The organism is Legionella qingyii (assembly GCF_003184185.1).
Genome location: NZ_QHJG01000008.1, coordinates 115,343 through 173,013, shown reverse-complemented (window position 1 = coordinate 173,013; position 57,671 = coordinate 115,343). Strand labels below are relative to the sequence as shown.

Genomic DNA, 57,671 nt, shown 5'->3' with positions numbered 1-57,671 from the left:
TAATTCAGTTTCCTCACCACTAATGTGTCCATAACAAATTCCTCGGGCTATCAACCGCAAGGGAGTATCTAATTTAGGTGTTAATTTAAAGTTATTTAGTTTTGATTGATATAGAGGAGAAATTTTCATAAATTAAGTAAGGATTTGCGCGGGGTATTTATTGTGCAGCTAGTTGCATTATTTGTCAATGTTTAGAGTTTTCCAAACAAAATGAGCCTGAAGGGCTGATAAATTTTATTCTAAGACAATAAGGGCAAAGTATAGTTAATGATTAAATAATTAGTGAGTTTTCAGCAGATTTGTGTAATGTGCACAAGTTCACCGAAAGTTACAGTGATCCTAATTTTTTCCTATGATGGGAGAGAGGATTCTAGGTCTAGGCATAGCAAAAAACAAATTCTGGCATATGTCTCTTCTCGACTTGGGGAGAAGGTGCCCATAAGGGCGAATGAGGGCAAAGGATTGGAAGATAATCACTCTGATTTTCTTCCAATAACTATTTATGAATGCGTATTAAATGTTTATTGTGGTATTATAAAAATTCAAAATGATGTCAATGAATCGAGATTTTATATTGTCCAGATTGGGACCTCAATCATTTAATAAATATTGATGGAATGCGGTGATTTATGTTGAACCAAAAAGTAACCAAACCTTTTCTGATTATTTATATCAGTTTTTTATTTCTCGCAACTTTTTTCATCGTTCCTACCATGACAAGTTTTTATTATTACGCCTGGGGAAAACATTTAGCTTGGTCTTATTTTGACGGGCCCCCCATGATTGCCTATTTTTTCCATATTTCTAGGGCAATTTTTGGTGATACCTTCTTTTCAATTAATATCATCGGTTTTTTATGCTTGATTGTAGGTGCCTATTATATATACAGAACAGGATGTCTCTTGCACAATCAGCAAACAGGACTAATTAGTGCGCTGATATGGGTCGTTTTGCCTACAACCACAGAAAGTATTTTGGTACGTGTTTTATATGATGCCCCTTTGAATTTATTTACGATTCTGTCCTTTTATTTTTTTGCACGTTACATTTCTTACAAGCGCATTCTTGATGTGTATCTTTGTGCTTTGTTTATCGGAGCTATGATTTTATCTAAATATACTGCTGTGGTGAGTGTATTGGGACTATTGCTGTATGTTATTTTTTCCAAACAGCGGCAACTTTTTAAAAGTGTACATTTCTACTTAGCCTGTCTAACAATTATTCTAATGGTTTCTCCTGTTATCTATTGGAATATCAAACACGATTGGATATCAATTACTTATTTATTACATTTTCACAGTCAAACTCAAAATCATACTACTATATTCAATAGTCTCTTAAAGCTAATAAGTACATTATTAATCAATTATTCAGTTTTTCTATTGTTGACTGTGTTGGGATGGTTCAAGTATCGAAAAAATCAAAACACGTGCAATAACCCAGTTTTGGAGTTGACTTATGCAGTATTATTTGTCGGATTATTATTTTGGTTCATATCAACTCTATTGGGTGGAAGTGCCCGTGCAATTTACTTGACGCCACTAGGAATGAATATCGCCTTAGCAACAGGGTATTTTGTTACAAAATATAATTACCACCGTTTTTTTAAAATCAGTTATCCAGTTTTTTTAGTCTTTAGCCTTGTGATGATCGTTATTAATTCATGGCCAATCGCAACCTATATGAAAAAAGGTAAGCTTTACACCGTGCTACAACAAGCGATTAAAGAGCCTGAAATCATTAAAAAAGGACAGCCTGTAGTTGCTGGATATTATACTAATGCTGCAGCGTTGAATTTTTTTATGCCCAATGAGTCTGTTCACGCAATTCCTTGCGACGAGATTAATCAATATCAATACTGGGATGATGCTTTTTTAAAGGCACTATCCAAGGGAGAAATTGATAAAATAACCTATTTTGATTTTAAAGATACAAAGCAATGCCCAGAGCAATTTTTTAATCAATGCCAATCGGTGGCAACATTATCTCATCTTAAGATTATTCCAGTAATTCACAAATTGACTAAACCTAGGTATTTGTATGTGTATGAATGTTCATCTCCACGCATGCAATTTGCTAATGCAAAGGCATGAATCGAGGAATGTAAACACAGAAGCAATGTTGCATGAACTCGAACGTCTCGAGTTACTCCTTGGATTTATTTATTCGTTCTAATTTTTTCGATTGCGCTCGTAATCTTATAACGTAATAATACATTCTGAATTCAACTAGCCGCAAACATGTTGTGTTTGTATGGCTTTATTTCTTTAAGGATGATAAATGAAACAAAAACTGCTTATTGGATTTACAGCTGTCTCCCTGACTTTTGCAAGTATATCGCATGCTGATTTTACTTTTTATTCTGGTTCAAGTAATTGTGAAGATATTCCTGGAAATTGGAGCGGATCAGGTAAGGCTTCTAATTGGTTGATAGGGGAATGTGTCTATAATGGAGCAGGAACCGTAGGGGCTTTGGATAGTGCTGGCAATTTTCCCATTGAAGTGAATGCAGACAAACGTTCAGGAAGTATTATGTGTCCAAGACATAATACCACGAAACTGCGTGGGATTTGTGTTAATGGAACAGTGACCATTAAAACAGAATACGGTAACTTGAATGGTATTTTTTCAAAAAATTCAGGAAGCGCGAACGGAAAACTTACTGTTTCTCCAGGCATGGATGTCGATGTCGCTATTCAATTTAAGCGTGTTGGTTAAATGGTTTAATCGATCAGTAGGTGAGAGGCGTAAGCATTTACGACCTAATTACTGAGCTGCTGTATTTGGCACATCTTGCGCGAAAATAACGCTTCGGAGGCCTCATATACTAAATGTATGCTGCATTTCCTCAGCATCACTTTCGCGTAACCTGCGCTCCAAGATTCAAGTATAACCCCTGAACGATTACGCTGGGGCGAAATTTAGTAGTCTTGATCTAAATTTCACTTCACTGCGCCTAGACTTACTTTATAGCAATAAGCGCCTTTTTAGTTTAATGATTTTTTTAAAGTCACTATGTGCTGATAGGCTTCATTTATTCGTTCCTGGCTGATTTCTCCAGATTTTACTTTGGCTTCAATTATATTAATGACTTGAACTGGATCTTGTGTTGGAACAGATAAATTATTACCAAACATCAGCATATCTGCCCCAGCATTGATAGCCAATACTAAAGCTTGTTCAAGTCCATAATTATCGCTAATCGCCTTCATTTGCATATCATCAGTGATAATAACCCCTCGGAAATGGAGCTGATTTCGGAGAACATCAGTTAATATTTTATGGGATAGAGTTGCTGGCATGCCCGATGGATCTAATTTACGGTTCACAATATGCGCTGTCATAACTACACCACATGCCTCAGGCGAGTTCAATAAGAATTCATATGGTTCTAATTCATCAGTTTGCCAAGTATCTGTAACGTCCACAAAACCCAGATGTGAGTCTCTGGTAGAGCTACCATGTCCAGGAAAGTGTTTATAAGCACATTGAATTTTTTGATTTAAGAAATGATGAGAGTAAATGCTCGCATAGCGTATGACTTGCTTGGGAGCCCTCGAAAAACTTCGATCTTTTTTTCCAATAACTGGATTATTAGGGTTAACATTTACATCCAGTTCTGGGGCAAAGTCTAAGTTAAATTCTGCCATTTTTAGAGTATGAGCCATAGATTCAGCAGTAGTTCCTGCTTCTTTAGGGCTTCTTTTGCCGACCTCAGCGGCTGACAACGTTTTAGGAAATCCATATTGCGCTCCTAAACGATTGACTTGCCCACCTTCATAATCTATAGAAATTAGAAGAGGTAATTGTATGCGATGATGTTTTAAATTACCTTGTTTAGCAAAATATTGGAGTTCCTGATTCAGCTTTTTTACTTGTTCTGGGTTTTCAATATTTTTGTCAAACGTTTTTGTATGGTAGTTGTAGTCAAATAATATGACGCCGCCAATATTATTATCCTCAATTATTTTTACTATTGAGGATTGAGCATTAATTCTTTTACCCTCAAAACCAACAAGAAGCATTTGGCCAATTTTATCGCGTAAATTCTCTTCGGTTGCAATACCACCGAAACAGCTCGCGGAGTAAAACAAAGTGAGTAATAATGGAAAAAAATAATTCATATGTGGCCTGTAAGTTTACCAAAAGGCTAAAATTTTACCACTTAGGGCTGTTTTTTTCAATCTGTAGCTTATTTTGTCTCAAATAACCTAGGGTATACCTAAATGATGAGAGTTGCTATTATCTCTCTAATACATAATTAAATAGTGTAGGTATATGCTATGACTACCGTGAGTGAATACTTTAATGAGAATTGGCAACGTTATCAAAGCGCGATTAAAAATAACATGTTATTTCATCGGGAAATGTTGCAGGCGTTACAAAAATTTCTCTTGACTCATATAGGAAATCGCCCTTTTTCTTTTGTGGATGTTGGATGTGGCGACAGCAGTACAGTTGTTTCTGTACTTGCAACCACTTCCATCGAAAAATATATAGGCATTGATGCAGCACAAGATGTTTTAAAAATGGCAGAAAATACACTGGATCCACTTAATTGTGAAAAAGAGTTCATTGCAGATAACATGACGGTCGCTCTTCCTCGTTTGCCAGGTCCAGTCGATGTGATTTTCACCAGTTATGCCGTTCATCATTTATCCTTACACGATAAAAAAAATTTCATTGCTACATGCAAACAAAAATTAAACCCTAATGGCTTTTTGTTAATGGTTGATGGTGTTCTCAAACAGGATCAGACACGGGATGAATGGTTGGATGCTTTGCAATCACGTATGGTTGAAACCAACCCTGAAATCACTGGTGATGAGATTGTTGCACGGATGGAGCATCCGCGCGCTGATGATTACCCCGAACACATTGATACCTTTGCGCAAATTGCCCGCCAGCAATCTTGGAGTAATTTTCAAGTCCTTGTAGACAAGGGAATATTTGCTTTTATGACCTTTACTAAATAACCTTTTTGCCTGGATGTGGCGCAGCAAACTCGGGGATTATTGGAGCATTCCATAATCCCGGTACAGAAACTATGTAAACAATTGAGCTTTTATTGCATTTATATAGATTTTATCAATTATTCCTATAATCAGTGATGCAGGGCCTGAAGCACCACTTGAAGTTGGTCCAACGCATTCGGCATAAAAATGCACTGCATTTTTAGCAGCTAAAAATGGATCTTTGATTACAGAATTAAAAACACTAATAATTGCCGAAAGTAAATTACTTATCCCAGCTACTTTTTGCACCAGCTCAGAATCAAAATTAAATTGATCGATTCGATCTGCGCTGACTACTAGATGTCTTTTTCCACTGACAACCACTGATAGATTATATTTTTTTGATAATGATTTCGCATTTTCTATTATTACTTTATCTTCAAGAAGATGGTTGCTATCTTGGATTACTAGGTCGCCAGTCACCAAACTGGCAACTTCATTAGGATAGCCACGAATAATTGAAATTTGATGCTTTTTTATCATGTCTATTGCAACATCTGTTCGGTATCGACTTGCACCCGCTCCGACCGGATCTAAAATAATAGGAATATTTTGCTGGTTTGCTATCTTACAGATGTAATTACTTAGTTTAACAAACGCATTATCCAATTTACCTAGATTGATCACCACGGCTTTGGAAATTCCCAATAATTCTTCAACTTCCTCTTCTGCGCTACACATTAATGGGAATCCACCGATACTACGTATTCCACTTGCTACATATCCCATAGGAAAATAATTGGTGATGTTTAATATAAAAGGTTTTTGTTGTCTTATTTTCCTTAAGGCTTCATTTATTTCAGGTGTCATGAAAAAGTCCATTTTTCAATAAGGTTAATTGAAATTACTTTAGCGCACTTTTTGAATTACAACTACTGAATTGATGAGTCAAGTAAATTCTTAATACTACATACAGTGAGTATGAAAAGTACAGTTCATTTAACAGGTGATGGTTTGCTTTTTCAAGTAAGTCGAACTAAGTTTAAATTCTATGGACGGAATTTTAATCTCAAGGAGAGTATAAATGTCAAAACATAATAAATTTAAAAATGAGTCACAAGATGCACGTCGCCATGATCAACAACATTCTGCTCATTCTGATAAAATGAAACCTACTCATGAAAAATCTAAAGTAGAATCTCATCCTAATAAGAAGAAATAAATCAAAATAATTGTTATGATACAGGCCTTACCTTGCGCAAAGGTAAGGCCAATTGAAAGATTATTAATAGCAACGTAATTGACCCCAAACATTTCGCCAGCAGCCTGGATGATATGGAGCTGGTCTTGCATTAGGTCCTGGGCTATTGAGTACGCACATACCATACATATTCCTATGATATCCATGTCCGCATCCTTGAGCTGCGCTGGCGATGGACGTATAACCTACAGCAAAGAATAATGAACCGACTATAACAGTTGTACGTATTATTTTTGAAATACATGAACTTGTACTCATTACTTCCTCCTTGGTTTTACTTTTTTTTTTACTCAGCTTAAGTATAGAGTTTATTTTTTGAAATGTATAAATCTAAGCCAAATATATATATTCCGTTTCTATGTGGTTTGAAAAAAACCAAATGCCCTCGTTAAAATAGTGCTTTTTGACCCGCGCATATTCTAAGTACATGTTTCAAATTCCTACCATTCATCATCCCATAAGCTTAATTGTTTGCATGCTCCTTCTTCCTTTTTACAAAACTTCCTTATTTCTAAATCATGAGCGGGTTCAATATTTAACTGATATTTTTTTTACAAGCAAGATGAAATCGAGTTTTTAAAAGATTGGCGTATTCTCCTTCGCCACGCATACGGATTCGGAGAGAGTCATTATGACTAATTACCGATTTGGAATGTTCGGGGAATAAAAATGTTTCTAAAGGAGGAAGGATATCTTCTTCTATATCCCAGCCATCAGCAAAATGCTCACGTGTTTGTGGTTCAAATCGGCCATCTGGATTACTAAGAGCACCTCGATTTTTAATGGTCTGAGTGGGTTTCATAACGACAGGGAATAAATCAAATGCAGGCTTATTGTAACATATGCTCAAAGAAACAGAGGGAATGAATCGCAGACAGTTTTATTCTATAGGTCGGTTTATTACCGAGGCGGTCATTCTCGAAATGCAGGTTAGTTTTTCTTGTTCATTAAAGATTTTAACTTGCCAAACTTGAGTGGAACGTCCCAGATGAAGAGGGGTGGTAATTGCTGTAACTATCCCTTCTTTAACGGAGCGAATATGATTGGCATTTATTTCCAAACCGACACAAAAAAATTGATTCACATCAATAACTGAGTTTGCTGCTGTACTGGCTACTGTTTCGGACAATGCGACATTAGCACCTCCATGAAGAATACCTATAGGTTGCCTGGTGCGTTCATTTACGGGCATGGTTGCTTTTAGGAAATCATTGCCTATTTCAATAAATTGGATGCCAAGAAATTCAGACATAGTATTTTGTCCAAATCGATTGAGATCTTCCAGGGTAATTTCTTTAAACCATATAGCCATTTTTAACTCCTTTTTATTAGGGGCTTTTTCATTTCTACTATTATGTTTGCAAAATGTAAAATAACCTAAAATAAGATAAACTTTATTTATCCAAAAACCAATAAGAAATTTTTATGACAAATCAAGCATGTATGAAATGTTATATTTCGGGAAAAGTCCAAGGAGTATGGTATCGCGCCTCAGCACAAAGAGAAGCAAGGAAGTTGGATATTACAGGATGGGCGCGAAATCTGGATGATGGGCGCGTAGAAGTTTTTGCTTGTGGTAAGGTTGACAAGTTAAAACAATTTTATGCATGGTTAAAGGAAGGCCCCCAATTTGCTGTTGTAGATGAATGTACTTATGAAGAATTCATTTGGGAGGAATATCAAGGGTTTGATACCTTTTAAGTAAAACTTAATCTACCTGGGTGCAGCGAAGCGCTTTCACCCAAGTTTAGAGTATAACTTAATAAAATGTTCTATGGATTCAATTAATCGAAAGACCTGATCGGGTACAAATATTTCAAGTTGTGCAAAGACATGGATCATTCCTTTAAACTCTTCTAATTCAACAGAAACTCCTAGGCTTTCTATTTTTTTTGCAAAAGCGATTGCTTCATCAAATAGAGGATCGTATTCAGCAGCTGCAATATAGCAGGGTGGTAATAATTCCAAATGTTTAAAATACATTGGTGATGCTTGAATTCGATCTGCACCATTTTTGAAATAATTGTCAAAATACCATTTAATTTTTTCTCGTGTGAGTAAGAAACCTTCTCCATTGCGTTGATATGATTCATAGTTCATAGAGAAATCTACAGAAGGATAAATTAATGCTAATCCTTTAATCGCATGATCACCTTGTTCTTTCATTTGATGGCAGACCGAAAGCGCTAAATTTCCTCCAGCACTGTCACCTGCTAAAAAAACTTGTTGGGTATCTACTTGAAACTCTTTGAGTAACTCAACTCGTTGTTCAAAAACTGAGATACAATCTATTAGTCCTGCTGGATATGGAAATTCTGGAGCTAAACGATATCCAACAGAAATAACCACAGCATGACTGGTAACAGCAATTCGCCGGCAAAGTGCATCATGTGTATCGATACTTCCAGATAAATGTCCACCACCATGAAAATAAATAATTAAGGGTAATTTTTTTTGTGGCGCTGGATGATATATTCGTGTCGTTATCTCATGTTCAGCACATTGCAACACTGGATTGCTGATCAGAGGAACAAATAATTTGGGAAGGGCAAAAGCCTCAGCTGTCTTTTCAGCAAGATCACGCACTTCCTCAGGTATAAAGACAGCAGGTTTTGTATTGGTCAAATCCAAAAAATTTTGCAGCGATTGTGGTATATGACCATTTACCATTGCTGTCTCCCTCCACTGAGCTAAAGAGCCAAATATTTAATCTGAATCACCTGATAACACTAACTTATTATTTACTTTTAGAGTTTTTATCAATAATAGCCCAACAACAAGCAGCCAAACGATACTTAAAATAATAATAAAACTTAATAAAGGATTGACCATCAGATAGCCCATAACTATGACACCGAGTGTTGCAAAACACATATTAACAAAACTCATCATCGCTGCAGCACTGGCTTTGTCGCTCAGCGCATTAGAAGCAACAAATGAACCGCCTGAAAATAGGAAACTACTAAATAAATACAGGCTGGCAGTAATTAGGAAAAACCATAATGAAGATTGACTTCCAGTGTGCCACATCATCAATAAATTAAGTATCCCAAGGGCAACGCCAAAAAAGCCAATGGCAATGAGTCGATTTGCTGAGAAACGAGCAAGTAATTGTTTGGCAAATAATCCTCCCAAGAGCATGCCAACAATGTTGAGAATATTCCAATAACCATACTCCGCTGCCGAGAGTTTCAATAGTTCTTCTGCAATTTGAGGTCCCGCAGCAGAAAAACAATAAGATATTGCTGAACAACAGCCTACTACTAATGAAAAAATTACCAGTTTAGCAGAAGCAAGAGCAGCATAATAATCACGGATGATCGTCAAGACATGTATTGATTTGGGCTGAGTCAATGTTTCACTAAATACACAAGTTCCCCAGAGCATGATTAATCCATGTATAAGCAATATCCAAAAACATCCTTGCCAGTGAAGATATTCAGTAACTAATCCACCAATTACCACAGCGATTCCAATGCCAAGAGCAAAGGACAATACAGAATATGCCATAGCAGTTTTACGCTGAGTTTCGGGTAACCATTCATTAATTAACATGAATGTACAAGCGAGTCCGCTGGCAGCACCTAAAGCCGTTATTAACCGTCCCCCAACAAGCAACCAATAACTTCCTTGTAACAATGCGAACAAGCAAACGACGATTCCAAGTAAGTTAATCACCAGTCCAGTGCGTAGAGCCTTTAAACGTCCATATCGGTTAGCAAGTGGTGCATAAACTAATTGACCTGCTACATAACCAATCAAAAAAGCGGAAACTATCCATTCGATAATGCCCGGACCTAAAGCATATTCAGTTTGAATTTTTGGTAAAGCAGGGGTGATAATCGCTGCAGAAACTGATGCAATGGAAATGTAGTTAAGCAACCAAAAAAGATTAAATGAGGATGTTTTTTCTGTTGCACTCATGACTGTCCTTAAAGTGACTTTAAAATAAAGGGGGTTTATTGTAAGCGCTTCTTCATCTTAGTCAACATATTTCTTGGGAGTTAGTGTTTGTGATTCATCATGGAGTGGTTATGATTATAAACACAAAATGTAAGTTTAGGTTGATCTTATTCTATAGGTGCTTTGCGGAATGTCCTGACGGTTTTGTTTGTTTTATTCTCAATAATTTCACCGCGAATATCATCAAAGTGGCTATTAACTTGAATTAACATCCAGGTATAAAGCTTATCGAGATCATCTCCTGTTTGGGTCGCGACTCTTTCTTCTTTACAGTAAACATGTGCAGTAAATTGCTTGCTCATTTTAAGAATCCTTTGATCCAAACTTATATATAAGCTTAGCTATTTTTATCGGATTCACCACGTTATAAAGGGATATATTGAACTATAATTTAAATAGGAGAGTTATATATCAGGAGATTGTTATGGGTACCAATTTTTTAGCAGCAGTACTAGGTTGGTATCTGGTAATTGTGAGCCTGCTTTTACTTGTACGACGTGACATTGTAGTTACCGCAATGAGGGAATTGATGTCGCAACGAGCTGTCATGTTAGTTGTTGGTATCATGACCTTAATTATTGGATTATTAATGGTTCTTAGTCATAACGTATGGGTAATGGGATGGCCTGTCATTGTTACAGTTTTTGCTTGGCTAATACTGATTGGCGGCTTATTTAGGCTCTATTGTCCAGATACCGTATATAAAATTTGGAATAGAGTGATAGATAAATCGGAACTATTTATCACGATTGCTGTCATCACATTAATCATTGGCCTATTTTTGTTGTACAAAGTTTATTTTGGTTGATGAAATGATATAAGCTTGGGGAGCAATGAATCCTCCGAGTTTATTCTGTATTTCGCAGCTATATTTTGAGCCGCTTGGTGAAACGGCTCAAATAAGTTTGGACTAATTAATACATAAATGATCCAAGTGATGCGGATTCAGATCTGTACTCACTATAAAAATATTTCATATCCTCATAAAGCTCCTTTAATTCTTCTACATCATACATTCCTCTTTGAGCTTGTTTGTTTAACTGAATGTATGTTTCAATAAAATCTTCTATTTTGTATTTTATTTTTAAATCGCTCAGGTCTTCGGTTTTTTTGATTTCGATAATGAAATCATCCAATTCAGTTTTAATTTTTTCATACTCTTCTTTGCTTCCTAGAATTTTCACTTTAGTTTCTGATTTATTAAGGGATTGATACAATAAATAGAGTGCAAGCAAGCCAATGGGAACTAAAATAATAACTCCAAGATATACACCTGAAAGATCTGTATGAGATTGCTCATTTTGCGCACGACATACAGGCATATCCTGATCGACACAGGCTGCTATGGCAGGTGGTTGCTCTGCTGGGAGTCGGCATATCGATATTTCGGAGTTCAAGTTGGGAGGGCAAATGTCTACAGGTTGATTTTTGTTTGACTCAAAAAATGAGGGTCGTAGTTTAGGTTGGTGATGAGGTGGTTGCTGCGATTTTGGTTGTTGTAATAGCTGTAATTTTTCAGGTTCTTTGGGGGGATTCAGCCCTTTGATAGAATATTGAAATGAGATCCAGCGGTGCATCGAATCCATTAATGCATTTAATTCCTGAGCTTGTCCGGCAAGTGTTGCGAAATCAGTATCCTTCATTTTAGGACCATTTAAATGAGCAATAACATAATTGACTTGTTGTTTTAGTACTTGGTTCGTTTTGGAAAGATCCACTGTTGTGGACGGAAATTGTGCCAATGTATCTTGATTTGCAATAAAGGTATTTAACTTTGTTTGCTCAGAGGTTAACCATTTTTTGATTAAGGATAAATTTTGTTCCTCTTGAATCGCTTTATGATATGCATTTGTATTAGCGTGGATAACTTCTTCAATATGAATTGAGGATTCATCAATAAAATAGTCAATTTGTTTCAGTAATAAAGATAATTGCTCCTTAAATTGAAGAACCGTATACACTTCGCCCGCTTGCCCTAATAGATCCATAGTATGAGTAATGACTTTTTGAAACTGGTCGAGTTCATTTAAATCCGTTATTGCTTTAGCATAATTATCTAATACGTTATCTTGCATATTTACTAATTGGAAATCAGGACAGTTTTTAAGTTGGTCCGCTGTTAGGTGCAATTTAGAAATAGGGCTATCTACGATTGCGGTTGAACTTTTCCCACATTCTTTTACTGCTTGAGTAGGGTAGGCTTTTAAATCAGCAGGTTTATCGATTGCGAAGGTATAGGGATGAGGATTAACCGGATTTGCATTTAGAGCAAAATGCAATACTCTGTTCCGCGTGGTGGATAATTGTTCAATCGTTTTTGATAATTCGCCAAGGCGATCTCTTAATAATTGTGATTCAATTCTGTGGGTTAATTGCGGCTGAATTTCATCATCAATTGTACTGCGGAAATTGGCCAAAAATAATCGATCCGAACCTACAAACGGAGAGATATTTTTTTCAATAGTCCGTACGTAACGAGTGACTAACTCTAGTTGCTCGCTTGTTTGCTTGATATTTGGATTTTGACTTATTCCCTTCAGTATATGATTAAGATCCAACAAGAAGAAATTCATGGGTTGATTTAAATGATCTTGGCGTAAATCCTGATTTCTTAATAATAAATAATCACCAGTTTTTTGCATTAATTGATACAAAGCAGACCATTGCAGGCGTTGACTATCAATAGGTTGGACATGAAAATCATCTCGGGTTAAAGCGTGACGCGTCTTGAATGCATTAGAGTAAAACCAGGAATGCTCATAAACATTGATTAAAGCCTGGGAATCATCAGCGAACCAGGAACTGGGGTTAGCTAAATAATCAGGATGAATCCCTGAGTTGGCGCGTGCTTTAAGTATCCATGCTCTTTGCTCTAATTCTTCCTCGGTATAACAGGACTCTGAATGGAGCCAAAAACGAGAATGATGAGGTTGGGGTTGATATGACGCGTAATACTCCTTTTTTTCCTTTGCCATACTTCTCACTCCTTGAGATTTAGAATAACCGGAAGGTTATTGTACGGATGGTAACTAAATAGAATATTTTTGAGCCAATTAATTTGATAACATTCTTTAGGTGAATATGCAACAATAAGAATTGACATTTGGAATTGTGGTGCAGCATTCGGATTTTTGTTAAATTATATTTTTTAACTTAAATGAGTAACTTATGCCTTCTTTTGATATTGTCTCTGAAACAAACATGGTTGAATTACGTAATGCGGTTGATAATGCTGTGCGCGAAATGGGTACGCGCTTTGATTTTCGGGGTGTAGAGTCAAGCATTGAACTTAAAGAACTGACGGTGACATTACGAGCTGAAGCAGATTTTCAAGTTAGGCAATTAGAGGATCTATTCCGTAATCATTGCAGTAAACGCAATGTTGATGCTTCGGGAGTGGAAATAGAAGATGAGCCAGTGCACAGTGGAAAATTTTATTCCTTAAATATGACTTTTAAGCAAGGAATCGATCAACCAATAGCTAAAGAGATTGTGAAATGTATAAAAGATTCCAAGATTAAGGTTCAGGCGTCTATTCAGGGAGACAAAGTTCGTGTAACAGGTAAAAAGCGCGATGAATTGCAAGAGACAATCGCTCTTTTGAAGAAATCAAACATCAAATTGCCATTGCAATATGAGAATTTTCGAGATTAATTTTTGAAATACTGTCAGAAAAATTTTCTTCTATAAAATGGGGGAGAAATAGTAAGCCCCTCATCCGTTTTGTCGGCACCTTCTCCTCAAAGGGAGAAGAGACATCTGTTTGTTGAATAAAAAAACTCTATTAGTATAACTCGGTTAGTTGAATAAAAGGTTCCCTCTCCCATTATGGGTGAGGGAGATAGATATCTTAGTTTAATTCACAATTTCATCAATTTTGGCAGAAATCCTTGCTGATAAATAAGGATCTTTTTTTGCCAGGCCACGGGCTACTTTAAGTTGAGCTACCGCTGCTCTTTTTTGTCCCTCAAGAAGTAAACATTGAGCCTGAGTAAAATAGGCATAACTTTTTTGATGTGATTGCGCTTGGGCTCGAGCTAACTCGCGACACAAAGGAAGATCGTGTTTATATTTTCTGCTTCCTTTAAGCAAGATACCGGTTGCTTTCTCATTTTGATTCGCAGCCAACAAACCTTGAGCGTATGCCATAAGTGCAGCGTAATTGTCCGGATAGTTTTTTTGTATTTCTTCTAATCGAGAGAGTGCTGCTTTATGTTGGGACATTCCTGTTTCAGCTTGCGCCATAGCAATTTGAAAATAGAGATTATTATTTTCTGCCAATAAAGGAGTCAAAATAGTAGCTGCTTTTGCATAATTATTATTATTAATTAAGGTAAGGGCATGGCCATATTGACAGGCATGGGCGGGAGTTCTTTTGTTGCATTGATGCTCATAATAATCAAATAACGTCTTAGGATCTTGAGTTACAGATGTGCGGATTAATTCCTTAACTAAAGGATACTCAGGAGAATCTACATGTTTTTGGGGTGAAGATTGTGCGATACGGTTTTCTGCTTCAGCTATCCTGTCTCCATCCAGCGGGTGGGTACGTAGAATGGCAGGTACGTTTGCTGTGTAGTAATAACGTGAATTTTCCTGCATTTTTTTAAAAAAAGCAGCCATACCTTTGGGGTTATATCCAGCTTTAGTCAACATATCAATACCGATCCTATCCGCCTCTTTTTCTTTGGAGCGGGTAAAATTGATATTGTCTTGTGAGAATCCTGTTAAGGCTCCCATCATTCCAGCCATTCCAACTGTGGGATTAATTACTCCTAAAGCAGCAGATGCCAGTATGGACGCAAGCATAGGAACACGCATTTGTTTTTGATGTTCGATCATTCTGTAGAGATGATGCAAACGTACGTGTGCGATTTCATGGGCCATTACCCCAGCAAGCTCACTTTCAGTACTGGTGGTTAAAATAAGTTGTGAATTGATACCTATATGTCCACCAGGACCTGCAAATGCATTGATTTCATTTGATTTTACTATAAAAAAATCAGGTGTTTTAATATGACCCGCATGAGCAAGGTTTTTCCCAATGCGATTAATATATTGGCTTGCCAATGGATTTCGTTCTACGCTTTCTGATTGATTGATTTGTTGCACGAATTCTTTTTCCAGTTGTTCCAACTCACTGGTTGAGAATGGAGACAGACCTTCGGCAAAAGAAGGCTGGGCAAAAATACTCGCTAACAGTATCCAACATATGCTTTTCTTAATTTTCAATTTAATCATTAGGCTACTCAAAAATTGAATAATTTGTTATCATTCACACATCGTAACTACTCATCCTCTCTCGTTATCCCGCCGTTTGTCCTTTGGGATTACGCCTATTTAGTGTTGAGCAGTTACCTTGCATCATAGAAAGGTACTTAAACAATGCACAAAAAGTTTTTGCTCGCAGCACTTGAACAGGCCCGGATTGGACAAGGCCATTGCGCCCCTAATCCCTGTGTTGGCGCGGTTGCTGTGCAAAATGGAAATATTATAGCACAAGCAAGTCATGGAGGTGCAGGGACTCCGCATGCAGAACAATTATTGTTAACACAGATTCCTCCTAAAATGCCAGGGGTTTGTCTATATATTTCTCTTGAGCCATGTAATCATTGGGGAAGAACACCACCTTGTGTTGATGCGATTATTAATCATGGAGTGGAGGAAGTTGTTTTTGCTTATTTGGATCCTAATCCAGTTGTAGCTAAAAATAATTCCTCAGAAAAATTACGTGCCCATGGAATTAAGGTGACGCATTATCCTGTAGATGAAATTACCGAATTTTATAAAAGTTACTCCTACTGGACTGTAACCAAAAAGCCAAGAGTAACAGTGAAAATTGCGCAAACGCTAAATGGTAAAATTGGACGCTCGGTAGGGGAGCGTGTTATTTTGTCGAATGCTTTATGTGAAGAGTTCACGCATCAAATGCGTGCTGCCGCGGATGTGATTCTTACTACTGCCAAAACAGTGGGTCTGGATAATCCCAAGATGAACGTGCGTTTAGGCCAGGAAGAACAGGCAAAGCCTGTTGCAATTATTGATAGGCAGTTGAGTCTTGGCCTACAATCTATAATTTTTTCAACCGCGGCTCATTGCCATGTGTATCATTGCAATGAGCGAGAAGTTTCTTATCCTAACAGTACTTTGCATTTCATGCCCATGAAAAATGGAGTAATGGATTTAGATGCTGTGATCAGCCATCTTGGTGAGCAGGGATATCATGATGTTTGGGTTGAAGCAGGAGGGGCCCTTTTTAGTGCACTGCACCAAGAAAGGTTAGTTCATCGAACTTATTTATATATTGTTCCAAGTATTTTGGAGCACGATGCAATTTCAGCATACCAGCAGAGTGGGATATTTGACCGAGCGCATACTATTTCTTGGCATGCTATGGGCGACAATATGATAGCATGTCTGGATTGGCTGGAGGATTAAATGAACACTGGATCAAATGAGGTCGCGTTATGAAGTATTCATTAGCTACAATAGAACACGCAGTGGAAACACTCAAAGCCGGTAAAATGGTTATTTTAATGGATGATGAAGATAGGGAAAATGAAGGGGATCTGGTTGTAGCCGCTGATTATGCAACGCCAGAAGTAATTAATTTTATGTCTCGTCATGGTTGTGGTTTGATCTGCTTGTCTATGGCTGATGAACTAATTGATAAATTACAATTACCAATGATGGCGCAAAACAATAGGTCTCCTTATGGTACTGCATTTACTGTATCTATTGAGGCCGCAGAAGGTGTATCAACAGGTATTTCCGCTAAAGATAGGGCTCAGACTATTAAAGTCGCAATTGCTGCTGAGAGTGGCCCTACTGATGTTATTTCTCCAGGACATGTTTTTCCTTTGCGTGCCAAGAAAAAAGGCGTTTTAGAACGTCCTGGACAGACAGAGGGTAGTGTTGACTTAGCAAAACTCGCTGGTTTAACTCCTGCCGCTGTAATTTGTGAAATTATTAACGAAGATGGCACCATGAGTAGACGTGATGAATTGGTTGCATTTTCCGAAAAATATAATATTCCTCTGGTAACGATTAAAGATTTGATAGAATATCGAATTCGTCATGAAATGTTAGTCAAAGCGGCTGCTTCAACACGTATTCCTTTGCAAGACAAAGGTGATTTTAATATGACTGTTTTTGCAAATGAACTTGATTGTGCAGAACATTTTGCATTGGTGAAGCCGCCTATATTTGCTAATCGCGCGCCTCTAGTGCGTATTCATTCGGAATGTATTACAGGTGATATTTTTGGCTCTTGTAAGTGCGATTGTGGCAATCAATTGGAACAGTCTTTGTCCCTGATTGCGGCTGAGGGTGGTGTTTTAATCTATTTACGCCAGGAAGGGCGAGGAATTGGTTTAGCAAATAAACTAAAAGCTTATGCCTTGCAGGAGCAAGGTTGGGATACCGTTGATGCGAATCATCAACTAGGTCTTCCTGCAGACAGCAGAAATTATGCAGTTGCCTATCAAATAATTAAATATTTTGGTATTGATGCAATAAGATTATTAACCAATAATCCATCAAAAATTGCTGCTGTTGAATGTTATGGAGTAAAGGTTATGGAGAGAGTGCCTTTAGAAATAGAACCTACTAAGGAAAGTCACAGATATTTAAAAACTAAGAAAGAGAAAATGGGGCATTTATTGGCGATAACTTAGGTCAGTGTTTTGATTCGTTTGTAGCCACGGTATATTGTAGCCTGGGTGCAGCGTAACGGAACCCGGGTCTTAATAAATCCAAGTTCCGTTACGCTGCACCCAAGCTACAATGGAATCCGAATTCTCTATTTCTCTACTGAACAGTACTTAATTAGCAGGATACAAGGTCAATTATGACAAATTTTATTTTTATTACAGGTGGTGTGGTATCTTCCTTAGGAAAGGGCATTGCAGCTGCGTCGCTCGCTGCAGTTCTCGAGGCACGTGGTCTTAAAGTAACACTGATTAAGCTTGATCCCTATATTAATGTTGATCCTGGAACCATGAGTCCATTCCAGCATGGGGAAGTTTTTGTGACCAATGATGGTGCAGAAACAGATCTGGATTTGGGGCATTATGAGCGTTTCGTAAATTCAACTATGACAAAACGTAATAATTTTACTTCAGGGAAAATTTATGAAAATGTCATTAAAAAAGAAAGAAGAGGGGATTATTTAGGCGGAACGGTTCAGGTCATTCCCCATATTACTAATGAAATCAAACGATGCATTAAATTGGGTGCTGATGGTTTCGATGTGGCAATGGTTGAAATTGGTGGAACTGTAGGTGATATCGAATCATTGCCTTTTCTTGAAGCAATTCGTCAAATGCGAGTTGAATTAGGTTCCCAAAGAACTTTATTCATACATCTGACGTTAGTGCCTTATATTGCCACTTCTGGTGAGACGAAAACAAAGCCAACCCAGCACTCAGTAAAGGAATTGCGTTCTATAGGTATTCAGCCGGATATTTTGATTTGCCGCTCAGAAAAAGCTTTGCCTATGTCAGATAGAGCAAAAATTGCATTATTTACCAATGTGGAAAAAGAAGGGGTTATTTCGCTCGAAGATGCGCCGAGTATTTATCAAATTCCAAGAATATTGCATGAGCACGGACTCGATGAAATTGTTGTGAAAAAATTGGGACTTGATGTAAAACCTGCCGATTTAAGTGAGTGGGATCGTGTTGTGGCAATGAGTGCCGTTCAAACCGCGACTGTAAAAATTGCTATGGTCGGAAAATATATTGAATTGAATGATGCATATAAATCGATTAATGAGGCTTTACTGCACGCTGGACTTCATACTCAAACAAAAGTCGAAATTGTTTATTTGGATGCTGAGTTAATTGAAACTCACGGTGCTTCGCTTTTAGAAGGTATTGATGCGATTCTTGTCCCAGGCGGTTTTGGGGAGCGTGGTGTTGAAGGTAAAATTAAAGCTATCCAATATGCTCGAGAGCATAAAGTTCCTTTCTTGGGAATTTGTTTGGGAATGCAAACCGCAGTTATCGAATTTGCCAGAAATGTTGTTGGTTTAAAAGAAGCAAATTCTACTGAATTTAACAAAAATACCCCATATCCTGTCCTTGGATTAATTAATGAGTGGATGGATGCGGATGGTTCAAAAAAACTTCGTGATGAACATGGTGATTTAGGTGGTACAATGCGTTTAGGGGCGCAAATGTGCCAATTAGCAGAGGGTACATTGGCACGTAACGTTTATGAAAAACCTCAAATAATAGAGCGCCATCGTCATCGTTATGAGGTTAATAATAAATATGTAGAAAGCTTGGTTGAACATGGGTTGATTATCTCCGGACGTTCAGCAGATAATTCTTTGGTTGAAATGATAGAATTATCCGATCATCCCTGGTTTTTGGCATGCCAGTTTCATCCAGAATTTACATCGACTCCAAGAGCAAGTCATCCACTGTTTAAGCAATTTGTACTTGCTGCTCGCAAAAAACATCAAGGAAACAATCAAGAATGAAATTATGTGGATTTGAAGTAGGTATAGATAAGCCTTTATTTTTAATTGCTGGACCGTGCGTCATTGAAAGTGAAGAACTGGCTTTGGAAACCGCGGGTTATTTAAAGGAAATCTGCAAGCAATTGCAGATTCCTTTTATATATAAATCTTCGTTTGATAAAGCAAACCGTTCTTCTATATCCAGTTACAGAGGCCCTGGTTTTGAAAAAGGATTATCTATTTTAGAAAAAGTAAAAAATCAGGTGGGTGTTCCTGTTTTAACTGATGTTCATGAAGATACTCCATTGTTGGAGGTATCGAGTGTTGTGGATGTGTTACAAACTCCAGCGTTTCTATGCAGACAGACTAATTTTATCCAGAAAGTAGCATCGATGAATAAGCCTGTTAATATCAAAAAAGGGCAATTTTTAGCTCCTTGGGAAATGAAACACGTGATTGCCAAGGCAAAGGCATGCGGTAATGAGCAGATTATGGCATGTGAGCGTGGTGTAAGTTTTGGATATAATAATTTGGTTTCTGATATGCGTTCTTTAGCCATTATGCGAGAAACTGGTTGTCCTGTTGTCTATGATGCAACGCATTCGGTGCAGTTGCCGGGAGGAAATAATGGGGTTTCAGGTGGACAACGCGAGTTTGTTCCTGTTCTTGCTCGTGCTGCAGTAGCTGCAGGTATTTCAGGATTGTTTATGGAAACTCATCCTGATCCAGATAAGGCCTTGAGTGATGGTCCTAACAGTTGGCCTTTGGCTAAAATGAAACCCTTGCTGGAGTCATTAAAGGCGTTGGATAAAGTATATAAAAATACAGGGGAAATTGAGTAATCAATTTCTTCCTTCTACATCCCATGGGATTGGCATCATGCTATAATATATTTAAACCGTTCTTTTGAGCATATTATGAAAAAGTCTAAATGGCATGAAATTAAAAAGCTCGATACTCAAGAAAAATTGAGTAACGATGAAATTAATTATGATCCTATCGATACTAAAAAGGAATTAGATGAGATCGGGAGAATTTCTTATGATCCAATCGATACTCGACATGAAATGGAAGTTCTTACTAATACTCGCGTGGGTGCAACAGTTCTGCCTGCGCAACTGATGAACCAGAAAAATCCTTTAGATCCTATTGATACACCTGCTGAAACCGAAGATTTTGAGCCCAATGCCCCAAAACTTCGCTAATCTGTTACATTATTCTGATTTTTAGTCGCTTTTAATTGCTCACTATTTTTTAAATTTTTTAACCATTTTTTTTTCAGGGTTGGCTTTATGTAACTGGCGTAAAAACATGATAAATTGGGTACTATTGCCTTTATCTGCTTGCTTCCAGTAAACGCGACTTGTTCGCATGTTTAAAGCACCAAAAATTGTTTTCCCCCAGCGGCATTTTTCCGTATGAACTACTTTTGACATAAGGTTGATTTGAAAAATGTGTTTCATCCAAAAACAAGACTTCGATGTCTGACGGATTGTTTTGCTCAATCGACTCAACAATCTCATTAATACGAGATTTTTTTTCTTCTACACAAGGGGCATTTTTAGGTAATGTCTTAGAAAAACGTTTATAAACATAGCCCAGACGATTGAGCGATTTGACAATAGTGTTATCACACTCATAAGCCTTGTTTGCTGAACCTGTCTTTCAATACATTGATTTACCAACCCGCTTCTTGATAACCGTAGTCTTGAGGGACTGGCTGAGTAATTCTTCAAGCTGGCCTTCAATAGCAGGGGCTTTTTGCGCTGTGCGACCCGGTGGCTTTCTAGTTCTTAAACCTGCTGGCCCTTCTTGCAAATAGCGGTTAAGCCATAGTCGTATCGTAATGATGTTTCTGTCCAGGTAGCGTGCTATCTCTGGAGCCGATTTACCACCCGCAGACAGAAAAACATAGTGAGCTCGTTCACCAATATTCGTATTTTTTATAAGGCGAAGGCGCTGCAATTCGGAGCACTCAGATTCAGTTAAGGATATCCTTATCATTCTTTACACTTCAATTTATTAAAACGTGTGCCAAGGGTACATTATTTCTATGATTTGCACTGGATATTTAATGAGGGCTGCTTAGTTATGAATGAATCAATGCAGTACGAATTCTAAACTTACATCTGGCTGTTGCGTTACAAAAATACTTACATTCCAGCTTGAAATGACCAAGCAAAAGAAACCCCTGTATAGATTTGTTCTTGATGATCCAGATAAGTCATAAGCGTCGTGCCCTCCCAGATGGGTTGGTTTATTCCTTGATCAGTTAACTCAGTTTTATTATTTTCTCCATATACTTTCCATAAGCCATTGTGATGCTTGAAGCTCAGTTTCGTTTGATCATGGCCCAATCTGGCAAGAACATGTACCGATATTTTTAATTTATATTCTTCTCTAAGAGCAGAGGCAAGACGATTTGCAAAAGAAGTTATCGTTACGTTATCAAAAAAGGTTACTATCAAATAAATATCGGTAATAGATGCGGGTAATTTATTGATGATTAATTCATGTGCTAATAAATCTGGAAATAAATGATGAACATTAGGAATGTCGGCCATTAAATCAACAATGAATAACTTATTATCCTTAATCTGCTCATTCAATACATAGCCTTGTTTATAAACAACAATGTTTGATTCAGGCTGTTCTTTCGAGAGAGACTTCACAAAGTCTTTATTTATTTCATTATCTATTATCAGCATCATCATAGGATCACCATCTACTTAAGTTTAGGACTTTCAGCTTGAAACTCATCATTTTGATCACAAATACCTTTCAATTCCAGTAATGCTGCTTTGGTTCTCTTAGTTGCACATACTTCATTGGTTAAAAGAGCCACAACGCTGTTTTTAAGGGTGGAATCTGGTTTAAGAACTTCATCACGAAGCGAATATAAATCACTTAATTTCTTATCTTTAGTCTCGATACCAAGAATGAAATCCGGTACCCAACTGTCCTTTACTGAATGCTTTTCAATTTCCAACTCGGCAATTCTATTGTTAACAATAATAAGAGCTTGTTTTCTTGCTGCTGAAAGAGATTCTTCTAATTTAAATGAATTAGGAGTGATGCAATAGTTTTGATTGCTATCCAGAGCAACTCTTATATCAGGATATCTGCTGGAATCCTGGTAGTATTTATCATTAATATGCGTTTCAATATTCGTTCTATTTATCATGAGTTTGTACAATTCAGAACGAAGGCTACCTATACGCTTTTCTAATTCCATACTGTTTGCCCCAGCAGTTTGAGTTTGTAATTGTTTTAGTTCCGTCCTTATATCATTTATTCTTCTTTCAATAGGATCTGTTGCTTTTTTCATTTCTGCATCATAGGCATTCTTTTGTCTTGCAGGTAAATATCTAACAGTGATCGATTTATCAAAATTTGGAAGTAATTTCATTCCGCTGGCTTTTTCTTTTATAGCCAGATCATTGACTGCTTTAATCGTGATGTTTAGATAATTTTTCTCATAAAGATATTTGGCTACCTTAGTTGCGTAGTTTTGATTATTCTGTAGAAAACCAATCTCACAACCTATTAAATCAATGGTAACCTCTTTATCTTTGGACAAACCATGTTTTATGAGATTTTCTGCAAAGGCCTCGGGGGAGAGCAATTGTTCTCCAAACTGTTTCTGAGAGGCATGTCCAAAGCAAGTGATTCTGGTTTCCTCTTTAAGCAGGTCCTTTGAAGGTTGTTCCGTAAATTTCCCAATTTTTTCGTTATATTTTTTGGCAAGATTACTACCATGATAATTTACGGCATCGTCATTGGGATCCATTAATATAATCATTTTTAAACTGAACGTGTATTGGCATATTTAAAGTATAGACGTAAAGTCTATGATCGAAATGGCAGGTGGTTGGACACATGAATCTATGAATTATGTGTATCAGAAGAATAGGGGGATAGTTGGATAAGTATTCTAATGGACAAGAACAACCCAATCCGAAGGATTATATTTTCTTTACCATTAAATCGGTTGTTTGTCCTATAAAGGCACCCTCTGTGGGGCATAATTATCTACCTCTATAAATCCTGCCTTGCTATAAACATGTTTCGCTCGAGGATTATTCTTATCGGGATCAATAAAAAAAGTATCCGCCAGAGGATCAACAGATTTGTTATAAAAACTGACAAATTCAATTAACGTTGGTGCAGCGAGGCCTTGGCCTAAATATTTTATATTTCCTATACCAAAATCAAGACCAATGGTATGACCTGAGGGTGACAAATTACTTCTATGAACATCGGATAACTTTTGATCTGCTTGTAAATATCCGAGAGAACAAAGCAAAACGGTATATTATCAACTAAGCCAATCCAATACTCTGTTGTACCATAGAAATACTGTTGTTTTCTGCCACGAATAAAATTTAATAAGCAGCCCTCATTAAATATCCAGTGCAAATCATAGAAATAATGTACCTTTGGCACACGTTTTAATAAATTGAAGTGTAAATAATGATAAGGATATCCTTAACTGAATCTGAGTGCTCCGAATTGCAGCGCCTTCGCCTTATGAAAAATACGAATATTGGTGGACGAGCTCACTATGTTCTTCTGTGTGCGGGTGGTAAATCGGCTCCAGAGATAGCACGCTACCTGGACAGAAACATCATTACGATCACCAGCAGGAATGTATTCGATTGTTGTCCCAATTGAATTCTTATTGCCCCAAGCCATTTGCCATGGACGTTCATCAAATGCAATTTTTAATTTTTCATAGTTCTTTATTTGCGGATCTATGGGCTCATAATCGGTTGTCGAATTACAATAAAGGACATCTTTATACAGGTAGTATCGCACGCACTGATTATCATTTTCCGGAGTGACCTTAACCAAATTGTTTATAGAAAAAGGAGCGCCTATGGCTATAGAGCTTATTATAGCGAGAGTCCAAAGAAATAGAATCTGTCTGACCATTTGATACAGGACGATTTTTATTCAGGTACGTGTATAAAGAATAGCTTATAAATATGAAATAGTTAAAATGAATAAGTTTCTAAATATTCATAAAATGGCATTTAGCTGTTAGATATAATGAACTAGCGAATTTTGCTCTTGAGAAACTTGAGGTCAGGGTATTTTAAAATTTGGCTCATTGGTTGACTAGATTTGGAGTTTTACAGAATGAAAACCTGTATTCAGAGAAGTAGACCTCCCCTGATTGTAGGAGAGGTCGAAAAAACTTAACTGATATCACTCATAGTAGATACGGCATGATATCCTGCATCAACATGTACTACTTCGCCGGTAATTCCTGACGCTAATTTAGAGCATAAAAATGCTGCAGTATTGCCAACTTCCTCAATTGTAACGTTTCTGTGGAGCGGGGTAATATTAGCATAGGCATTTTGAATTTTCCGGAAATCTTTAATTCCAGCCGCAGCAAGTGTTTTGATTGGTCCTGCAGATATAGCATTAATTCGAATGCCTTTAGAACCTAGGCTTGAAGCTAAATAACGTACAGAAGCTTCAAGGCTTGCCTTGGCAACACCCATAACATTATAGTTAGGTACTGCTTTTTCGGCGCCATAGTAACTTAGGGTTAACAGAGAACCTTCAGTACCTTCCATCATAGGTAAAGCAGCTTGCGCCAGACCTATTAGACTGTATGCACTGATATCATGAGCAATTCTAAAGCCTTCACGAGTGCAAGATTCTACAAAATCTCCACTAATTTGATCAGCTGGAGCATAAGCTACTGAATGAATTAAGATATCCAAGTGATCCCAATGCTTGCGGAGATTTGAAAAAAGGGCTTTGATTTCCTCATCATGAGCCACATCACAAGGAAAGGTCAGTGATGAATTGAATTCAGCTGCCATTGTTTCCACACGGTCTTGTAAACGTTCATTTTGATAAGTAAACGCTAATTCGGCTCCTTGCTCATGAAATGCTTTGGCAATACCATAAGCAATAGATCTATTGCTAGCCAGCCCGATAATGAGTGCTTTTTTACCCGCTAAAAATCCCACCATTCTCTCCTCAATTAATTAACATGAGTCCGGTACAAAAGGCATTTTAATGTCTTTTATATCGCTAAACGAATGTTATCCCATAAAATGTTAGCATTTATACGGGATCCAGTTTAAATAATTAAATTCGATATGAAAAATAAACTTATATTTTCATATTGAACGCTCATTGATTAGTATGCAATGCTAACAATTCACGCATCTTAGCCTGAATCATTTCAATAGCAATCCTGTTTTCTCCTCCGCGAGGAACAATAATGTCTGCATAGCGACTGGATGGTTCAATAAACTGCAAGTACATGGGGCGTACTGTTGTTTCATATTGATGAACTACTGATTCAAAGGTTCTATGTCGTTCAACCACATCTCTTTTTAAACGTCGGGTTAAACACACATCGAGCGGAGTGGACATAAAAATTCGGATATCCATTATTTCGCGTAACTCTTTATCGCTAAAGAGTAAAATACCTTCAAGGATAATAATGGCATGTTGTCCCACTGTTCTGGTTTCAGGCAAACGCATGTGCTTGGAGTGAGAATAAATTGGAATTTCAACTGGTCTACCATCTCTTAATTGTCGTAAATGTTCGCAAAGCAAAGTATGATCAAAAGAGTCAGGGTGATCGTAGTTTATTTTTTCTCTTTCAGGGAAAGGCAAATGGCCATTATCTTTATAGTAGGCATCTTCAGAAATAACTACTACTTGTTCCGAGCCAAGTTCATTAACGATCGTATTCGCTAAAAGACTTTTACCTGATGCAGAAGGGCCTGAAATCCCAATAATTATCGCTTGTTTGTTCATGATGATATCGTTAGAAATTTCGTGCAAATACTAAAGGTTTTTTGCGTTAAATTCAATCTTTAAATTAGGATTTACTTATAATAGCCCTGGTTTATAGAGCGATAAAATCCATAAATTCTATAATATAAGTTTAGCTGATTTCTATAGTTAAAATTTAGCCCTGGGTGTAGTGATGTAGATCCAGGGCTATATTTTTAATTAAAAGCAGATACTACTTCCTGTAAGGGGTGTCCGGTAGCTGCAGATGGATTTCTTATCATCAGTACCGCAGATAAAGTAGGGGCAATGTCCGTGGTGTAAGTCGAACGAAATATACGTTGCGCTTTAAAATCCGGATGGACAAATAGTAAAGGGACATAACTGTCATATTGCCAAGGACTGCCATGAGCAACGCGATCTTTACCTTTAGTACCATATGATTGATTTGGGGGTTGAATGAGGTAAAGATCTCCAGACCGATCTGGAAAATACATTTTATTAACTTTAGCGGTAAGCCAATCTTGTTCAATATCTCTAATTGGCAATGCATATGCTTTGAATATTCCTGGTTGCAGGGTTAACGCACGCGCAAGATAACGTTGTACCTCATTCAGTTCTATTTTATGTTTATCTATTATCTTATGATTTAGATAGATATACGGCGGGGTAATCGACATTAGTGTTTGTTCTGGAAGCGCGTACCGCTCTTTTAATGTGGCACGAATGTATTGTTCCATTTGCGGGATATTAATGGGATTAATTTCATCCATATGATGCGCTTTGAGATAGGTTGGTCCATCATTTACACCATGATCTGCAGTAAGTACTATAAGCGTGTTGTTGAGTCCTACTTGTTTGTCAATAACTGCAAAAAGATGTGCCAGAGTTTTGTCTAATTCTAACAAATTATCTTCTGATTCAAGGCTATTGGGGCCAAATTGATGGCCAATCGCATCAACGCCAGAGAAGCTAATACCCAAATAATCAGTTTTTCCAGAAGATTGTCCTAATCGCTCTTCAGTTAAAAGTCGTTCTGCAAAATCTGCGGTTAATTGATCTGCTTTAGGTGTTCGAGACAATGATTTAAAGTATTCGGGGCTAGGAGCTTGAGTTATATGATGTGGAAAGGTTTGACCAAAAAGCTCATCCTCATGATGGAAAACAGGGGAATTAGCATTTATATATTCAGATTTAGAACGGCTAAGATACCAATCGTAGTCTTGTGGATGATAATTTTTATTCCAATTATTAACCCATTGAGGGTATTGGCTATAGTAGTAAGTACTGGTAATAAAACCACCATTGGTTGTGTCAAACCAATACGCTTTACCCGTATGGCCCGCAAGAGTTATTGCCGAACGATCTTTTAAAGAAACACCAAAAACACGTCCTTTTTGGGAGAGTACGACTTCATCGCTTAACGTTGAGACATATAAATTCCTAGGCGAGCGTCCTGGAATAACAATACGTGTATGAGGTGTTTGCAATATATTAGTTTTTAAATCTTCCATGCAATAGACCATTTGCCGTGATTTTCGGTCATACCATTCGTTATTAACAACGCCGTGTAGGGCTGGAAAACTGCCCGTTGCAACAGTAGCATGTCCTGCACACGTAGTTGTATTGGCATGTGGGTGATGCGTATTATGATAATCAATGGCATGATTTAATAAATAATTAAATCCTCCATTCCCAAATTGTTGCTGATGTTGAAAGATTAAATCACCACGCAATTGATCGATTACCAGTTGCACAATCAATTTGGGTTGATGAATTTGCGCATATGTGTTGAGACAATTTAGAAAAAGAAAAATGGAACAGAGGTATTTTTTCATAGCTTATCCTGATGCGGAATAAAAGAGGTAAATTAATCAACAGGGCATAAAAATGCAATCAAAAAGGTAAATTTAAAGATTTTATCCATTTTAAAATGTCTTCAACATTGGGCGGAGGTGCGGAGAGAAGAATTTATTTCATGAGTACATAATCGAACTTATATACTCTATGTTATTGACTTTTATAGATTAAAAATTAATTAAGGAGTAAAAGGAAATTACATGACTGGCTTTATGAATTAGTTTAAACTTCGCGTTGGAGTAAATTTTACTAATCCCGATTCATGGAGTTTAAGGAGAACAGAAATGGGTTTTCAGTATGTCGAATATGCTAAATTGGCAAAATACATTAGGGAGAGTATTGCAACTGAATTAAAAAGTCATAGCTTGGATGAAAAAGACATACCTAAGTCATTAAGGCTTCTTTCCATTAGCCATCCTGAACGAGCTATTCAGTGTAAATACTTACGTGCGATTCTCAGCTGTCTTGAACAATCCGACATTAAAGATGATAAAACACGTGTACTTAATGCAGCAGCATTCTATATTCGTGCTCAAATTCATAAAAGTTATCAAGGAACTGTAACTCCATATTTTTTGGCTCCCGAAAACAGTACTCTATATAATGCATTAACAACATCCCTCAATCTTACTCTGGACAATTTCCCAGACTCTAAAGATTTGATTGATATGTATGATGCTTTGAGTAATTTTATGCATGCACAAGTGTATATAGACTCAGATCCAAGAAAAGGTTATCTCCCCCCCAGTAAACAGCCTTTTTCAAGTAAAAAAATTAAGGATTATAAAGTAGAAAAAGTGCTGCAAGATTTGGTAAAAAAAGTAGCGGACTACAGGGCTAAAGAGATTGATCAGACAAAGGAACAACAGTTGGTAAAAGACTCTGATATAAAAAATCGTGCAAGAATGTTTTCAGATAAGACCCCACCTGAGTTGGGTGCTCCTAATAGTAAAGACTCTATGGAGCCTATCAGCAAAACTCTTTTTGCCAATGGCAGCCTTTAATCGGTATTGGTTTACTAAGAGTAACCAGGTGCAGTGAAGTGGGGCCTTATTTTTCGGAACTCCTTCGCTGCATCAAACTAGGATAAGTTCTCGAATTATAATTGTGGCTCTGATATTTTCTTTTGGTGTTCTATGGGGTAACCCGACATAGCCCAATCAATAATACCACCATCTACTGAATACACTTCTTGATATCCTAAATCTATTAAGGATTGTGCGGCAAATAAAGATCGAACACCCCCTTTGCAGTGTAAATAAATGGGTTGATTTTTATTAGGAAATTGATCTGCAATAGAAGATGTAATGAGATCTTTAGGGATGTGGATTGCCCTAGCAATATGGAATTCTTGCCATTCTTCCAATTCTCTAACATCAATTAAACAAAGATTGGGATCGTTCTCCATCATTTTTTTTAGTTGATGTACATCAATTGTTTTAATATTAGGGTTGGTCATAACGAATCTCTCTTATTGTGGGTCTCGTGATTGTGGAGTGGTGGAGTAGCCAATAAATTGTTGCCGTGAAAACACCTCCTATCAATGTCGCGAATGCCCAGGTAGCAGCAGAAACTAAGACTGGTTTTTGCCCCGTTCGATTCATATTTCCTGCATCGTGGGCTACCGCACCAGCAAAAATCAAATGTAAAATACCATTGATAATCATCATGATATATAAAAAAGTTTGTATTTGTGTGGAAAATTGTTGTATTAGCTCATTGATCATGAATAGGGTTCCTTTAGTTGTTAATCAATGTTAGTTGGACTTTTTAAACCAAACAAAACTCATTTTTTAGTAGTATCATGAAATTAATAGATTTTGTCAGGCATAAAAATCGAACTTGCAATATAATAACAGAAAATTAATAAGATCTTTTATTTCTGTGTTAACCCCGGTAACATCATCGAAAAAAATAGAAAGAGAGAAAGAATGAATACACATGAAATCCCTGTTCCTCATTTGACTACAGCACACTCTGGGCCATTGTTTCATGTGGAAAAAATTGTTTTAAATCAAATAGCAGCAATTGAGACGTGGTTTAGGCACCAATGGAAAGAAACTCCTCCTCCTTTAACTTCATCGGTTGACTTGAGGCATGCAGGATTCAAATTGGCGCCTGTAGATACTAATCTATTCCCAGCTGGGTTTAACAATTTGAATCCGGAATTCCTTCCCCTGTGTATTCAGGCAGCACAGTCTGTTTTAGTTGACTATGTTCCAGATTGCACACGTATCTTATTGATTCCAGAAAGTCATACACGCAATAAGTTTTATTTAAAAAGTCTTAATGTATTACGAACTATTTTTATAAAAGCGGGCTTTGTCGTTCGCATTGGTAGTTTGGACCCTGAGATTAAAGAACCTACGGAAGTTGTCCTTGAGGGGGGCGATACGCTCCTGTTAGAACCTATACAGCGTGAGGGTGACCGCGTTGGTCTGGCTAATTTTAATCCATGTTTTCTTATGCTGAATAATGACTTGTCTCAGGGTATTCCTGAAATTTTACAAGGAATAAAACAAAAGATAAGACCTACAGCACAATTAGGTTGGTCTTCGCGCTTGAAATCAAGTCATTTTAATTTTTATGAAGAAGTTGCGATGGAGTTTTCCGAATTAGTAGGGATGGATTCATGGTTAATCAATCCTTATTTTAGTGCTTTAGAAGGTCTGGATTTTATGGCCCAGGAAGGTATCGACAGATTAGCCATCGAAGTTGAGAAAATTCTCACTTTAATGAACGATAAATACGCAACCTACGGAATAAAAGAGAAACCATTTGTTGTAATTAAGGCCGATAATGGCACTTATGGCATGAGCGTAATGATGGTGCATGATGCAGAAGACGTACATAAATTAAATAGAAAACAACGTACAAGAATGTCGACCAGCAAAGGTGGTCGAAAAGTGGATAGGGTAATTATCCAAGAGGGTGTATATACTTTTGAAACCATGCCAAACGGTTCTGTCGCCGAGCCAGTAGTGTATATGATTGGTCAATTTGTGGTTGGTGGATTTTACCGGGTTCATCAAGAACGTGGTATTGATGAAAATCTGAATGCTCCAGGAATGCATTTTGAACCTTTAGCTTTTGCTCAGGCGTGTAACATGCCTTGTGATGATTTAACCGAGGTAGATGAATCCAATCGTTTTTATGTATATGGGGTTATTGCCCGCTTAGCAGCTCTTGCTGCAGCAAGAGAAATTGCAGCTATTGGAGGTGAATAATGAAACTGGCTGTGTTGCTGGACCCTTTAAATCAATTAAAACCATATAAAGACACGTCTCTGGCTATGATCAAGAAAGCTCAAGAAATGGGTTGGTCTTGTGTTGTTTTTACCCAAGAAGATTTGTTTTGTAAGGAAGGACGGGCCTTCGCACAGGTTTCTGATTTAAGTATCGGTGATTTGAACAGCAAAGATTGGGCTACGATTAAAGATTCATATGAAAAACCTTTAGGTGAGTTTGATATCATCCTGATGCGCAAAGATCCTCCTTTTAATACAGAATACATTTACACTACATATTGTCTGGAACTTGCAGAACGTGAAGGAGTTCTTGTAGCCAACAAACCCCAAAGCTTGCGTGATGCGAATGAGAAGTTTTTTACTTTAAATTTTCCTCAGTGTTGCCCAACTACACTGGTTTCGCGAAATATTAAACGGTTGAAATCATTTTGGGAGGAACACAAACAGGTTATTTTTAAACCGCTGGAAGGAATGGGTGGTAACTCTGTATTCCATGTGGAGGAGCAAGGAAAAAATTTAGCGGTTATTTTAGAGGTCCTAACAAAAAATCAAACGCAAACGATTATCGCCCAACGTTATATTGATGAAATAAAAACCACTGGTGATAAACGCATTTTATTAATTAATGGCGAACCTGTTCCTTATGCATTGGCACGTATTCCTGCACAAGGAGACTTACGAGGTAATTTAGCTGCAGGTGCACGCGGTGAAGTAGTGCCTATTACAGCTAGAGACCGCTGGATTTGCGAACAAGTAGCCCCCACTCTCAAGGCTAAAGGTTTGTATTTTGTTGGGATTGATGTGATTGGTGATTATTTAACAGAAATTAATGTTACAAGTCCAACCTGTTTACGAGAAATAGAAGCAGAAACAAAACTTGATATCGCAGGTGATTTTTTACGTTGCCTTGAGAAGATATGTCGTGCTTAATAAAAAAACCCTTTTAAAGTAGCCTGGGCGAAGGCCAGGCTACAAAGTATTCAAGTACCAATATTATTCATCTACATAATCATTACCAACTTCTACAGCCGCTTCCTGATCGGCTTTTTTATCATCAACATAAAGAGATCCAGTATCTTGATCAGCACCTGTGATGAGATGATTGCGATATTGTAAATACGCATCTCTCATAAAGGCATATTTATCCAAAGCCTCGTCCATTATTTGCTCAGTATCTAACAGTTGTGAGCGTAAATCCACTGTACGTAGAGCTAATAAACTGTAGACTACTGCATCATTATTAATGTAAACATAGGGGCTATATAGCGCAAATTGGAATAACCATCCTGCTCCGTCTCGAAGAGTACTTGGACCTAATAAGGGAAGCATTAGGTATGGCGAATTTTTATCGCCCCATTTAGCTAAAGTAAGACCTAAATCATTTGAATGAGGAGGTAAGCCAAAGGTTTTGGCTACATCAAACAAGCCACCCACACCTAAGGAAGAGTTTATAATGAATCGCCATGAGTCACGAATTGCCCATTTTCCATCAGCCTGAAGAAGATCATTTCCTACGGATGGAATAAGATCCAGGTTGTTGTAAAAGTTATTTATACTCTTACGAACAGGAGCAGGTAAAACAGCCCGATATGCTTTTGCTGTAGGCTTCAAAATTGCATTGTCTAAGGCTGTATTAAACTTATATACTTTGCGGTTAAAGGGTTCAAAAGGATCGGCGGGGTTAGTTCCCTTACAAGCACATCCAGTTAAAGCAAGACCACCGGTAAAACTAATGATGATTGAAAGTAATCGCATGATTTTTTTTATTATTTGACTTAATAAACGATGTTACACGAGTTTGATGTTCTTGCAAACAATCATAGTGATACGTACAGTCGTTGATGTTTTGATTAAAATGTATTTTTGATCCAGAGGTAAGCCCAGAGCAACAGGATATATACAAGACCGAAAGGTCTAATGCTATTTATTAGAATTTTAGCAAAAAAGTCACTGGCCCATCATTGCATAAATGAACTTGCATGTCGGCACCAAAACATCCACTTTGTATATGAGGATATAACTGAGCCGCCCGTGTCAAGAGATTGTCAAATAATTGGCGACCCAGTTCAGGTGGTGCTGCATTTGAAAAACTGGGACGCAAGCCTTTTTGGGTTTCGGCCATTAAAGTAAATTGAGGTACTAATAATAAACCACCTTGAACATCTTTAAGGCTTAAATTCATTTTACCTTGGCTGTCGCTAAAAATACGATAATTGATGCACTTCTCTAACATTTTATTGATGTTATGGTCTGTATCATCGGGTTCAAATCCACAGAGTACCAAAAGCCCCTGATCTATTTTTCCAACTGTTTCGCCATCAATATCTACACGGGCATGTGCTACTCTTTGGATTACAATCAACATGCATCAAGTCCTTGTTTGGAAATTTCTTTACTTGCATAAATTAGAGCGTCAATGATACCTGATTCTCTATCTGAATGACCTGCATCTCGAACTATTCTTAAATTGGATGCCGATATTGCTTGATGCAATTCAAATGCACCAGCCAGGGGCGAAATTAAGTCAAAGCGACCATGTACGATGTATGTTGGGATATGTCGTATTTTATGAACATTGTTCATTACCTGATTTTCTTCAATGAAAAAGTGATTATTGATGTAATGAGATTCTAGAGTTGCAAGAGCCAGAGCAAAATGAGGATCGCTGAATTGATCAATGACATATAAATGAGGATGTAAACTGCTGCAACGAGCTTCCCACAATGCCCATGATTTTGCCGCACTCATGCGCGCGAGTTCATTGGGTCCTTGCAAGCAATTGGCATAATATTGGGGTATTTTATCCAGCATGGTTTCAGGGACACTGCTAATAAATTCTTGCCAGTAATCAGGATAAACCAGATTGGCACCATGCTTATAGAACCAGTCAAAATCTTGCTGTCTTCCCAAAAAAATTTGATGCAGTTGTAGTGCTTTAATCTGTTGCGGAAATTTTTGAGCGTAAAGTAAAGCAAGTAACGAACCCCATCCACCTCCAGACAATACAAATTCGGATAGTGCTAAAAAATCTCTGATGGCATCGATGTCATCTAATAACAAACTGGTCGTATTTTCACGAACTTCCAGGTGAGGGGTAGAGCGCCCACAGCCGCGTTGATCAAAAAGTATGATTCGATAATGTTGAGGATCAAAAAAACGTCTGAGGTAACCATCTCCGGAAGAAGCACCAGGGCCTGGATGTAACACAATAACAGGCAATCCATCAGGATTTCCTGTTTCTTCAATATAAAGTGTATGCAGTGCACTGACTTTTAATTCATGTTGCGCATAAGGTTTAATTGATGGATAGAGTGAGTGCATTTTAGTCCTTTAGGAATTTTTGTTTTGCCATATTGTAATATTTTGCGCTGGGAATCGTTTGAAAGCAATATGTATACGCGTTAGCGTAAAAAAACAAGATTATAATTATAATTAGTATAGCTTCTATTTTCTTTCCCTTGCCGGATAGTAGGATCTATTAATAGAATACACCATCGATTTTTTCCTGGAATTTATTTATGACTCTTGCTGCAATTCTTAAAGGACTGAATGAGCGACAACGCGAAGCAGTTACTTCACCGCTTGGTAATACGCTGGTCCTTGCTGGGGCAGGCAGTGGTAAAACGAAAGTTTTGGTTAGTCGCATTGCATGGCTTATTGAGGAGGAGCATCTTTCACCGCATGGAATTTTGGCCGTAACGTTTACTAATAAAGCCGCTGGCGAAATGAGAGCGCGCCTAAATAATATGTTGAGTACCCCTGTATTGGGATTATGGGTAGGTACCTTTCATGGGTTGTGCCATCGCTTGCTCCGTCGACATTATCAAGAAGCACATTTGCCCGAGCTGTTTCATATTTTAGATTCCGAAGATCAAGCGCGCCTGATTAAACGCGTGATTGCCTCATTAAATCTTGATTCAGAACAATGGCCAGTGAAACAGGCTCAGTCGTTCATTAATGGGCGCAAAGATGAAGGACTACGACCCCAGCACGTCCATACTTTGTCTTATGGGCCTGGTAAAACGTTACTCAATATTTATAATGCATATGAACAAGCCTGCCAGACCGCGGGAGTAATCGATTTTGCGGAATTGTTATTGCGGACCCATGAGTTATTACGTGATAATCCGGAAATTCTTAATCATTACCGTCAACGTTTTCAAGCCATATTGGTGGATGAGTTCCAGGATACTAATACGATTCAATATGCATGGATACGCCTTCTTGCTGGTGAACATACTGCTGTTTTGGCGGTCGGAGATGATGACCAATCGATTTATGGTTGGCGAGGAGCTAAAGTCGAGAATATTCAGCAATTTTCTCAAGATTTTAAAAACACACAAATTATTCGTTTGGAGCAAAATTATCGTTCAACAGCAACAATACTCGATGCTGCCAATGCTTTAATTACACATAATAATTCACGGATGGGAAAAGACTTATGGACGAATGGCGCAACTGGAGAAAAAATTATAATCTACAGTGCCTTTAATGAGCTGGAAGAAGCACGCTTTGTCTGTGAACGTATTATGATGGAAATTAATCAAGGCGTAAGTGCTGATGAAATTGCTATTTTATATCGTTCGAATGCTCAATCCAGGGTTTTAGAGGAAGCATTATTACGTGCTGGAATTGCTTATCGTATTTATGGTGGATTACGTTTCTTTGATCGAGCAGAAGTGAAAGATGCTTTAGCTTATTTGCGTTTATTGGTGAACCCGGATGATGATAATGCGTTTGAGCGTATCGTTAATTTTCCAACTCGGGGAATTGGTGAAAAAACGCTAGATGATTTGCGTCATTACGCCAAATCGGAACAATGTTCTTTATGGCATGCTGCTAAAACATTATTGCAATCAGGTGAAATGGCTCAACGGGCAGGATCTTCATTGGCAAAATTCATTCAATTAATTGAACAATTGCAACAAGATACCGCAGCAATGGAATTGGACGAACAGTTATCTATAGTAATTCAGCAGAGTGGATTGTATGCTCATTTTAGTAAAATCAAAGGGGACAAATCGGAGTCTCGTCTAGATAACTTACAAGAATTAATCAATGCGGCAAAGCAATTTCGTTATGAGCAAGAAGAGGAGGAAGAAATTCCTCTGGTGAATGCATTCCTGGCACATGCTTCTTTGGAGGCCGGAGAGATGCAAGCTGAAGAACACGAGCGTTACGTCCATTTGATGACCTTACATGCTGCTAAAGGCCTTGAATTTCCCATCGTATTTTTAGTAGGAATGGAAGAGGGGGTGTTCCCAGGGAAACAGTCTTTGGATGAGCCAGGACGTTTGGAGGAAGAGCGTCGGCTATGTTATGTGGGGATGACGCGTGCCATGCGCAAACTGATTATGTCATATGCTGAAATACGAAGACAATATGGGCGAGAAGAGTATCATCGGCCTTCACGATTTTTAAGGGAATTACCCCAAGAATTAATTGATGAGATTCGTATTAAAGCGAAATTTCAAGCCCCCGTTATTACGCGAAATAAACCTTCTGTGGTGCCAGAAACCTCAGGGTTGTCTTTGGGACAAAGTGTGACTCATGCAAAATTTGGTCAAGGTATCGTATTAGCAGTTGAGGGTAGTGGGGCACATACTCGTGTCCAGGTGAAGTTTAGTGAGCACGGTGTTAAATGGCTTGTTTTAGCTTATGCTAATTTAGCTGTAGCGATGTGATTAATTCTAAAATTCCTGGGTTCCGCAGAGTGTACCCAGGCTACAATAAATCTTATGATTTGGGTCACAAAAATTAATGCTAACTAAGGGTACTTGATTGCGCTCAAATGAACTGATTTTATGGCACCGAAATGCAGTGTGTGCGAAGCATGTAAGTATCGGAGTGCATAAAATCAGTTCATTTGAGCTCGAGATAGTAGAATTGTAAACGGGCCCTATTGAATTTTCCTCAAGCGGATGCTAGGGTGCCGGTTGGAAAGTTGTTGGTATTATGTAAACTATTAAATAAGGGGAACTGTGTGAAATTTACAAATTTATTAACAGTAGGAGCGCTGACAGCATCTTTAGTATCACCTGCAGTTATGGCAGCAGATACCAATAATACAACTCCTATGTCTGATACACAAAAAAAGGAAATTGAAAAAGTAGTGCATGACTATTTAGTAACTAATCCAGAAGTACTTTTGGAAGCTTCTCAAGCGTTACAACAAAAACAACAGCAAAATATGCAACAACAAGCTCAATCTGCAATTAAAGAAAATACTGAGCAATTGTTTCAAGGTAAGACTACAGTTGTAGGTAATCCAAAAGGTAATGTAACCATAGTAGAATTTTTTGACTACCAATGTATTCATTGCAAAAAAATGTCACCAATCATTGATAGTTTGGTTAAAAAAGACAGTGACTTGCGAGTTATTTATAAAGAATTCCCAATTTTTGGTAAGAGCTCTGAATTAGCTTCTAGAGCTGCTTTAGCTGCTGGTATGCAAGGTAAATATCAAGCAATGCATAATGCATTGATTTCTATTGATAAGCGTTTAAACGATCAAATCGTTATGGCTACTGCTAAGTCTTTAGGTTTGGATATGAAGAAATTAAAGACTGATATGCAAAGTAAAGAAGTTACTGCAGCTTTGGATGCAAACCGTGAATTAGCAGAAAAGCTACACTTGATGGGAACTCCTGCATTTATCATTGCTTCAACTCCAAATGGTCAATTTAAACCAGGTTCTGAACCCTCATTTATACCTGGTGCTGCCAGTGAAGAGTCGCTGCAAGAGTTAATTAAGAAAGCAGCAGGTAATTCGTAAATAATTGCAGTTAAATACAAAAATAGCCTGGGTGAAGCAAAGCGGAGCCCGGGTTTTGCAGGGTACAAATTTCCAGGGTTCCGCTTCGCTTCACCCAGGCTACATTGAGATTTTCATGACAAAACCATCTACATTTCAGGATATTATTCTTACTTTGCAGCAATATTGGGCTGCTCAGGGATGTGTTATATTGCAACCTTTTGATATGGAAGTTGGCGCAGGAACTTTTCATCCAGCAACTTTTTTACGAGCAATAGGCCCTGAGCCTTGGTCAGCTGCTTATGTACAGCCCTCTCGAAGACCTACTGATGGTCGTTATGGAGATAACCCGAATCGAGTGCAACATTATTACCAATTTCAAGTGGTACTCAAGCCTTCTCCTTTAGATATACAAGATAAATATCTGGATTCATTGCGTGCCCTGGGAGTTGATCCTTTGGCAGATGACATTCGGTTTGTTGAAGACAACTGGGAATCACCTACTTTAGGTGCCTGGGGTCTGGGTTGGGAAGTTTGGCAAAATGGTATGGAAGTATCCCAATTTACCTATTTTCAACAAGCAGGTGGTTTGGCGTGTAAACCTGTAACTGGCGAGTTGACTTATGGTTTGGAGCGTTTGGCTATGTATATATTAGGGGTGGACAACTTATTTGATCTACCTTGGAGTAATACACCGAATGGCACTATAACTTATGGTAATGTGTTCCATCAAAATGAAGTGGAGATGTCTGCTTATAATTTTGAACATGCTAATGTAGAAGAGTTATTTAAACAGTTTGATTATTATGAAAGTGAAGCGCAAAAGTTAATTGAGTTACAATTACCGCTTCCTGCTTATGAAATGGTAATTAAAGCATCGCATTCATTTAACTTACTCGATGCACGTAAAGCAATATCTGTTACTGAAAGGCAGCGTTATATCTTACGCGTAAGACATTTATCAAGGGCAGTAGCGCAAGCTTATTATCAGGCACGCGAAGCTTTGGGCTTTCCTATGCTTAACCAAAAGGTGTGTGATGGTCAATGATTTTATTTTTGAATTAGGTTGTGAAGAGTTACCTTCTGGTTCGGTTTGGCCTCTGGCTGATGAATTTGCTAATCAGTTATTGGCTTCATTGGATAAGGCACAATTGAGTTATGGAGAAGTAAAGCGTTTTGCAACACCAAGACGTATCGCGATTGCTATCTTTGATTTGCAAGAAGAACAAAAAAGCCAAAACGTGACACGTCGAGGTCCTGCTGTAGCGGCTGCTTATGACAAGGAAGGAAAACCTACACAGGCCTTATTAGGTTTTGCCAAATCATGTGGAGTAGAAGTAGAGCAACTGTCTCAAGTTCAAACAGAAAAAGGGGATTGGATTGTTTTTGAAACACAAAGTCAGGGTAATAAAAGCAAAGATTTGCTACCTGTCTTGATTAATCAGTCTCTGGCTGCTTTGCCAATTGCTAAACCCATGCGTTGGGGAGCAGGGGATGAAGAATTTGCACGACCTGTTCACTGGGCAGTGATGCTTTATGGGGATAAAGTTATAGAGCATACTATTTTAGGAATTAAAAGTGGCCGCGACAGTAGGGGACATCGTTTTCATCATCCACAACACATTGCAATTAACTCTGCACAAAGTTATGAATCGCAAATGAATGAAGCATTTGTTGTTGCTGATTTTTCTGCTAGAAAGCACATGATTAAAAAGCAAGTAGAGGAGTTAGCCGCATCCATTAAGGCTACAGCGATTATGCCTGAAGATTTGCTTGATGAAGTAACCTCAATTGTTGAGTGGCCTCAGGCTCTGATGGCGAATTTTGAAAAAGATTTTCTAGAGGTTCCTGCTGAATCATTAATTGCTTCAATGCAATCACATCAAAAATGTTTTGCTCTAAAGGATAAGCAAGGGAAGTTACTGCCTCATTTTATTACGGTTTCAAACATTGCTAGCACCAATCCTCAACAAGTTATTTTAGGAAATGAAAAAGTAATGCGAGCGCGTTTAAGTGATGCTGCATTCTTTTTTAGACAAGATAAAAAATTGCCTTTAAGTCAGCGTATACCGGGCACAGAACAGGTTGTTTTCCAAGCAAAATTAGGTAGTTTAAAGGATAAAGCATTACGAATTGAAGCCATGATGGCGTATTTAAGTTCTGCGTTACATTTAAGTTTACATCAGGCACAACGTGCAGCACAGTTGAGCAAATGCGATTTGCTAACCGGAATGGTGGGGGAGTTTCCTGAGCTGCAGGGATTAATGGGATATTATTACGCACTAAACGATGGCGAAGATCAAAGTGTTGCTCAAGCTTTAAATGAACAATATATGCCTCGTTTCGCTGCAGACAGTTTACCTGAATCTGATTTGGGTTTGACTCTTTCACTAGCAGATAGAATCGATACTTTAGTTGGTATTTTTGCCATAGGCCAAAAACCTTCAGGAGTAAAAGATCCATTTAAATTGCGCCGTCATGCCCTAGCTGTTGTCCGATTACTCATTGCAACATCAGCACAACTCAACTTAAGTACCCTGATTGAGCAAGCAATAATTCATTATGAAGCTCAAATAACTGTTGAACCTAATTTATCGGATGAGTTGAAATCTTTTATTTTGGATCGGTTACAATCCTTTTATCAAGGCCAAGGATTAAGTGTTGATTTAGTGAACGCCGTGCGAGCTCGTCAGGATGATTGGTTGTATGATCTAGATAAGCGTTTAAGTGCTTTGCAATTATTTGTAAAATTACCGGAAGCTGCTTCTCTTTCTGCTGCCTGCAAGCGCGTGAACAATTTACTTTCACAGGCAGGAAGACAAACTTTATCGCCAGTGAATGAGCAACTTTTCACTGAGGAGCCGGAGAAGTTTTTATATATACACATTAATCAGATTGAACGAGCAGTAGAGACTTTATACCGTTCTGCCGACTATGGCCCATTATTGAAGTTACTTGCCAGTCTTAAAGAACCGGTTGATCTGTTTTTTGATAAAGTCATGGTAATGGTTGAGGATCAGGCAATAAAAGCCAACCGTTTAGCGCTTTTAGCACGTTTGCAGGATTTATTGCAGGGTGTTGCTGATATTTCATTGTTGCAGATTGGGTAAAACATTATCTTGGATGTGAGCTCTGGACCACTGCCATTATAAGAAAAAATTGTCATTCCTACCTTCGCGGGAATGACAAAAATTCTTAACTTAATGGCAGAGAGGCAATCCCCAGATGCAATTGAAATAATTCTTACGGTTATTAAATATGATCAATATTTCTGTAGTAGGTTATGAACATGAAAACCTGCACGACAAGGCAAAGGCACTCGCAGAGGAATTAAGTTTTGGATTAGACAAAAACGCTAGTCTTTGTCTTTTTGTTACTGAAGATAAACTGACATTAAAGATCCCTGGATTTTCCCCAATTTTTGCTGAATTCAGCGCCGCATTTTGGAGTAAAAGAAAGTCTGAGGGAAAGAAACAAGGATTAGTCCGTGCCTGTAAACCATCTTCTGGACTTAAAATTATTGATGCAACGGCAGGTTGGGGGCGTGACTCTGCCATTTTAGCCAGCTTTGGCGCGGAAGTATTGATGCTCGAACGTCATCCTGTAATGGCTTCCTTATTATCAGATGCTTTATTACGCCGAACTGAGTCGGACCGACAAGAACTGAATTTGATGTTTCATGCTGGCGATGGTTACTCCTATTTAAGTTCATTAACGACCGACGATTATCCTGACATTATTTATATTGACCCAATGCATCCTGAACGGAGTAAATCCGCATTGGTAAAAAAAGAAATGCAAGCGTTACAACAAATAATCGGCGCAGATGAGGATGCACTGGAATTAATTCAATTGGCGATAACTCGTACGAAACAAAAGGTCGTTGTAAAATGGCCACAAAAAGCAAAACCATTATTACCAGCAAATGCCGCAGTAGAGGGAAAAACAGTTCGGTTTGATATCTATTTTTCTAATTTAAGATAAATTAGTAATGGTAGCCTGGGTGAATTGAAACAAAACACGAAGAATTAGATAAGCATCCCGGGTTTAGCCTTCATTTCACGTTAGGCTACACTACGAATCTAACCGAACTCTGCAAGTTCATCGCGGAGGCGCTTTTCTTCAAACAAATCCTCTATTCGTCTTCTTCGTTCCAATTTGGTCGAAGGACTTGTTTCTGGAGTTATGATCGTTTCGATACTAACTTCTTCTATGTCGTTTACTTCTTCCTCAAATTCACTAGTATTCATAGCCATCTCCTTAGCTTAACCCATAGTGAACTTAATAAAATAACAGAAAAGGTATTGAAGGAACAGTGGAATTTTTTGAGCATCATCTTGCGAACACGGCAAAGACGTGTACCTGGTCTGATCAGTACAGAAAATCTGAAAGACCAGGTCAGTTCTTAATTAAGGGTTATTAAGAATTGTTTTAATTTCTACTTCTTGTTGTTGTTCTAACTCTTTATCAATTGCGTTTTTGCCTTTATCTGTCCTTATTTTATTTCTGCCCTCATCTAATTCAGAGCGAAATTTTTTGGAAGTTTCTTCGGGCACAGTTTCCTTAGGGGCATTTTGGAGTAACTTTGCAAGTTTATCACGTCGTTCTTTCGCATGCTCATGAAGTACTTTCAATTCACTGGGGGTAAAGAGTGTTGTGGGATCAATCTCTTTCCCTTCTCTATCTTTAAGTACAATACCTTTTACAGCTTTGTCGCCTTTTGACTCTTCTCCAGGTAGTGGCCCTGGCGCAAAACCACTTTCAAGCGCGGCTTCATAGGCTTGTCTGGCTCTTTGTTTTTGAGTTTTCGGATCATCAAAGTTAATGGTTAAGGTGATTGCGTCAAATCCTGAGGCTCGTACAGCCTGAGCCATAGTTAACATATCTACCTTAGGATTCTCTTGGCGGCTTAAATAGTAAAAAGGAGAAAGTATACGGGCTGGCATCTCCACACTCCAAATACCAGGCTCATTTTCTTTTCCCTTAGTGTGTTTTATCTTCGCTCCTGATAAGGAAATGATAAACTCTAAGTCTTCTGGATTTATGGTAGATATTGTTTTTTCTTTAACATCGATTGTACCAGTTGTTAACTCCTCTGGCCGAGTTAAATTACGTCGTTCACGATTTTTTTCCCTTGCTTGCTCCATTTCCAGCAGCATTTTGTCTTTATCTTTTTGGCTAAGTTGATTGGCCCAACTTTCTAGTTGGCCAGAAAAGAGGATCTGCTTTTTTTCAAGAGCGGATGCTTTGTCGAGTGTTGTAAGGTTTTCTTGAGTCACCTTATTAAAGGCGCCGAGTTGTTCTGAATGTTTTTTTTCTAATTCGGCTATTAACTCCTTTTTTACTTTTTCTGCTTCATCAGGGTCTTTACCTAAAGCGTTTTTGAAATCAGTCATGAATGCAGAGTTCTCAAAAGTTTCTTTAAGTCGCTTCACTTCCATTTTCTGTTGGGCTATTATTGCATTTTTTGCATCCTGGTTAATTTTTTCAAGTTCTCCTCGAAGCAATTCGATTGAATATCCAGGAACTTGACTGACTCGCTTTTTAAAGGCTTCAATTGATTCTTGATACTTCTCTTGAGCAGGTGCATAAAATTTTTCGGGAGTAAATACCTCATTGAGCTTATTTCTAACTGTATCTTTCGCAGTAGAGTCGCTGCCCTTAAGTGCTTTCTCAAGAGTGTCGCCTTCTTCTGGGCCTATTTGTATTTTAAAGCCTTTATGATCTTTGATTCGCTTATTGGTATACTCTTCAAAGGCCTGTAAACCAAAAGTAAGATCTTGAGTTAATGTAATATCATCACGATACTGTTGATAAATTTCTTCTAGTTTTCCAGGTGCGAATTGACGTTTCCTATATTGAGAGTTAAGCAAATTAAAAAACGCTTGTCTGTGTGAAGGCATAGATTGTACCTCAAGAGCTTTAGTTCTTATAAAGTATAACACTTTTTCATTAAGATAGAATTAAGATCTGAGTAGCGTTTTGATTGGAAAATCAAGAAAAAATCTAAAAGTCCTAATTTGGTGTCGCGCAGTGAAATCCGGGGTTCTGTCCAGTTATTTTATTCAGACCACGGGTTTCATTGCGCGCACCCAGGTTACTCTACCAAGCTGGAATAGCTGAGTCTCCAAATAAAGTTTTAGCTTTTTCTTTGACTTCCTCGGAGTTTAACGCTTTAACAAAGAGTTCCAATTGTTCTTTTTTGGGAGAGCCACTGCGAATAACAATAATATTGGCATAGGGTGAATCTTTGTCCTCACTAAATAGAGCATCGTGAGAAGGATTCAATCCTGCAGGTAAGGCAAAAGTAGTATTGATAACTGCTGCATCCACATCGGGTAAGACTCTGGGTAATTGTGCTGCATCCATTTCTTTGAACTGCAGATTGTGTGGATTTGTTGCAATATCTTTTAAGCCAGCATTTTGAGTCGTTTTCAATGTAATTAATTTTGCTTTTTCCAATAGTTGCAGGGCACGCATTTCATTGCTGGGATCATTGGGTAGGGCAATCATCGCTTTTTCTGGTAACTGGTTTAATGCATTGTACTTTTTCGAATATATTCCCATGGGATAAACAAACGTTCTGCCTATCGCTTCCAGGGTATAGCCATGAGCTTTAACCGCTGCATTAAGATAGGGCAAATGTTGGTAGACATTCGCATCCAGGCTTCCATCCTGTAATGCTTCATTAGGTAAATTGTAATCATTGAATGTTACAATTTTTATGTTTAAGCCATACTTATTTTTTGCTACTTCTTGTGCTGTTTCAACCAGTTCTGTTTCGGGTCCCGCAATGGTTCCTATTACCAGAGTATTCGGTGAAGGCTTGTTGCATGCAACAAGGCTGAATAATAAAACGCAATAAGCTAAAATCCGCATTTAAAACTCCAAAAAAGTGATTCAGATCAATTATGTAAAAAACGTTTTGCCAGATAATCTCCGACCATTTGGGTTAGTTGTACCATCACAATTAAAATGATTACTGTAGCGATCATGACTCCAGCATCAAAGCGTTGATAACCGTAGTTAATGGCCAATGTACCCAAACCACCGGCACCAACGGTTCCTGCCATTGCTGAATAATTAACTAAAGTAATGGCTGTCACCGTAATGGCATGAATTAATGCTGGTTTGGCCTCTGGCAACAAGATATGCAAAATAATCTGTCTGGTGTTTGCGCCCATTGCATAACCGGTTTCAATAAGCCCTGAAGGTAAACTACGATAAACATTATCTACCAGTCTGGCAAAGAAGGGGATTGCACCAAGAGTAAGAGGCACTATTGCAGCATTGATTCCGATCGAAGTACCGACTATGAGCCGAGTGAATGGAATGATCGCTACCAATAAAATAATAAAAGGTATGGAACGTGCCATGTTAATCAGACCTGATAATGCTTTATGCACCTTCGGCATGGGCTTAATGTGGCCGGAGGAGTAGAGCCAGGTTCCTAGGGGTAAGCCGAGTAGTACAGCAAATAAGGTACTGACTGATACCATATATAATGTTTCAGTTGTTGCAATGAATAAATCATATGCCATTGGGAAGGACATAACCTAAAACCTCCACAGTTAATTTGGCTTGTTCACAGCGTTCAATGAATGCTTCGAGTAAAAATTGATGTGCAGTTAATTCAACAACTAAAACACCACAGGTTACTGTATCGTAACGGTCTATATTGGCGAGTAAGATGTTAATATCCAGATTTAACTCACGACTTGTTCGACTAATAAATGGTACTGTTGCTTCTTCCCCCTGAAAAAACAGACGCAGTAACGGTTTGTCGGTCACATAGTCAGCAAGTCTTTTGGTGAGGCAATCAGGCAATTGTGGACTCAACTGAGCATAGAGCATGCTTCGCGCCAGGCTGTCTTTTTTATTAAATACATTCGCCAGCGCAGTAGTTTCAGCCAGTTCGCCATCGACCATCACTGCGAGTCGGTTGCAAATACGTTTTACTACATCCATTTCATGGGTAATAAGCACTATAGTGATGCCATAAAGTGCATTAATTTTTTTAAGTAAAGCTAAAATTGAGTCTGTTGTTTCTGGATCCAATGCTGAGGTTGCTTCATCGCAAAGCAGAATTTTAGGTGAGCAACTTAAGGCACGGGCTATAGCAACTCGTTGCTTTTGACCTCCACTCAGCTGGGCTGGATAGGCCAGTTTTTTATCGGTTAACTCGACAATGGGGAGTAAGTCTTCAATTTTATTACGAATGGATTCTTCATCTATCCCCTGAATGCGCATAGGAAGCGCAATATTGTCGTAGACATTTTTTGAGTTGAGTAAATTGAATTGCTGAAAAATCATTGCCATTTTGTGGCGAGCTAGAGCTAAACTCTTTCTTGAAAGACTTGTCAAATCTTGGCCATCAAGGATGACATGGCCTTCATCGGGCCGTTCTAGAAGATTAATACATCTTAATAAGGTTGATTTTCCTGCACCACTTTTTCCAATGATTCCGAAAATTTCACCTTCTTGGATAAATAGATTAATGTCACGTAGGACAGGTTTACCCGAAAAGGATTTGGTTAATCCACTTAATTCAATCATTATTATAACCTGAGATTATGCTGCGGGCGGGAGACTTAGAGGAATGCAATCATATCCGCTTTAGCCGTATTTTCAAAAAAGAACCCTTTTTTGAGCGTCCGCAAGCTGAATTTCAAATCGACGCCATTTCAATATTATACACAAATTGTGAGCATAAACAACGTAGAGTTCCTGATTTTAATGGTACTTTGAGGTAAATCGGAATAAACGATTGACTTGGTGATTAAAGTAGCTTGGGGGCCGCGCAGCAAATCTCGGGATCCATAGTCAACCATCCCCGGGGTTTGCTGCGCGACCCAAACTACAAAGCATCCACTCTATTTTTTATTTTTGTAGTTCTTCACGATCTTTAAAATAATCTAGCGCTTGGGGATTTGCCAGAGATTGTAAATTATTCACAGGTAAGCCATGAACAACTTGTCGGACAGCTAGTTCGACTATCTTGCCACTGATTGTGCGAGGGATATCTGCTACTTGCACTATTTTTGCTGGCACGTGTCTTGGTGAGGCATTATGACGAATCGTTAAACGTATTTTATTCATTAATTCTTCTGTAAGTTCCAAGTTGTCACGTAATTTAACAAATAAAACAACACGCACATCATCTTGCCAATCTTGGCCAATCACTATGCTATCAACCACTTCATCTATTTTTTCTACTTGGCGGTAAATTTCAGCAGTACCAATACGTACTCCTCCTGGATTTAAAACAGCATCGGATCGTCCATAAATAATCAATCCATTATGGGCTGTAATTTCAGCAAAATCACCATGGGCCCAAACTCCAGGAAAACGCTCATAATAAGCACGCTGATAAGCCGTTCTATCAGGATCATTCCAAAAACCTACAGGCATGGATGGAAAGGGGGCGGTACAGACTAATTCCCCTCGTTCTTCACGAACGGACTGCCCCTGCTCATTAAAAACTTCAACCGCCATACCTAGACCCAAACATTGTAATTCGCCTCTGTAGATTGGGAGGATTGGATTACCTAAGGCAAAACAGGAAATGATATCTGTGCCACCTGAAATAGAACAAAGCTGGACATCATTTTTAATTTGCTCATAAACGTAATCATAGTTTTTGGGTAGAAGCGGTGAACCTGTTGAGAGAATGCAGCGCAAATGACTTAAATCAAATTCATCTTTAGGTTTAACTCCTGATTTTTCTACTGAAGAAATGAATTTGGCACTGGTACCAAAAACAGTCACTTGCTCTTCAGCAATAAGTTTAAATAAACGATTATTTTCGGGGTAGGTAGGCGAGCCTTCATATAAGGTAAGCGTTGTCCCTAATGCCAGTGCAGAAACGGTCCAGTTCCACATCATCCATCCGCACGTAGTATAAAAGCATAAGTTGTCAGTAGGGCGCAAATCTGTATGCAATCCTAATTCTTTTATATGCTGCAATAAGGTTCCGCCTGCTCCGTGGATAATGCATTTAGGTTTTCCAGTAGTCCCTGATGAGAACATAATGTAGACAGGATGCTCAAAGGGTAAAGCAACAAATTCACAATGACTTGCAGGACGAAGAAAGTCATTCCAATATTGTGCTTTGGGAAATGCAGAACTATCTATGGGTTCTTTTATATTAGGGCAAATGACGATTTGCTTGAGCGAGGGAATGGCATCGTTAAGTTGTTTGATTTTTTCCATCCCACTATGTTTCTTGCCTTGATATTGATGTCCATCACAGATAAACAATATCTTGGGATCAATTTGGCCCAGTCGATCAATTGCAGCTTGTGCGCCAAAATCGGGTGAGCAAGAGGACCAGATTGCTCCTAATGAGGTAGTAGCGAGCATGGCAATAATTGTTTGCGAAGTATTTGGCATTAAAGCAGCTACTCTATCACCAGCTGTAACTCCAACAGCTTTTAAACCTGCTGCGCATTGTGCAACAAGTGCATATAATTGCTCATAGCTAATTACTTGTTTGTCGTTATCTTCATTAATACTAATTAAGGCTGGATGTTTGTCTTTGCGCGATAACAGTTGTTCAGCAAAATTAAATTGCGCGCCCGCGAACCAATGTGAATTTATCATTTGATCATTCTTAGAGTGATTCAAGATTTGATAGGGTTCTGTATCAAACTGTACATGAAAAAAATCACAAAGTGTTGGCCAAAAAGAGTCTGGATGTTTGGTGGACCAGGTATGCATATCTTGATAATTTTCAAAAATCTGGGCGTTTTTTTTGGCAGCGAACTCCATAAATTGCCACATCCTACTGTCTTTAGGGTGTTTGGGCTTCCATACGGTTTCATTCATGTTTCATTCTCTCTTATTTATTGAAACGATTGTACGTTAATTCTCATACTTCATATCAGCTATGGTCAATGTAATTTAGATAGTCTAAGAGAAGTGGTTGTAATTTGGATAATGTGCTAAGTACAGGGATTTGCCAACATTGCATTTGCGACTTTTGATTGATTTTTACGTCCTAATATCTTGCAGATCATGTCGCCAGCCGCCACAATCTTAAATATATCTACCCCAGTATTTATCCCTAGACCGTGCATTAAGTATAAAACGTCTTCAGTGGCAACATTTCCGCTGGCTCCACGCGCATAAGGACAACCACCAAGTCCTGCAACTGAACTATCAAAGCGGTGGACCCCATGCTGTAAGGAAGTATAAATATTAGCTATGGCCTGGCCATAAGTGTCATGAAAATGCATCGCTAATTGATGCAGCGGCAACAGTTTTAGCACGTGTTCGAGCAAGAGATGGGTTTGATGTGGCGTTCCAACACCAATCGTATCGCCTAATGAGATTTCATCGACACCTAAGTCTAATAACCTTTTTGTTACCTCAACTACTTTTTCGGGAGCCACACTTCCTTCATAAGGACAACCAAGGACACAGGAAATATAGCCTCGTACTCTGATATGGCTCTCTTTGGCTAAAGCGAGGACAGGTTTAAAACGAGAAATGCTTTCCTCAATTGAACAATTAATATTTCGGTGGTTAAATTGTTCGCTTGCTGCGGTAAATACAGCAATTTCTGTAACACCTGCTTCTAATGCTTTGAGCATACCCTGTTCATTAGGAACCAGCGCAGAATAATGAATGGATGGTGCTTTGTCTATAGCCCGAAATACTTCATTATGGTCTGCCAACTGTGGAATTGCTTTTGCAGATACAAAACTGGTTACTTCGATATATTGCAGGCCAGATTCACTTAACAAATTGATTAATTCAATTTTGTGTTTGCTCGACACAAAAGAAGACTCATTTTGCAAGCCATCGCGAGGGCCTACTTCTATAATGGTTACATTTTGTGGATAGTCCATAATTATCTCTTTTAATATTCCCAAGGCAGTAGTACGTGCTGGCGGAGAGCTGTAATTACATGCGAACATTGGTGATTTTGGCTTCAGCCCGTTTGATACTAGTAACCACCTAACTTAAGAATCTGCTTCACTTAATGACAGTAATTCCTCTCCTTCATTTACCTGCGCTCCTACAGCATAGAATATATCCAATAAAATGCCATCAGTCGGGGCATGAATGGTATGTTCCATTTTCATTGCTTCTAATACAATTAAACGCTCACCTGCTTTCACTTTTTCACCAATATTTTTTAAAACTGCGACCACAGTAGCTGGCATTGGTGCTGTAAGTTGCCCTTTATGAACAGTGGTTTGTGTGTCAAGTGTCTCCCAATTAAACCGTTCAATAGTAATTTGCCCTTGGCTCGTATACAAGGTTAGAGATTGCTTTTTATTTTCAATTGTAGCGTGATAATTTTGTATCTTGGTTTCAATACGAAGTTTATTGCCAACTAAATGAGCATGGATCAAATGTTCTTGTGTTTTAAATTGCACCTTAAAATGATTTTTATTGATTGGAGTGATAAATGCTTTAATCACCTCATCCTTATCTTTATAGCGCCATATCCAATGACTTGATATTTGAGATTGCCAGGAAAATGTTTCTAGTAATAATGGATCTTGAAAAGAATTCACATTGTGCAAATAATCAAAACTTACAGCCATGAGTAGGGCGATTTCACTATCTGGACTTGGGAGTTTAATTTCTTCTTTGCTTAAAAAATCAGTACTGAGTTCCGCGCGTCTGAATTTTGAGTGTTGGCAAATAGCTTGTAAAAACGGAATATTCGTTTTTACTCCACCAATAAAATACTGGGATAAGGCATGTTCCAATCTGGATAGTGCCTGATCACGATTTGCTCCCCACACAATAAGCTTGGCAATCATTGGGTCATAGTACATGGTAATTTGTGATGAACGTTCTACCCCCGTATCAATGCGTATGCCATCCCCTGAGGATTCTTGCAGAAAGTGGATTTGTCCTATTGATGGAATAAAATCGTGATGAGGATCCTCGGCATATATGCGACATTCTATTGCATGACCCTGTGCTTGAATTTTATCTTGTGGCAAAGGTAACGCTTCATTAGCCGCAATTTTCAATTGCCAGGCAACTAAGTCAAGCCCGGTAATCATTTCAGTTACTGGGTGTTCCACCTGTAATCGAGTATTCATTTCCATAAAATAGAATTGTTCTGAGCCATCTACTAAAAATTCAACAGTTCCTGCGCCGCTGTATTTGATAGACCGTGCTACTTCGCAAGCCGCTTCGGCGAGTTTTTGTCTCAATGAAGCAGATAAATTAGGCGCCGGAGCTTCTTCAATAATTTTTTGGTGCCGACGTTGAATGGAACAATCACGCTCAAATAAATGAACTACATTGCCATGATTGTCGGCCATGATTTGTAATTCAACATGTCGAGGATGGAGTACCAATTTTTCTATAATCATGGTGTCATCAGCAAAACTCGCCATGGATTCACGTTTTGCTCCAGCTAAGGCAGCACTAAATTCTGATTCATGGTGAACTGCGCGCATTCCTTTACCGCCACCACCATTGGCTGCTTTAATTAAGACAGGAAACCCTATTTTTTTTGCTTCAGCCAGTAATTTGTCTTCTGCCTGTTCACTGCCATGATAGCCCGGGGTTAAAGGGACTTTAGTTCGTTCCAGCAATTGTTTGGCTAATTGTTTTGATGCCATTGCCTCCATTGCTTTTACAGAAGGGCCTATAAAAATAATACCCGCTTCGTTACATGCTTTAGCAAACTCGGGGTTTTCAGATAAGAATCCATATCCAGGATGAATGGCTTGTGCCCCACATTCCTTGGCGACATGAATAATATTAGCAATATTTAGATAGCTGTCTTTAGCAGGTGCATCACCCACAAAATATGCACTGTCAGCACTGCGTACATGAAGACTGTCTTTATCAACCGAGGAGTAAATAGCCACTGTGTGTATGCCCATAGAACGAGCAGTTTTGATAATTCTGCACGCAATTTCACCGCGGTTGGCAATAAGAATTTTATTAAACATTAGTGCCTCATTAATTTAACTTTTATAAGCTCGCATTCATTATCTAACGTAGTCTGAATTCTTTGCATCCAGGCTATACCAATAAACGACCAGAGACCCAAGATATCTAGCTCCAATTTGGTTTTTCTTTCTTTAAAAATGCATTAAGTCCTTGTTGTCCTTCAGTAGATACTCTTTTTTGAGCAATCAAAGAGGCAGTGTAATAGACGAGTTCCTCATTTATTGTTTTATTTGCTACATAGCTTGCCAGTTGTTTTGATGCTTTGACCGCTTCGGGCGCATTGTTGCTGATTTGTTTTGCATAATTGAGCGTGAATTCCAACAAATGTTCCTCAGCAACACAATGTTGTACTAAATGTAACGACAACGCTTTGGCTGCATCAAAAATTTCAGCACTCATGAATAAGGATTTAGCGCTACGCTCTCCAATGGCTTGAACTACATAGGGACTAATTACTGCAGGTATCAAACCCAATTTAACTTCTGAAAAACAAAAGCGCGCTGATTGAGATGCGATAGTAATATCACATGCTGCAGCAAGTCCTGCGCCACCACCAAAAGCAGAACCATGGACCATGGCTAAAGTGGGTTTGGGGCTTTTATTTAAAGTGTACATTAGATTACCAAGCACCATGGCATCTTTTAGATTTTCTTCTTCAGTATATCGTGCCATGTTTTGCATCCAGCCTAAATCAGCGCCTGCAGAAAAATGTTTTCCATTGGCTTTAAGGATAATGACTCGGACATTAGAATCGGCAATAGCCGCATTAAGCTGACGTTGCATTTCTCCTAAAAGCTGATTATCAAAAGCATTATGCTTGCTCACACGATTTAGAGTGAGTAGACACAAGTGTTCATGAATTTCGTACAACAAGTCGCTCACCTGTATGCTCCTTACATGCGAAATACGCCAAAGCGTGTTGGCTCGATTGGGATATTTAATGTTGCTGATAAACCCAGACCTAATACTTTGCGTGTATCCTGGGGGGCAATGACCCCGTCGTCCCATAATCGGGCACTGGCATAATAAGGATTTCCCTGCATCTCATATTGAGAACGTAATTGCTCCTTAAAACGTTCTTCTTCAGCTAAGGGCCAATCGCTTCCTTGTTTTGCCAATTTGTCTCGATTCACTTGTGCTAATACATTAGCGGCTTGTTCTCCACCCATAACTGAAATACGAGAGTTAGGCCAAGACCAAAGAAAATTAGGGTTATAGGCGCGTCCACACATGGCATAATTACCCGCGCCAAAACTACCGCCAACAATTACAGTAAATTTTGGAACATTGGCATTGGCAACAGCGGTTACCATTTTGGCGCCATGTTTTGCAATACCTGAGGCTTCATATTTAGAACCAACCATAAAACCGGTGATATTTTGCAGAAAAAGTAAAGGAATTTTACGTTGGCAACAAAGTTCTATAAAGTGAGTTCCTTTCAATGCGCTTTCACTAAATAAAATGCCATTATTTGCAATAATGCCTATAGGATAACCATATAAATGGGCGAAGCCACAAACCAGCGTTGTACCAAAAAGCGCTTTAAATTCATCAAACTCGGAACCATCAACAATACGTGCAATAATTTCGCGAATATCAAAAGGTTTTCGAGGATCAGTAGGTATTATACCGTTAAGTTCCTTACTGTCATAAAGTGGTTCAACCGTATCTATGCGCATTAATTGATGTGGTTTTTTGCGGTTCAAATGACTAATAGAAACTCGTGCCAGATGAAGCGCATGGCCATCATTTTCTGCATAGTGATCTGCTACGCCCGAATGCCGACAATGGACTTCTGCACCACCTAATTCTTCGGCACTGATGACTTCACCTGTTGCTGCTTTGACAAGAGGTGGGCCGCCAAGAAAAATCGTGGCCTGATTTTTCACCATGATTGATTCATCAGCCATAGCTGGTACATATGCACCACCAGCTGTACAAGATCCCATAACTACTGCGATTTGTGGAATATTTTGCGCAGACATTTGAGCCTGATTGTAAAATATTCGCCCGAAATGATCGCGATCAGGAAATACTTCATCTTGATGGGGCAAATAAGCTCCTCCTGAATCGACCAGATAAATGCAGGGCAAATGATTTGCTAGAGCGATTTCTTGGGCTCTTAAGTGTTTTTTTACTGTTAATGGATAATAAGTGCCGCCTTTTACAGTGGCATCATTGACTACAATCACACATTCAATACCTGAAACCCAGCCAATTCCTGTGATAATCCCTGCAGCGGGGACTGCATCATCATAAACTTGATACGCTGCAAGCTGGGAAAGTTCAAGAAAAGGGCTTCCTGGGTCGAGTAGTTGTTGTAATCGTTCTCTTGGTAATAATTTACCATGTTTTAAATGACGAGCTCGAGCTTTTTCGTCGCCGCCTAGAGCAATATGTTGAATTCGACTTTTTAACTCATCTACCAAGGCTTGCATGGCTGCCTGGTTTGTCTTGAATTCTTGACTGCTTGTATTAATTTGACTGATTAATTTTGCCATGCCTATCCTCATCGCACCAAAATATCGCTTAAAACGATGATTGTCCAAATAATCCAGGTTACGGCAATAAAGTGTGGCATATCCCCACCTTTTATAAGCCTATAAGCAAGTGCAGGAATGGCGGTAATTATTAGAGGCAACAGGACAAGAACGAGAATTTTTCGGATAACAAGCCCCCAGCCCGTTTGGCTGAATATAGGAGTTAATTTCAAATTAACATAGGTAAAAAATACATCAACATAGACAATAATAAGATGAGCATATTTCGCAAATAGAACTACTAAAATACTCATTAGCAGGTAGATAAGACTGTGTCGTAGCATGAACATCCTTTTTTATTAAAGATCCCCTCTCCCATAGAATGGGGTAGGGGACGTTTTGTTTTAAATTAATTCAATTGCCATTGCAGTTGCTTCACCACCACCAATACATAATGAAGCGACCCCACGTTTTTTACCCTGATGCTTTAATGCATGTATTAGAGTAACCAAAATACGCGCACCAGATGCACCGATAGGATGACCCAAGGCACAAGCTCCACCATGAATATTAACTTGTTCTGGGTTTAACTCAAGTTGTGTCATAGCAGCCATTGTTACTACCGCAAATGCTTCGTTTATTTCATAAAGATCCACATCATTTTGTTTCCATGATGCTTTATTCATCACTTTGCGAATCGCATCCACAGGAGCTGTGGTAAACCACTCAGGCGCTTGCGAATGGCTGGCATGTGCAACGATGCGAGCAATTGGTGTGATGCCGCGTTTTTCTGCTTGTCCAGCACTCATTAAAATCAGACTTGCTGCACCATCAGAAATAGAGCTTGAATTAGCTGCAGTAACGGTTCCGTCTGCTTTAAAAGCAGGTTTTAATTGGGGTATCTTGGACATTTTTGCTGCATCAGGACCTTCATCTACATTTACTGTAATATCACCTTTACGTGTATTAATAGTTACTGGAACAATCTCATCCTTAAAGGCACCACTTTCTATTGCTTGTAATGCTCTACTCATGGAGCGAGTAGCAAACTCATCTTGTTGCTCTCTGCTAAAATGAAAGTGACTGGCTGTAGCTTCTGCAAAGACGCCCATTAATTTCCCTCTGTCATAGGCATCTTCTAATCCATCGAGGAACATATGATCTTTTAACTCTCCGTGTCCTAACCGGTATCCTGAGCGTGCTTTACTCAAAAGATAAGGTGCATTACTCATGCTTTCCATACCGCTTGCAAGAACAATATTGGCAGTCCCTGCTCGAATTAAGTCATGAGCGAGCATTACGGCTTTCATTCCTGAGCCACACATTTTGTTGATTGTGGTTGCTCCTGAAGAATTAGGTAATCCAGCTTTAATTGCTGCTTGTCGTGCGGGAGCCTGACCAATCCCGGCTGATAAAACACAACCACTGATTACTTCATCTATTTCTGCTGGGCTAATTCCGGCTTGAGACAGGGCAGCCATATGTGCAATTGCGCCTAACTCTGGAGCTGAAAGAGCGGATAAATTGCCTAACATGGCTCCCATGGGTGTTCTTTTTGCCGCAACGATTACTATGTCATTCTGTTCCATTTTCATTCTTCCTTATGCTGTTTCTTTAAAAAGTTCTCGTCCAATAAGCATTCTTCTGATTTCAGAAGTACCAGCCCCTATTTCATACAATTTTGCATCACGCAGTAAACGTCCTGTAGGATACTCATTAATATATCCATTACCACCAAGAATTTGAATTGCTTGCAATGCCATTTGTGTTGCTCTTTCAGCCGTATATAAGATCACGCTTGCAGCATCTTTGCGACTGACTTTACCTTCATCACAAGCTCGGGCGATGGCATATAAATAGGCCCTTGAGGCACCCAGGTCAGTGTACATATCTGCTAATTTACCTTGGATGAATTGAAATTCACCTATGGGTTGTTCAAATTGTTTACGTTCATGTACATAAGGTAAAACAACATCCATACAGGCCTGCATAATTCCTACTGGACCTGCGGCCAAAATAGTACGCTCATAATCAAGCCCACTCATTAATACTTTAACACCTTGATTCACTTCACCCAAAACTTGTTCAGCAGGGACTTCACATTGTTCAAATACCAATTCACAGGTATTTGAGCCGCGCATTCCTAGCTTGTCGAGTTTTTGAGCGGTTTTAAAGCCGGGCATACCTTTTTCAATCAGAAAAGCAGTGATTCCTTTACTCGCAGCCTGTTTGTCTGTTTTGGCATAAACGACCAGAACATCGGCATCAGGCCCGTTGGTGATCCACATTTTGGTGCCGTTGAGAATATACTTATCGCCTGCTGGACGAGCATGTAATTGCATACTGACTACATCAGATCCTGAGTTGGATTCACTCATAGCGAGAGCGCCAACATATTCTCCACTAATGAGTTTAGGCAGATATTTTTGTTTTTGCGAATGATTACCATTTAAATTGATTTGATTGACGCATAAATTGGAGTGAGCACCGTAACTCAGGCCTATAGAGGCAGACGCCCGCGAAATTTCTTCCATTGCGATGACGTGGGCAAGATAGCCCATATTGGCACCACCATATTCTTCACTGGCAGTAATTCCCAATAATCCCATTTCACCTAGTTTTCGCCATAAATGATTGGGAAAAGCATTACTTTCGTCAATTTGAGCAGCAAGTGGAGCAATTTCAGCACGAGCAAATTGGTAGACACTGTCGCGCAACATGTCGTAAGTTTCACCGAGTTGATAGTTCGGTCCTGTGTACATAGCTGACTTCCTGTTGTTGTAACTACTAATCTGTTGCAAGTTTTAAATGACTGCTAAAACTTGGTTTATGTTAATGCAGAGTGTGTAGTCTGTTGATTTTTATAAATGTGTTAGACTATACCCAATCAAGTTGAAGATGCAAATAGAATTTCTCAGATCTTTTTTCCTATTGAAAAAGTTAAAGAAATGATTTGATGAACCAATTCAAATAACCCTTGGTGAA

Annotated in this window: 58 protein-coding genes (1 of these 58 cut by a window edge); 20 read left to right on the top strand and 38 right to left on the bottom strand. The window is 38.5% G+C overall.

The annotated features are described in order from the left end of the window. Positions 1 to 129, bottom strand: the 5' end (the start) of a protein-coding gene (locus DGG96_RS06825; RefSeq protein ID WP_110141420.1) for a Fic family protein. 1,461 nt of this gene lie to the left of the window's left edge; the window shows 129 of its 1,590 coding nt (coding positions 1–129); it begins with the start codon at positions 127 to 129; its stop codon lies beyond the left edge, outside the window. A 500-nt stretch (positions 130 to 629) separates the two neighbouring features. On the opposite strand from DGG96_RS06825, the gene DGG96_RS06820 reads away from it, so the two are divergent. Together DGG96_RS06820 and DGG96_RS06815 are read left to right on the top strand one after the other, a co-directional pair. After that, positions 630 to 2,093 (top strand): glycosyltransferase family 39 protein, encoded by a 1,464-nt coding sequence (locus DGG96_RS06820; RefSeq protein WP_110141421.1) that lies wholly within the window; start codon positions 630 to 632, stop codon positions 2,091 to 2,093. Between the two features lie 187 nt (positions 2,094 to 2,280). Next, complete coding sequence (locus DGG96_RS06815) at positions 2,281 to 2,718, top strand: hypothetical protein (protein ID WP_110141422.1); 438 nt, start codon at positions 2,281 to 2,283, stop codon at positions 2,716 to 2,718. 269 nt (positions 2,719 to 2,987) lie between these two features. On the opposite strand, the gene DGG96_RS06810 is transcribed toward DGG96_RS06815, so the two are convergent. Next, on the bottom strand, positions 2,988 to 4,124 hold the full coding sequence (locus DGG96_RS06810; RefSeq protein ID WP_110141423.1) for a glycoside hydrolase family 3 N-terminal domain-containing protein: 1,137 nt from the start codon (positions 4,122 to 4,124) through the stop codon (positions 2,988 to 2,990). A 159-nt stretch (positions 4,125 to 4,283) separates the two neighbouring features. Here DGG96_RS06810 and DGG96_RS06805 point away from each other — a divergent pair, with 159 nt between their 5' ends. Beyond that, positions 4,284 to 4,976 carry a class I SAM-dependent methyltransferase gene (locus tag DGG96_RS06805; protein ID WP_110141424.1) on the top strand — a complete coding sequence of 231 codons (693 nt, stop codon included), beginning with the start codon at positions 4,284 to 4,286 and terminating at the stop codon, positions 4,974 to 4,976. Between the two features lie 69 nt (positions 4,977 to 5,045). Here the strand turns inward: DGG96_RS06805 and thiM are convergent, their stop codons facing one another. Continuing rightward, positions 5,046 to 5,825 (bottom strand): hydroxyethylthiazole kinase, encoded by a 780-nt coding sequence (thiM, locus tag DGG96_RS06800; protein WP_110141425.1) that lies wholly within the window; start codon positions 5,823 to 5,825, stop codon positions 5,046 to 5,048. Between the two features lie 214 nt (positions 5,826 to 6,039). Between thiM and DGG96_RS20775 the strand changes: the two genes are divergently transcribed. Beyond that, entirely contained in the window at positions 6,040 to 6,177 is a 138-nt protein-coding gene (locus DGG96_RS20775) for a hypothetical protein (protein WP_165831566.1), read from the top strand. A gap of 63 nt (positions 6,178 to 6,240) precedes the next feature. Here DGG96_RS20775 and DGG96_RS06795 read toward each other — a convergent pair whose 3' ends face one another. The 3 genes from DGG96_RS06795 to DGG96_RS06785 form a co-directional block, all read right to left on the bottom strand. Then, positions 6,241 to 6,474, bottom strand: coding sequence for a GCG_CRPN prefix-to-repeats domain-containing protein (locus DGG96_RS06795; protein WP_110141426.1), 234 nt, complete (start codon positions 6,472 to 6,474; stop codon positions 6,241 to 6,243). A gap of 277 nt (positions 6,475 to 6,751) precedes the next feature. Then, positions 6,752 to 7,018, bottom strand: coding sequence for a hypothetical protein (locus tag DGG96_RS06790; protein ID WP_233590487.1), 267 nt, complete (start codon positions 7,016 to 7,018; stop codon positions 6,752 to 6,754). Between the two features lie 78 nt (positions 7,019 to 7,096). Next, positions 7,097 to 7,528 (bottom strand): hotdog fold thioesterase, encoded by a 432-nt coding sequence (locus DGG96_RS06785; RefSeq protein ID WP_110141427.1) that lies wholly within the window; start codon positions 7,526 to 7,528, stop codon positions 7,097 to 7,099. 113 nt (positions 7,529 to 7,641) lie between these two features. Here DGG96_RS06785 and DGG96_RS06780 point away from each other — a divergent pair, with 113 nt between their 5' ends. Further along, entirely contained in the window at positions 7,642 to 7,917 is a 276-nt protein-coding gene (locus DGG96_RS06780; RefSeq protein ID WP_110141428.1) for an acylphosphatase, read from the top strand. 36 nt (positions 7,918 to 7,953) lie between these two features. Here DGG96_RS06780 and DGG96_RS06775 read toward each other — a convergent pair whose 3' ends face one another. From DGG96_RS06775 to DGG96_RS06765, 3 genes are all read right to left on the bottom strand, one after another. Next, the gene (locus DGG96_RS06775) at positions 7,954 to 8,886 is read right to left on the bottom strand and encodes an alpha/beta hydrolase (protein ID WP_110141429.1); all 933 of its coding nucleotides are present in this window, start codon (positions 8,884 to 8,886) and stop codon (positions 7,954 to 7,956) included. Positions 8,887 to 8,922: 36 nt separating this feature from the next. Continuing rightward, entirely contained in the window at positions 8,923 to 10,140 is a 1,218-nt protein-coding gene (locus tag DGG96_RS06770) for an MFS transporter (RefSeq protein ID WP_110141430.1), read from the bottom strand. Positions 10,141 to 10,286: 146 nt separating this feature from the next. Further along, positions 10,287 to 10,481, bottom strand: a complete 195-nt coding sequence (locus tag DGG96_RS06765) for a hypothetical protein (protein WP_110141431.1) — start codon at positions 10,479 to 10,481, stop codon at positions 10,287 to 10,289. Between the two features lie 122 nt (positions 10,482 to 10,603). Between DGG96_RS06765 and DGG96_RS06760 the strand changes: the two genes are divergently transcribed. Next, on the top strand, positions 10,604 to 10,987 hold the full coding sequence (locus tag DGG96_RS06760) for a hypothetical protein (protein WP_110141432.1): 384 nt from the start codon (positions 10,604 to 10,606) through the stop codon (positions 10,985 to 10,987). A gap of 106 nt (positions 10,988 to 11,093) precedes the next feature. On the opposite strand, the gene DGG96_RS06755 is transcribed toward DGG96_RS06760, so the two are convergent. Then, positions 11,094 to 13,154, bottom strand: coding sequence for a hypothetical protein (locus DGG96_RS06755; RefSeq protein WP_110141433.1), 2,061 nt, complete (start codon positions 13,152 to 13,154; stop codon positions 11,094 to 11,096). A 193-nt stretch (positions 13,155 to 13,347) separates the two neighbouring features. Here DGG96_RS06755 and DGG96_RS06750 point away from each other — a divergent pair, with 193 nt between their 5' ends. Next, the gene (locus tag DGG96_RS06750) at positions 13,348 to 13,833 is read left to right on the top strand and encodes a YajQ family cyclic di-GMP-binding protein (protein ID WP_110141434.1); all 486 of its coding nucleotides are present in this window, start codon (positions 13,348 to 13,350) and stop codon (positions 13,831 to 13,833) included. Positions 13,834 to 14,034: 201 nt separating this feature from the next. Here DGG96_RS06750 and DGG96_RS06745 read toward each other — a convergent pair whose 3' ends face one another. After that, positions 14,035 to 15,420 carry a M48 family metalloprotease gene (locus DGG96_RS06745; RefSeq protein ID WP_110141435.1) on the bottom strand — a complete coding sequence of 462 codons (1,386 nt, stop codon included), beginning with the start codon at positions 15,418 to 15,420 and terminating at the stop codon, positions 14,035 to 14,037. A 144-nt stretch (positions 15,421 to 15,564) separates the two neighbouring features. Here DGG96_RS06745 and ribD point away from each other — a divergent pair, with 144 nt between their 5' ends. The 5 genes from ribD to DGG96_RS06720 all read left to right on the top strand — a co-directional run bounded on the left by ribD (position 15,565) and on the right by DGG96_RS06720 (position 20,850). Further along, a complete protein-coding gene (gene ribD / locus DGG96_RS06740; RefSeq protein WP_110141436.1) occupies positions 15,565 to 16,617 on the top strand; it encodes a bifunctional diaminohydroxyphosphoribosylaminopyrimidine deaminase/5-amino-6-(5-phosphoribosylamino)uracil reductase RibD in 1,053 nt (350 codons plus the stop codon). Between the two features lie 29 nt (positions 16,618 to 16,646). Continuing rightward, positions 16,647 to 17,855 (top strand): 3,4-dihydroxy-2-butanone-4-phosphate synthase, encoded by a 1,209-nt coding sequence (gene ribB, locus DGG96_RS06735; RefSeq protein ID WP_110141437.1) that lies wholly within the window; start codon positions 16,647 to 16,649, stop codon positions 17,853 to 17,855. 173 nt (positions 17,856 to 18,028) lie between these two features. Then, positions 18,029 to 19,666 (top strand): CTP synthase, encoded by a 1,638-nt coding sequence (locus DGG96_RS06730; protein ID WP_110141438.1) that lies wholly within the window; start codon positions 18,029 to 18,031, stop codon positions 19,664 to 19,666. Further along, complete coding sequence (kdsA, locus tag DGG96_RS06725; RefSeq protein WP_110141439.1) at positions 19,663 to 20,487, top strand: 3-deoxy-8-phosphooctulonate synthase; 825 nt, start codon at positions 19,663 to 19,665, stop codon at positions 20,485 to 20,487. Before DGG96_RS06730 ends, kdsA begins: the two co-directional genes overlap by 4 nt. Positions 20,488 to 20,562: 75 nt before the next feature. Next, on the top strand, positions 20,563 to 20,850 hold the full coding sequence (locus tag DGG96_RS06720; protein WP_110141440.1) for a hypothetical protein: 288 nt from the start codon (positions 20,563 to 20,565) through the stop codon (positions 20,848 to 20,850). Between the two features lie 42 nt (positions 20,851 to 20,892). Here DGG96_RS06720 and DGG96_RS06715 read toward each other — a convergent pair whose 3' ends face one another. From DGG96_RS06715 to DGG96_RS06675, 9 genes are all read right to left on the bottom strand, one after another. Continuing rightward, positions 20,893 to 21,108, bottom strand: a complete 216-nt coding sequence (locus DGG96_RS06715) for a hypothetical protein (RefSeq protein WP_133249324.1) — start codon at positions 21,106 to 21,108, stop codon at positions 20,893 to 20,895. Between the two features lie 202 nt (positions 21,109 to 21,310). Next, on the bottom strand, positions 21,311 to 21,649 hold the full coding sequence (locus tag DGG96_RS06710; RefSeq protein WP_110141442.1) for a helix-turn-helix domain-containing protein: 339 nt from the start codon (positions 21,647 to 21,649) through the stop codon (positions 21,311 to 21,313). A 149-nt stretch (positions 21,650 to 21,798) separates the two neighbouring features. Continuing rightward, entirely contained in the window at positions 21,799 to 22,359 is a 561-nt protein-coding gene (locus tag DGG96_RS06705; RefSeq protein ID WP_110141443.1) for a hypothetical protein, read from the bottom strand. Positions 22,360 to 22,370: 11 nt separating this feature from the next. Continuing rightward, entirely contained in the window at positions 22,371 to 23,435 is a 1,065-nt protein-coding gene (locus DGG96_RS06700) for a hypothetical protein (protein ID WP_110141444.1), read from the bottom strand. A gap of 210 nt (positions 23,436 to 23,645) precedes the next feature. Continuing rightward, positions 23,646 to 23,951 (bottom strand): GNAT family N-acetyltransferase, encoded by a 306-nt coding sequence (locus DGG96_RS06695; RefSeq protein WP_199739183.1) that lies wholly within the window; start codon positions 23,949 to 23,951, stop codon positions 23,646 to 23,648. A 182-nt stretch (positions 23,952 to 24,133) separates the two neighbouring features. After that, positions 24,134 to 24,580: a hypothetical protein gene (locus DGG96_RS06690; RefSeq protein WP_205872612.1), complete on the bottom strand. Its 447-nt coding sequence runs from the start codon at positions 24,578 to 24,580 to the stop codon at positions 24,134 to 24,136. Positions 24,581 to 24,846: 266 nt separating this feature from the next. Then, positions 24,847 to 25,638, bottom strand: coding sequence for an enoyl-ACP reductase FabI (locus DGG96_RS06685; RefSeq protein ID WP_110141445.1), 792 nt, complete (start codon positions 25,636 to 25,638; stop codon positions 24,847 to 24,849). A gap of 163 nt (positions 25,639 to 25,801) precedes the next feature. Then, on the bottom strand, positions 25,802 to 26,437 hold the full coding sequence (gene udk / locus DGG96_RS06680; protein WP_110141446.1) for a uridine kinase: 636 nt from the start codon (positions 26,435 to 26,437) through the stop codon (positions 25,802 to 25,804). A gap of 194 nt (positions 26,438 to 26,631) precedes the next feature. After that, entirely contained in the window at positions 26,632 to 28,251 is a 1,620-nt protein-coding gene (locus DGG96_RS06675; RefSeq protein ID WP_110141447.1) for an alkaline phosphatase family protein, read from the bottom strand. Between the two features lie 306 nt (positions 28,252 to 28,557). On the opposite strand from DGG96_RS06675, the gene DGG96_RS06670 reads away from it, so the two are divergent. Next, positions 28,558 to 29,277 (top strand): hypothetical protein, encoded by a 720-nt coding sequence (locus DGG96_RS06670; protein ID WP_110141448.1) that lies wholly within the window; start codon positions 28,558 to 28,560, stop codon positions 29,275 to 29,277. 95 nt (positions 29,278 to 29,372) lie between these two features. On the opposite strand, the gene DGG96_RS06665 is transcribed toward DGG96_RS06670, so the two are convergent. Further along, positions 29,373 to 29,732, bottom strand: coding sequence for a rhodanese-like domain-containing protein (locus DGG96_RS06665; RefSeq protein WP_110141449.1), 360 nt, complete (start codon positions 29,730 to 29,732; stop codon positions 29,373 to 29,375). After that, on the bottom strand, positions 29,719 to 30,000 hold the full coding sequence (locus DGG96_RS06660; protein WP_058467828.1) for a hypothetical protein: 282 nt from the start codon (positions 29,998 to 30,000) through the stop codon (positions 29,719 to 29,721). Before DGG96_RS06660 ends, DGG96_RS06665 begins: the two co-directional genes overlap by 14 nt. A 204-nt stretch (positions 30,001 to 30,204) precedes the next feature. On the opposite strand from DGG96_RS06660, the gene gshA reads away from it, so the two are divergent. Then, positions 30,205 to 31,500 (top strand): glutamate--cysteine ligase, encoded by a 1,296-nt coding sequence (gshA, locus tag DGG96_RS06655; protein ID WP_110141450.1) that lies wholly within the window; start codon positions 30,205 to 30,207, stop codon positions 31,498 to 31,500. After that, entirely contained in the window at positions 31,500 to 32,450 is a 951-nt protein-coding gene (gene gshB, locus DGG96_RS06650) for a glutathione synthase (RefSeq protein WP_110141451.1), read from the top strand. The genes gshA and gshB overlap by 1 nt, the downstream gene beginning before the upstream one ends. Before the next feature lie 63 nt (positions 32,451 to 32,513). On the opposite strand, the gene DGG96_RS06645 is transcribed toward gshB, so the two are convergent. The 3 genes from DGG96_RS06645 to pip all read right to left on the bottom strand — a co-directional run bounded on the left by DGG96_RS06645 (position 32,514) and on the right by pip (position 34,841). Then, positions 32,514 to 33,275 (bottom strand): MlaA family lipoprotein, encoded by a 762-nt coding sequence (locus tag DGG96_RS06645; protein WP_110141452.1) that lies wholly within the window; start codon positions 33,273 to 33,275, stop codon positions 32,514 to 32,516. Between the two features lie 172 nt (positions 33,276 to 33,447). Continuing rightward, positions 33,448 to 33,885, bottom strand: a complete 438-nt coding sequence (dtd, locus tag DGG96_RS06640; protein ID WP_110141453.1) for a D-aminoacyl-tRNA deacylase — start codon at positions 33,883 to 33,885, stop codon at positions 33,448 to 33,450. After that, a complete protein-coding gene (pip, locus tag DGG96_RS06635) occupies positions 33,879 to 34,841 on the bottom strand; it encodes a prolyl aminopeptidase (protein ID WP_110141454.1) in 963 nt (320 codons plus the stop codon). The genes dtd and pip overlap by 7 nt, the downstream gene beginning before the upstream one ends. A gap of 197 nt (positions 34,842 to 35,038) precedes the next feature. Here pip and uvrD point away from each other — a divergent pair, with 197 nt between their 5' ends. The 5 genes from uvrD to DGG96_RS06610 all read left to right on the top strand — a co-directional run bounded on the left by uvrD (position 35,039) and on the right by DGG96_RS06610 (position 42,258). Then, positions 35,039 to 37,204: a DNA helicase II gene (gene uvrD / locus DGG96_RS06630; RefSeq protein ID WP_110141455.1), complete on the top strand. Its 2,166-nt coding sequence runs from the start codon at positions 35,039 to 35,041 to the stop codon at positions 37,202 to 37,204. 299 nt (positions 37,205 to 37,503) lie between these two features. Further along, positions 37,504 to 38,295 (top strand): DsbA family protein, encoded by a 792-nt coding sequence (locus DGG96_RS06625; RefSeq protein WP_110141456.1) that lies wholly within the window; start codon positions 37,504 to 37,506, stop codon positions 38,293 to 38,295. Positions 38,296 to 38,410: 115 nt separating this feature from the next. Next, positions 38,411 to 39,322: a glycine--tRNA ligase subunit alpha gene (gene glyQ / locus DGG96_RS06620; protein ID WP_110141457.1), complete on the top strand. Its 912-nt coding sequence runs from the start codon at positions 38,411 to 38,413 to the stop codon at positions 39,320 to 39,322. Further along, the gene (glyS, locus tag DGG96_RS06615; RefSeq protein ID WP_110141458.1) at positions 39,312 to 41,384 is read left to right on the top strand and encodes a glycine--tRNA ligase subunit beta; all 2,073 of its coding nucleotides are present in this window, start codon (positions 39,312 to 39,314) and stop codon (positions 41,382 to 41,384) included. Before glyQ ends, glyS begins: the two co-directional genes overlap by 11 nt. 148 nt (positions 41,385 to 41,532) lie before the next feature. Further along, positions 41,533 to 42,258, top strand: coding sequence for a class I SAM-dependent methyltransferase (locus tag DGG96_RS06610; protein ID WP_110141459.1), 726 nt, complete (start codon positions 41,533 to 41,535; stop codon positions 42,256 to 42,258). A 98-nt stretch (positions 42,259 to 42,356) separates the two neighbouring features. Here the strand turns inward: DGG96_RS06610 and DGG96_RS20770 are convergent, their stop codons facing one another. The 13 genes from DGG96_RS20770 to DGG96_RS06550 all read right to left on the bottom strand — a co-directional run bounded on the left by DGG96_RS20770 (position 42,357) and on the right by DGG96_RS06550 (position 57,448). Next, entirely contained in the window at positions 42,357 to 42,524 is a 168-nt protein-coding gene (locus DGG96_RS20770; protein WP_165831567.1) for a PA3496 family putative envelope integrity protein, read from the bottom strand. A gap of 159 nt (positions 42,525 to 42,683) precedes the next feature. After that, on the bottom strand, positions 42,684 to 44,177 hold the full coding sequence (locus DGG96_RS06605) for a hypothetical protein (RefSeq protein ID WP_110141460.1): 1,494 nt from the start codon (positions 44,175 to 44,177) through the stop codon (positions 42,684 to 42,686). A gap of 199 nt (positions 44,178 to 44,376) precedes the next feature. After that, positions 44,377 to 45,153, bottom strand: coding sequence for a MetQ/NlpA family ABC transporter substrate-binding protein (locus DGG96_RS06600; protein ID WP_110141461.1), 777 nt, complete (start codon positions 45,151 to 45,153; stop codon positions 44,377 to 44,379). Between the two features lie 26 nt (positions 45,154 to 45,179). Continuing rightward, positions 45,180 to 45,827, bottom strand: a complete 648-nt coding sequence (locus DGG96_RS06595) for a methionine ABC transporter permease (protein WP_110141462.1) — start codon at positions 45,825 to 45,827, stop codon at positions 45,180 to 45,182. Further along, positions 45,805 to 46,830, bottom strand: a complete 1,026-nt coding sequence (locus DGG96_RS06590; protein WP_110141463.1) for a methionine ABC transporter ATP-binding protein — start codon at positions 46,828 to 46,830, stop codon at positions 45,805 to 45,807. Before DGG96_RS06590 ends, DGG96_RS06595 begins: the two co-directional genes overlap by 23 nt. Positions 46,831 to 47,154: 324 nt before the next feature. Beyond that, on the bottom strand, positions 47,155 to 49,101 hold the full coding sequence (locus DGG96_RS06585; RefSeq protein ID WP_110141464.1) for an acetoacetate--CoA ligase: 1,947 nt from the start codon (positions 49,099 to 49,101) through the stop codon (positions 47,155 to 47,157). A 116-nt stretch (positions 49,102 to 49,217) separates the two neighbouring features. Next, positions 49,218 to 50,126 carry a hydroxymethylglutaryl-CoA lyase gene (locus tag DGG96_RS06580; protein WP_110141465.1) on the bottom strand — a complete coding sequence of 303 codons (909 nt, stop codon included), beginning with the start codon at positions 50,124 to 50,126 and terminating at the stop codon, positions 49,218 to 49,220. A 114-nt stretch (positions 50,127 to 50,240) separates the two neighbouring features. Continuing rightward, the gene (locus DGG96_RS06575) at positions 50,241 to 52,205 is read right to left on the bottom strand and encodes an acetyl/propionyl/methylcrotonyl-CoA carboxylase subunit alpha (RefSeq protein WP_110141466.1); all 1,965 of its coding nucleotides are present in this window, start codon (positions 52,203 to 52,205) and stop codon (positions 50,241 to 50,243) included. A 106-nt stretch (positions 52,206 to 52,311) separates the two neighbouring features. Continuing rightward, positions 52,312 to 53,088 carry an enoyl-CoA hydratase-related protein gene (locus DGG96_RS06570; protein ID WP_110141467.1) on the bottom strand — a complete coding sequence of 259 codons (777 nt, stop codon included), beginning with the start codon at positions 53,086 to 53,088 and terminating at the stop codon, positions 52,312 to 52,314. Positions 53,089 to 53,099: 11 nt separating this feature from the next. Then, positions 53,100 to 54,707 carry a carboxyl transferase domain-containing protein gene (locus DGG96_RS06565; protein ID WP_110141468.1) on the bottom strand — a complete coding sequence of 536 codons (1,608 nt, stop codon included), beginning with the start codon at positions 54,705 to 54,707 and terminating at the stop codon, positions 53,100 to 53,102. 8 nt (positions 54,708 to 54,715) lie between these two features. Continuing rightward, positions 54,716 to 55,030, bottom strand: a complete 315-nt coding sequence (locus DGG96_RS06560; protein WP_165831568.1) for a hypothetical protein — start codon at positions 55,028 to 55,030, stop codon at positions 54,716 to 54,718. 60 nt (positions 55,031 to 55,090) lie between these two features. Further along, a complete protein-coding gene (locus DGG96_RS06555; RefSeq protein WP_110141470.1) occupies positions 55,091 to 56,275 on the bottom strand; it encodes an acetyl-CoA C-acyltransferase in 1,185 nt (394 codons plus the stop codon). Positions 56,276 to 56,287: 12 nt separating this feature from the next. Next, a complete protein-coding gene (locus DGG96_RS06550; protein ID WP_110141471.1) occupies positions 56,288 to 57,448 on the bottom strand; it encodes an isovaleryl-CoA dehydrogenase in 1,161 nt (386 codons plus the stop codon). Between the last annotated feature and the right edge of the window lie 223 nt (positions 57,449 to 57,671).

What these genes read in the sequence shown, in the direction of transcription:
- DGG96_RS06820 (WP_110141421.1), top strand. Translation starts at nt 630, where the DNA reads ATGTTGAACCAAAAAGTAACCAAACCTTTTCTGATTATTTATATCAGT.
- DGG96_RS06815 (WP_110141422.1), top strand. Translation starts at nt 2,281, where the DNA reads ATGAAACAAAAACTGCTTATTGGATTTACAGCTGTCTCCCTGACTTTT.
- DGG96_RS06810 (WP_110141423.1), bottom strand. Translation starts at nt 4,124, where the DNA reads ATGAATTATTTTTTTCCATTATTACTCACTTTGTTTTACTCCGCGAGC.
- DGG96_RS06805 (WP_110141424.1), top strand. Translation starts at nt 4,284, where the DNA reads ATGACTACCGTGAGTGAATACTTTAATGAGAATTGGCAACGTTATCAA.
- thiM (WP_110141425.1), bottom strand. Translation starts at nt 5,825, where the DNA reads ATGACACCTGAAATAAATGAAGCCTTAAGGAAAATAAGACAACAAAAA.
- DGG96_RS20775 (WP_165831566.1), top strand. Translation starts at nt 6,040, where the DNA reads ATGTCAAAACATAATAAATTTAAAAATGAGTCACAAGATGCACGTCGC.
- DGG96_RS06795 (WP_110141426.1), bottom strand. Translation starts at nt 6,474, where the DNA reads ATGAGTACAAGTTCATGTATTTCAAAAATAATACGTACAACTGTTATA.
- DGG96_RS06790 (WP_233590487.1), bottom strand. Translation starts at nt 7,018, where the DNA reads ATGAAACCCACTCAGACCATTAAAAATCGAGGTGCTCTTAGTAATCCA.
- DGG96_RS06785 (WP_110141427.1), bottom strand. Translation starts at nt 7,528, where the DNA reads ATGGCTATATGGTTTAAAGAAATTACCCTGGAAGATCTCAATCGATTT.
- DGG96_RS06780 (WP_110141428.1), top strand. Translation starts at nt 7,642, where the DNA reads ATGACAAATCAAGCATGTATGAAATGTTATATTTCGGGAAAAGTCCAA.
- DGG96_RS06775 (WP_110141429.1), bottom strand. Translation starts at nt 8,886, where the DNA reads ATGGTAAATGGTCATATACCACAATCGCTGCAAAATTTTTTGGATTTG.
- DGG96_RS06770 (WP_110141430.1), bottom strand. Translation starts at nt 10,140, where the DNA reads ATGAGTGCAACAGAAAAAACATCCTCATTTAATCTTTTTTGGTTGCTT.
- DGG96_RS06765 (WP_110141431.1), bottom strand. Translation starts at nt 10,481, where the DNA reads ATGAGCAAGCAATTTACTGCACATGTTTACTGTAAAGAAGAAAGAGTC.
- DGG96_RS06760 (WP_110141432.1), top strand. Translation starts at nt 10,604, where the DNA reads ATGGGTACCAATTTTTTAGCAGCAGTACTAGGTTGGTATCTGGTAATT.
- DGG96_RS06755 (WP_110141433.1), bottom strand. Translation starts at nt 13,154, where the DNA reads ATGGCAAAGGAAAAAAAGGAGTATTACGCGTCATATCAACCCCAACCT.
- DGG96_RS06750 (WP_110141434.1), top strand. Translation starts at nt 13,348, where the DNA reads ATGCCTTCTTTTGATATTGTCTCTGAAACAAACATGGTTGAATTACGT.
- DGG96_RS06745 (WP_110141435.1), bottom strand. Translation starts at nt 15,420, where the DNA reads ATGATTAAATTGAAAATTAAGAAAAGCATATGTTGGATACTGTTAGCG.
- ribD (WP_110141436.1), top strand. Translation starts at nt 15,565, where the DNA reads ATGCACAAAAAGTTTTTGCTCGCAGCACTTGAACAGGCCCGGATTGGA.
- ribB (WP_110141437.1), top strand. Translation starts at nt 16,647, where the DNA reads ATGAAGTATTCATTAGCTACAATAGAACACGCAGTGGAAACACTCAAA.
- DGG96_RS06730 (WP_110141438.1), top strand. Translation starts at nt 18,029, where the DNA reads ATGACAAATTTTATTTTTATTACAGGTGGTGTGGTATCTTCCTTAGGA.
- kdsA (WP_110141439.1), top strand. Translation starts at nt 19,663, where the DNA reads ATGAAATTATGTGGATTTGAAGTAGGTATAGATAAGCCTTTATTTTTA.
- DGG96_RS06720 (WP_110141440.1), top strand. Translation starts at nt 20,563, where the DNA reads ATGAAAAAGTCTAAATGGCATGAAATTAAAAAGCTCGATACTCAAGAA.
- DGG96_RS06715 (WP_133249324.1), bottom strand. Translation starts at nt 21,108, where the DNA reads ATGAAACACATTTTTCAAATCAACCTTATGTCAAAAGTAGTTCATACG.
- DGG96_RS06710 (WP_110141442.1), bottom strand. Translation starts at nt 21,649, where the DNA reads ATGATAAGGATATCCTTAACTGAATCTGAGTGCTCCGAATTGCAGCGC.
- DGG96_RS06705 (WP_110141443.1), bottom strand. Translation starts at nt 22,359, where the DNA reads ATGATGATGCTGATAATAGATAATGAAATAAATAAAGACTTTGTGAAG.
- DGG96_RS06700 (WP_110141444.1), bottom strand. Translation starts at nt 23,435, where the DNA reads ATGGATCCCAATGACGATGCCGTAAATTATCATGGTAGTAATCTTGCC.
- DGG96_RS06690 (WP_205872612.1), bottom strand. Translation starts at nt 24,580, where the DNA reads ATGGTCAGACAGATTCTATTTCTTTGGACTCTCGCTATAATAAGCTCT.
- DGG96_RS06685 (WP_110141445.1), bottom strand. Translation starts at nt 25,638, where the DNA reads ATGGTGGGATTTTTAGCGGGTAAAAAAGCACTCATTATCGGGCTGGCT.
- udk (WP_110141446.1), bottom strand. Translation starts at nt 26,437, where the DNA reads ATGAACAAACAAGCGATAATTATTGGGATTTCAGGCCCTTCTGCATCA.
- DGG96_RS06675 (WP_110141447.1), bottom strand. Translation starts at nt 28,251, where the DNA reads ATGAAAAAATACCTCTGTTCCATTTTTCTTTTTCTAAATTGTCTCAAC.
- DGG96_RS06670 (WP_110141448.1), top strand. Translation starts at nt 28,558, where the DNA reads ATGGGTTTTCAGTATGTCGAATATGCTAAATTGGCAAAATACATTAGG.
- DGG96_RS06665 (WP_110141449.1), bottom strand. Translation starts at nt 29,732, where the DNA reads ATGACCAACCCTAATATTAAAACAATTGATGTACATCAACTAAAAAAA.
- DGG96_RS06660 (WP_058467828.1), bottom strand. Translation starts at nt 30,000, where the DNA reads ATGATCAATGAGCTAATACAACAATTTTCCACACAAATACAAACTTTT.
- gshA (WP_110141450.1), top strand. Translation starts at nt 30,205, where the DNA reads ATGAATACACATGAAATCCCTGTTCCTCATTTGACTACAGCACACTCT.
- gshB (WP_110141451.1), top strand. Translation starts at nt 31,500, where the DNA reads ATGAAACTGGCTGTGTTGCTGGACCCTTTAAATCAATTAAAACCATAT.
- DGG96_RS06645 (WP_110141452.1), bottom strand. Translation starts at nt 33,275, where the DNA reads ATGCGATTACTTTCAATCATCATTAGTTTTACCGGTGGTCTTGCTTTA.
- dtd (WP_110141453.1), bottom strand. Translation starts at nt 33,885, where the DNA reads ATGTTGATTGTAATCCAAAGAGTAGCACATGCCCGTGTAGATATTGAT.
- pip (WP_110141454.1), bottom strand. Translation starts at nt 34,841, where the DNA reads ATGCACTCACTCTATCCATCAATTAAACCTTATGCGCAACATGAATTA.
- uvrD (WP_110141455.1), top strand. Translation starts at nt 35,039, where the DNA reads ATGACTCTTGCTGCAATTCTTAAAGGACTGAATGAGCGACAACGCGAA.
- glyQ (WP_110141457.1), top strand. Translation starts at nt 38,411, where the DNA reads ATGACAAAACCATCTACATTTCAGGATATTATTCTTACTTTGCAGCAA.
- glyS (WP_110141458.1), top strand. Translation starts at nt 39,312, where the DNA reads ATGGTCAATGATTTTATTTTTGAATTAGGTTGTGAAGAGTTACCTTCT.
- DGG96_RS06610 (WP_110141459.1), top strand. Translation starts at nt 41,533, where the DNA reads ATGATCAATATTTCTGTAGTAGGTTATGAACATGAAAACCTGCACGAC.
- DGG96_RS20770 (WP_165831567.1), bottom strand. Translation starts at nt 42,524, where the DNA reads ATGAATACTAGTGAATTTGAGGAAGAAGTAAACGACATAGAAGAAGTT.
- DGG96_RS06605 (WP_110141460.1), bottom strand. Translation starts at nt 44,177, where the DNA reads ATGCCTTCACACAGACAAGCGTTTTTTAATTTGCTTAACTCTCAATAT.
- DGG96_RS06600 (WP_110141461.1), bottom strand. Translation starts at nt 45,153, where the DNA reads ATGCGGATTTTAGCTTATTGCGTTTTATTATTCAGCCTTGTTGCATGC.
- DGG96_RS06595 (WP_110141462.1), bottom strand. Translation starts at nt 45,827, where the DNA reads ATGTCCTTCCCAATGGCATATGATTTATTCATTGCAACAACTGAAACA.
- DGG96_RS06590 (WP_110141463.1), bottom strand. Translation starts at nt 46,830, where the DNA reads ATGATTGAATTAAGTGGATTAACCAAATCCTTTTCGGGTAAACCTGTC.
- DGG96_RS06585 (WP_110141464.1), bottom strand. Translation starts at nt 49,101, where the DNA reads ATGAATGAAACCGTATGGAAGCCCAAACACCCTAAAGACAGTAGGATG.
- DGG96_RS06580 (WP_110141465.1), bottom strand. Translation starts at nt 50,126, where the DNA reads ATGGACTATCCACAAAATGTAACCATTATAGAAGTAGGCCCTCGCGAT.
- DGG96_RS06575 (WP_110141466.1), bottom strand. Translation starts at nt 52,205, where the DNA reads ATGTTTAATAAAATTCTTATTGCCAACCGCGGTGAAATTGCGTGCAGA.
- DGG96_RS06565 (WP_110141468.1), bottom strand. Translation starts at nt 54,707, where the DNA reads ATGGCAAAATTAATCAGTCAAATTAATACAAGCAGTCAAGAATTCAAG.
- DGG96_RS06560 (WP_165831568.1), bottom strand. Translation starts at nt 55,030, where the DNA reads ATGCTACGACACAGTCTTATCTACCTGCTAATGAGTATTTTAGTAGTT.
- DGG96_RS06555 (WP_110141470.1), bottom strand. Translation starts at nt 56,275, where the DNA reads ATGGAACAGAATGACATAGTAATCGTTGCGGCAAAAAGAACACCCATG.
- DGG96_RS06550 (WP_110141471.1), bottom strand. Translation starts at nt 57,448, where the DNA reads ATGTACACAGGACCGAACTATCAACTCGGTGAAACTTACGACATGTTG.